Source organism: Devosia sp. 1635, from assembly GCF_013185955.1.
GTDB lineage: Bacteria > Pseudomonadota > Alphaproteobacteria > Rhizobiales > Devosiaceae > Devosia.
The window spans coordinates 1-57,671 of the sequence record NZ_JABAOM010000008.1 but is presented as its reverse complement, the minus strand read 5'-3'; the positions used below and the strand labels follow the sequence as shown (position 1 = coordinate 57,671).

The window sequence follows — 57,671 nt, the reverse complement described above, 5'->3', positions numbered from 1 at the left end:
GAAAGCCGCTGTCGAGCACCTCCTGTGCCAAGGGCATGATGCGGAGTGCGGCGTTCGATTTCAGCTTCAGTTCTTTGCGGCGGCTACGGTGACGAGGATCGCCATCGAAATCGAAGTGTAGCAGGTCAAGACACATCCGGCCGTGCAGCATGCGGAAATCAAATACACTGAGTTGAGTGAACTCCTGCAGCCGCAGACCTTGACGGAGATTGATGCGCGGCCACCAAAAATCAGCGGAATTTCTTGGTTTTTGGCCAGTCCGACGCATAATCTCGGCCTGCATCTTCATCGAGAACGGCAGCCGGACCACAACGTTGAGAACGTCCTCGTCATTTTCACCTTGGACGGATTTCACAGCGCTAACGGGATTGCTGGTGAGCAATGCCCCTCTCCACCAGATAGCCAAAGAATCCACGGACGATTGTCAGGTATTTGCTGTTTACGGTGGTTGAACTGATGCTCGGCAGAGGAACCGCATGTCGTTGGTTGAGCGCGATCGCGCGAACAGGATCATCTGTCTTAAGGTGCTTGATTGCATCATGAGGCATCTGGTCGATCAGATCGCGATAACCGAGAAGATCGCCCTTGTTATACTCATGCACGGGCTTGTCGCCGACGGTGCAAGCGAAGATGCGCATCTTGGTGCCCACCTCGCTGAGATACTGCTCCCCCCGACCAGCCTTGCGTAAAGCAGCGATATGCTTTGGCAGGAAAAATGTGAGAGGCATAGCTGCGTCAGGGTGGGTTTTGCCGAGGTTGATTGCCTCGATCACAGCCTGTGCAATTTCTCCAGAGCTTTGGGAGGTCAGCGATTTAAACGGCTGTCGCTGTGGCTCAGGGCCGCGGGAAACGGGGTGCGGTTCCGATGCTGTGATCACGGTTGCCGGCGGTGCACTGATTTCCCCTGCAGCTGCAGGTTCGGCACCAACTAGGCTGTCCAGCAATGCCCGGTACCGCAACCTCTGGGACCATTGCTGGCCGGACCGATCCAGATCGTCCATGACATTGTCAAGGACTGCACTCAACGCATCGCGCACGCCGGGCGTCAGCCCTGCGTTGCGCAATATCGCGAATGCTTCCTCGACCACCAAGATCAGTGCCCACGCCCTTTGCCGGGCTACCCGGGCATTGCACGTACGCAATGACCGCCGGATGTCCGAACTGCCAAGGCGATCAATCAGGTCGACGGGCACCGATTTGCGGAACCAGTAGACCGAACCTCGCCGGTGCACCAAGGATGCAATGGACTTAAGCAATGAACAAACGCCCCGTCGGATGTGACGGGATGCTGTGACAGAATCCGCGTTTTGATTCGGACTCTCGGTCTGCATTTTCAACGGCTTAGGAGTGGCGGAGAGGAAGACCGCCAAATACTGGTCGAAGCTTGTCTTGCAACATCCAGGGACATCCAAAAACACCAGAGATGCTGGGCCTTTGCGTTAACCAGATCCGTCTGAATGTCTGTCAACGTCCAGCACCGACCACTAACATCGCCACTACTTGATAGGGCAGATGATAGGGCAGGAAATGGCACGTTCGCTCCATAAGCTGAGTGCAGTTGGCGTAGGGTCGCTGACCAAGCCGGGCCGCCATTCGGATGGTGGCGGCCTCTATCTGTCGATCTCAGCAAACGGTGGGAAGCGATGGGTCTTCCTTTTCCGCTGGAACGGCAAGCCGACCGAGATGGGCCTCGGGTCGGCTCAAACGGTGCCACTCAAGCAAGCCAGAGAGCTTGCTCAATCTGCTCGTGCAGTTCTGGCCACTGGCACTAATCCGCTTGAAGCCAAAAAGGCTGAGAAGCCGAAGCTGCAAACCTTCGGCGAGTGCGCCCAAGACTACGTAGAACTCAACAAATCCGAATGGAAGAATTCAAAGCACATCGCTCAGTGGTCGTCGACTCTTGAGACCTACTGCGCTTCCATCTGGAGCATGCCGGTCGCGCAGGTTGAGACCGACCACGTCCTTTCGATCCTCAAACCAATATGGACAGCAAAGGCAGAAACGGCTTCCCGCCTCCGAGGGCGCATCGAGCGCGTGCTTGCTTCAGCAAAGGTCCGCGGCCTTCGGACAGGTGAGAACCCTGCGCTGTGGCGAAACCATCTCGCTGACGTCCTGCCAACCCGCAGGAAGCTGACTCGAGGCCATCACAAAGCACTGCCCTATGGAGAGCTCCCAGCATTCTTGGCCTCACTTCGTGAACGACCCGCAGCGGCAGCACGAGCGTTGGAGCTTGCGATTTTGACCGCAGCACGGTCCGGAGAGGTCCTCAATGCCGAATGGAGCGAGATCGACTTGGATGCCAAAGTCTGGACCATTCCGGCTGTCCGCATGAAGGCCGGCAAGCAACACCGGGTCCCATTATCCGCGCAGGCAGTAGCCGTTTTGCGAGCCCGGCAGGCAGAGCGAGTTGGACACTTTGTTTTCCCAGGACAGAGAGAAGGAAAGCCACTCTCCTCAATGTCCTTGGCAATGGCTTTGCGTCGGATGAACACTGACGTTACGGCACACGGTTTCCGCAGCACTTTCCGCGACTGGGTGGCTGAACAAACTACTTATCCAAACGAAGTCGCTGAGATGGCGCTCGCGCATACCATCAAAAACGCCGCGGAAGCGGCTTACCGCCGCGGAGATATGCTGGAGAGGCGACGTGAGCTGATGGAGGAATGGGCATTGTACTGCTACTCCGGTGGCAAGGAGGAGCAACTTGACCGAGCCGCATGACCTTTCCCCGAAGAAGCGGCCGGCGGCAATCGCACAACGTCAACGAGACACTTTAGAGCGTTACCTTCGTAGGGACCATTGGTCAGCGAAGCAGGCTCTTGTCATCATGGCCGGTTTGGATCCCGAGCGCTACCAAGAAGCACACGGCTCGCAACGATACCGTAGCTTTTTGCCTAGAGGATTTCAGCGCAAATGGCGCAATCACGACGGGTCGGTTTCGTGGGAAAATGTGGAAATTGAGGTGACGGATATCCTCAGATCGTTACAGGGGATCTTTACTGGTCATGACCGCTCGCCATTGGGGTGGGCACAAATTGCACAGCGGTCTGGGCACACTCCGGCTTGGGCTTCCAGTCTCAGACGCAGCAGTTGTGAGTTTGCCGTTATCTTGAGCACGCTCAGAGGAACCGTAGAGGCGCCTGCTAACCAGAAACCAAAGGACCCGGCGAAAGTCGCCGCAGGAAAAAAGCGTCAGGCGACGGGTGAACTGAACAAAGTCCGTAGGCTCATTTTGAAGGAATGGGACGAAGGCGGCCACTCGAACCCAGATTTCGAACACGAGATGGCAGTTAAGTACCGCTCGCCCCCATTGCGGAGCGATTCACCGGAAGCCAAAGCGCGCCGCAGCAGCCAGTTGCCGATGGCATCAGAGCGAGAAATACGGAAGTGGATTGCGAAGGTACAAGCCCCGCCTGGTTCTGAAGCTCACGCTGAAGTCAAGAGTTTTAGGGAACTCGGCGTGCTCCCCTAATTCTGCTTTGAGCATGCTGACAGCAGCTCGAGCGCTGGCGACGACCATGTTTTAACGTCAGTCTTCCGTGCACAAACGGAGACTGAAAATGACCAGCAACATCCATAAAAACGTTCCTAGCGAAGGTGGGACATCCCGACGACCCGCACCGCCTTGGGCAGATACTCCAGCGGTTGGCCCAATCCTACGTCCTCCCGAGGCTGCCACTTACTATGGCGTCGCTCTTAGCACTTACTACGTTTTGGTCAAACGTGGGGAGGTTCCCGGCTTCATCAAACTGTCCAAACTAGCCCGGGCCAGCGGCGTGCCGCAGGGCTGGCTGGATGCCGCAATCTCCGCACGAGCGGGCTCAGACCCGTCATGACCTTTCCAGACCACACGGACCCGTGCTGGCAGTCTGCTGACTGGCGCACTGAGACACTTCTCGCCCTGATGAAAACCTACCGCTTGAGTATTTCGGCGGTCTGCGACCTCACAGACACCAAATATAGTACCGTGGCCTGCTGGCGAAAATCAGTGGATCGCCCCATCTCCATCGCCCACCTCAAGGCGCTGATGTTCGAGCTTGGGCGGGGGCTGGTCTGATGGAGAATCACGACAAGACTATGGTCTCCTACGCGGTTGGCGCTGGCGCTAACCTCGGCAAAGGGGACAACAAGGTCAGCTCATGGGCCGATCTGGTCAAGCTCCTGTCGACGCCGACCAAGACCAACGAAAAGCACAAAGTCTACATGAAGATGAGCCGCGATGAGCAGCTTCGTCTGAAGTCGATCAATGGCTGGATCAGCGGCGCGCAGTGCGAAGGCGGCATCCGCAAGCTCGCGAACGTCAAGCCGCGCGATCTGATGACCCTCGATCTGGACTACCCGTGGGACACCTTTTGGGACGACATGGTTAGCGGCGTCCACTGGTTGGCTGGGTTCGAGAGCGTCACCCTTTCGACCCGATCCTCCACGCCCCAGAACCCCCGCCGTCGCGTCATCCTACCGATGTCGCGCAAGGTCCAGCCGGACGAATACGGGCCGTTGGTCCGCATCGTCTCTCTGCGGATCGACTACGAAAACACGCCCATGGAGCAGGTCGATACCGTCTCCTCGCGCCGAGCGCAGATGATGTTCCTGCCGACGATCTCCAAGGATCAGGTCTATGAGTTCCTGCGCACACGCGGGAACCTGCTCGACCCTGATGAGCAGTTCGCTTGGTTTGAGGAGCATTATGGCGACTGGCGCGACATCTCCATCCTGCCGCTCTACAAGGGCGAGGAGGGCCTGCGCAAGCACGCCGATAAGGCAGAGGACCCATGGCTCAAGCCCGGTGTGATCGGCGACTTCTGCCGGGCATGGCCGATTGAGGACCTGATCGCCGAGCACCTGTCCGACATCTATGTCCCGGGCGATTCCAGCTCAGCCAAGCCCCGCTACACCTACACTGGCGGCTCGGCCTCCAACGGGGCCGTGGTCGAGGATGACGGCCGCTTCCTTTACTCGCACCACGGCACCGATCCGGTAGGCGAGCAACTGGTCAATGCGTGGGACCTCTACCGCATCCACATGTTCGGCAAGCTGGATGAGAAGGTCAATCCAGATACCCCGATCATGGAATGGCCCTCCTCCAAGGCCATGCGCGAGTTCATCCAGACCGAGCCGCGCTACTGCGCCGAGCGCACCAAATCCCGGTACGATCTGGGTGCGATGCTCGATGACAGCGATGTCGGTGAAGAGGATGACGAGGTCGAGGTCGAGGAAGACCTGTCAGCCGAGAGCGCCGAGTACACGGAGGAAGCAGAGGACGACTTCGGCCTGTCCGATGACGATCTCGCGGCCGCCGATGACGAAGAGCCGCCAGAAAAACCCAAGTCGAAAAAGACCAAGACCGCCAAGAACCCCAAGGCCAAGACGTGGTTCGGCGAGGAGCTGGAGGTCAACAAGAACGGCGATATCGTCTCATCCGTCCACAACGTCGCGGCGATCCTCTACAATGATCCACGCTTCTACGGGAAGCTCCGCTGGGACGACTTCACGCTCTGCGTTCGCCTGTTCGGCGACATCGCCAGCCGATCCGAGAACGTGCCGACGCTCCACTGCCTCGACAAAGATTGGGGTGACCGCTGGAGCCAAATCGGCCACCAGACAGTGCGAGCGATCCTCGCCACGCCCAACGGGCCGGGGAAGGTCGGCTATGGCCTTGCTACGGTCGCCGAGCGCGATATCGCGGACGGCGTTGTGCTGGCGGCCATGCGCAACCGCTACCACCCGATCAAGGACTTCCTTGAGAAAGAGGAATGGGACGGCGTTTCGCGCGTTGAACGCCTCTTCGTGGACTATCTCGGTATGCCGGACACCGCCTATGCCCGCGAGACGGCAAAGCTGGCCCTGATCGCTTCCGTCGCTCGCACCTACGAGCCCGGCATGAAGTTCGACTATGCCCCGATCCTGCAAGGCGACCAAGGCATCCGCAAGTCCACCTTCATCCGCACCCTCTACACGCCGCGCTGGTTCGGCGAAGTGACCAACGATCTAGGCGATGCCAAGGCCGTGTCCGAGCAAATCGCGGGCAAGTGGGGTAACGAGCTTCCCGAATTGGCCTTCCAGAACAAGACCGGCGTGGCCGAGACCAAGGCGTTCCTGTCTAGGCAGGAGAACACCGTTCGCTTCTCCTATGACCGGCAGGTCACCGTGATCCGCCGTCAGTCCCTTTTCTGGGGCACGACCAACGAAGATGTCTATCTGCGCGACCGCACCGGCAACCGTCGTTTCTGGCCGCTTCGGGTGACCGTAGGGTCCATTGACACCACGGCGCTCCAAGAGGCCCTGCCGCAGCTCTGGGCCGAGGCTCTGGAGCTATACCGGGCCCTGCGCGTCATGTACCCCCGCAACCAGCACGAAGACCTGCCCTTGATGCTCTCTGGCACCGCAGACGCCGAGGCCAAGCTGCTACAGGAAGGCGTGCGCGAGCAGCAGATGGACGAAGAGTGGTCCCGCTTCTTGGTGGACGCCTTCGACCACCCAATCACGATCCACGACTTCGCCTCTGCCTATGGCAAGGACCCAGCCTCGTTCCTCGACAAAGGCGTCATCCCAGATGGGGTCTATGTCCAGCGCACCGTGTTCCGCGCTGCCGACGCCGCTGCCGCGCTCGGCATCGAATGGCCGGTGCCGCGCAAGGCCGGGGAAGACAAGCTCCTGCTCAAAGCTATCAAGGCCATGCCCGGTTGGATCGCCGACCCGCGCGGCGATGACGGCCGCTACAAGCGCTGGGGCAGCGAGAAAACGTCTTGGTATATCCGCGAGGATGCCGACCCCATCGACGTGAAGCGCGGCTTCGTCTTCGCTGACGCGCCCGAGCACGCCGAAGCCGAGTTCGTCGGTTCGGAGTTCACCGACGAAGACCTCGACGCCGAAGAAGAACTCAACCCTGAAGACCTCGTGTAAAGGACCAAAGACCATGATGCCTCCTGACGGACGGCACAAAACGGTGGACACCCCCACCCCGGTTTGGGACCAATACGTCGCAAAACAAGCAAACCGCTAATATCATACCGACGAACAATTCTTCACCCTCGCATAACCTGCGGGGGTTTTTTGTTTTTGGAGCTTGCCGAAGGGGGCATCTGCCCCCTTTTCGCTGCCCCCCCTTGAAACGCCCGGACTCTGGGGGCTTTTCCTGTTTTCAGTGCCAAAAGGGGGCAAAGAGGCATCCCTGTCCCCTTACGGCGTCGGGATTTCCCGGGCGGGTGGTTACTCGTAGTAACTACCCCTTTCTTACATTATTTAATATCCTCTATATAGATTTACTGCCCCCCTGCCCCTTTACCCCAAAAACTCTAGGTTATCCGGGCGTTTCAGAGGGGGGCGGTAATAGGGGGGCAGTGGAAAAACTACTGCCCCCTGTGCCCCCTTCGGGGATTTAGGTCTCTCATGGAAAAACCCACAAAAATTGGAGGGGGTTTTCGGTATTGAGGGGGCGATCTCGTGTGACCCCCGGCAAATGGTTAACAGGGCTCTCAGGGGATGCGGTTTCCCCGTGTGACCCCCAGCAAATCCCCCACGGCGATGTAATGTTAGAACATAATGGTCCAATGACCCTGACCCAAAATGGGTGACGACGCGCGGCTCCGCGCACCCCCCGATCGGCCCATCCGCCGAGAGGGACCCGGAGCGACTTCTATACTCCTGCGTAAGCCTAAGCTGACTGGGCCATCCCCTAGTCGACAGTCCTCTACCCTGTCGTGACATTCGCACTCTGGGGGAACTTCATGTCATTATCGCTACTTACCAGTCGTGATGCGGAGCGGGCCGCCATGGATGAATTCCACCGCTTGGCGCCAGAACTTTCTCGCGCGCCATGGATATGGTGAAGGTCCGACGTTCCTTAGATTACCCAAAGAAAGTCGCTACGACGCAGAGCCGGTGATTGCTGCGGCAGTTGCGAAGCCACACCAAGGACGAGGGGGGCGCTGCCGTCGGGAGAGTTCCGAGCAGATCCAGCTGTTGTCGCTGACAAATTAGAGGAACTCGGATTCGCCGTGGTCGACGCCTACGGAGCTGGGCAGGCGAAGATCACTGCAGAGGACATTAGGCTAATTGCTTCTACACGGACCAAGACTGGGAGTGGCGTACGTTGCACCGATCTTACTGAAGAAGAGCGTCAGGCCTATCGTTGAACATGATCTGCCAGAAACAGGTGTCAGCACAGATGTCGAACAAAGCGATTTCCTTCGGTGGCCATACCGAGTTCGCCATGCTTTTTGATGAAGAGGCTAACAAGTGAATTTCGCTATTCCGAGCATGCGCCACAGTGGATGATTTGCTTGGCCATATGCAGCGCTGGGCGCAAGTCTGCCCATCACCTGCATGCAGCGCATGACGTGTGTCCTTCACCATCGGCAAGCGCGAGGCGCTCGTGCTGGCCGGTAAATCGGTCAGCGGCAATTCGACGCTTGCCAGGTGTTGGCCCGCCTGCTCGAGCTGACCGGCAGCAGCATCGTGCTATCACGGAGAGAATTCGATGCCATTCCGCCCGACCGGTTCACGCGAACCGCGAACCGATCACGTATTCAGATGGCGTTCCAGCACGCAGGCGTCCGCGGTTCTCCGCCTTTCAAGCCATGACGAACCAATGCGCAGGAAATTGGTGTCATCGGCCCGACAGAATAGTAGTCGTACCGCTAAGAGCTATCGGCATCGCAACCAAGCTTCGAGGAGCTAGGCAATCACTCTCCTTTTCGAGTGAAGTCTGCCGGCTATCTAGATTTTCATGTACATCACAGATAGCAGTTTTGTTTCTCGCTGCCGTAGAGCCGCATCTATGCGGCAATTCAGGAATTGGCAATGTGATAGCCAAGTCAGCCTTTGCGGACCCGCTGTAGCATGCGCTTGTTACGAGGGTCGGGATTAGGTACGGCGGAAATTAGGGCTTGGGTGTAGGGATGATCGGGTGTCGTGCAGATCTTGCTTGCCTCGCCTTCTTCGACAACTTTGCCCCGATACATCACGGCGACGCGGTCGCAGAAGTAGCGGACTACGGAAATGTCGTGTGAGATGAAGATGAAGCTCAGACCCAAACGGGCCTGTACAGCCAGCAGAAGGTCGAGGATCTGGCTGCGGATGGACACGTCGAGCGCCGAAGTCGCCTCGTCTGCGATGATGATGCGCGGATTGAGTGCCAAGGCGCGCGCGATACCGATGCGCTGGCGCTGGCCGCCGGAGAAGGCATGGGGATAACGATCCATCATCTCGGCATCGAGCCCGACCATTTCAAGAAGTTCTGCGACGCGTCCTTCGAGGTCCCTGCCGCTGGTGAGCTTGTTGACATAGAGAGGATCGCCGACGATTTGCTTGACCGTCATGCGTGGGTTAAGCGAGGCAAACGGGTCCTGGAAGATCATCCTGACTTGTGAATGATAGGTGCGGAGCTCCGATTTACTCAGGGCGGCAACATTGACTTGGTTGCCGTCCGGCTGGCGATAAAGGATGCTACCCTCGGTCGGATCAACGATGCGCATGATCAAGCGACCGAGTGTGGTCTTGCCCGAACCGCTCTCGCCAACAATACCGAGGTTCTCGCCCGGCAGCAGGTCGAGCGTTACATCGTCCACCGCCCGGATAGCGGCCTGAGTCTTGCCGAGCAGCGATGTGCCTCCGCCATAGTGCCTAGAGAGGTTTCGGATGGAGATGATGGGTTCACGGGCCGCGGCGGGTGTTTCGGCCGGTTCCGCTGTGACGCGCGCGTGATGTTCAAGCTTGAGGGTCGCATCCAGCAGTTGCCGGGTATAGGGGTGCTCGGGGGCGTAGAAAATTTTGTCCACAGGCCCGAGCTCGACAACTTTGCCATAGCGCATGACGGCGACTTCATCTGCCACTTCGGCGACGATTCCCATGTCATGGGTGATGAGCAGCATGGCCATGCCACGCTCCAACTGCAAGCGCTTGATCAGGTCGAGGATCTCCGCCTGAGTGGTGACATCAAGGGCGGTCGTCGGTTCGTCCGCAATGAGCACATCAGGATTGCAGGCCAGCGCCATGGCGATGCAGACGCGCTGGCGCATGCCGCCTGAATACTCGAATGCGTAGCGCTCGGCCATCCTTTCGGGATTGGCGATCTCGACTTGTTTCAGCAGCTCAATGGTGCGGGCGCGGGCGGCCTTGGCGTCAAGATCGGTGTGGATCAGAAGCATTTCGTCGATCTGGTTGCCAATGGTGTGAAATGGCGACAGGGCCGACATTGGCTCCTGAAAGATCAGACCGATCTTTGCTCCGCGTAATCGTCTGACCTCGGATCCCTTGGGGTCGAGGGCAGTGATATCGACTTTACGGCTATCGACCTCAAGGGTGATCTGCCCCTTCACTATACGGCCTGGATTATCGACGATCCGCATGAGCGAGCGTGCCGTGACCGATTTTCCCGAACCGCTTTCCCCTACCAGGCATAGTGTCTTGCCACGCCTGATGTTGAAGCTGACATCGCGCACCGCATGGAAGATGCCCGTTCGCAGCTTGAAGTCAAGGGAAAGCCCCTCCACTTTCATTACGATGGTCTGATCCGGATAATCCATTCTATTCATCTCAATCGCTATACGGATCGGCGGCATCGCGCAGGCCGTCGCCTAGGAAGTTGAGGGCCAGGACAGTCACAATGACTGCGGCGCCGGGCAAGAGCAGCCAAGGAGCGAGAGCCACAGAGCGGATGTTTTGCGCTTCCTGCAATAGCACGCCCCAGCTCACGACCGGCGGTCGCAGGCCAATGCCCAAGAAACTGAGCGCCGTCTCCGACAGGATCATGACCGGTATGGCCAGCGTTACAGAGGCGATGATGTGGCTGGCAAAGGATGGTGCCATGTGGCGCATCATTATGCCGATTTCGCTGGTCCCGTCGAGGCGGGCAGCCGTGACGAAATCCTCGTTCTTGATCGCCATGAAGCGCCCCCGGATAACACGTGCCAGTCCTGTCCAGCCGACCAGGGACAGGATGAGGGTGATCATGAAATAGACCTGGATCGGCGACATCGTGGGCGGAATGGCAGCCGCCAGGCCCATCCACAGGGGAATTGTGGGAATGGCTAGCAGGAACTCGATGAGGCGCTGAATGAGATTGTCGATCCTGCCCCCATAATAGCCGGAAATACCGCCAAGCAGGATGCCGAGGAACAGACTGACACTTACTCCGACGAGGCCGATGGTCATGGAAATTCGGGTGCCATGAATGATGCGGCTCAGCATGTCCCGGCCCAGGCGATCAGCGCCCCACAGATACATCGGATCACTGGCATCAAGCGGGCCGATGAGGTGAATATTGCTGTCAAACAATCCCCACATCTTGTAAGGCGCGCCTCCGACAAAGAATCCGATCGGAATGATCTCTTCTGGATCGACGACAAATTCGCGCGCCAAGCTGTTCGGGTTGATCTCCACCGAATATCCGTTAACGAATAGTCCCAACTGCTCGCCGTTCCAAATTTGGAGGGGCTGCGGCGGTGCATAGGTGTAGCGGGCCGAATAGTCGCCAGGGCCATAGGGCGCCAGGAACTCAGCGAAGGCTGCGACCAGGTAGATCAAGATGACGACGATGCCGCCGGCTACGGCGAGTTTATGGCGCTTGAACTTGTACCAGGCCAACTGCCACTGGCCAGCGCGCCCAAGATTCCGCCCGCCACGATCATCGGCCAAGACGGGGTCGAGCTCATGCTGGGTTTGATCGATGCTCATCTCGGCCCTCAACTATAACGGATGCGCGGGTCGAGCCACGCGAGCAAAAGATCAGAAATCAGAGTTCCGATGACGGTCAGCACCGACAGCATCAGGATCATGGCCCCGGCGAGGTAGACGTCCTGCGAAATCAAGGCGCGCAGCAGCAACGGTCCGGTCGTGGGCAGATTGAGCACGATGGCCGTCACCGTCGCCCCGGAAACCAGTTCTGGCAGGGTCCAGCCGATGGTCGACACAAAAGGATTAAGCGCGGCCCGAACCGGGTATTTGAAGATCAATCGCCACTCGGACAGCCCCTTGGCCCGGGCGGTTGTCACGTAAGGCTTGTAAAGCTCGTCTAAAAGATTGGCGCGCATGATGCGGACCAGCGAGGCAATGCCGGAGCTTGCCAGCACGATAACCGGAATAACAAGGTGCTGGGCAAGATCGAGAAATTTGTCCCAGCTCCAGGGCGCGTTGGCATATTGTGCCGAATAGAGCCCGTCGATGCTCATCCCGAACAGCCGCAGCGAGATATACATCAGCACAAGTGCTAGAACGAAATTGGGAACAGCAAGGCCCACGAAGGACAGGAAAGTGGCTATGTAGTCGCCGGCCGAATATTTACGCACTGCCGAATAGATCCCTACCGGCAGCGCAATCAGCCAGGTCAAGACCAGAGCGGTGAAGGCCAGCACGAAAGTCAGGCCAAGCCTAGCCCAGAGCAAATCAGAAACCGGGACGTCGAAATCGAAGGAGCGGCCAAAATCGCCTTCAAAGATTATGTTGGAAATCCAGATCCAGTACTGCACCCAGATCGGCTGATCCAGACCATACTGCTGGCGCAGCATGGCCAAGGTCGCCGGATCGACCGAGTCGCCCTGTGCCGACATTTGCGCTGCCAGCGAGGTGACAAAATCGCCCGGCGGCAGCTGGATCAGCAGGAACGCCACTATCGAGATCGCGATCATAGTCGGAATCATATAGATAACGCGTTTTACGACATATCGCAGCATGGCAGCCTATTCCCTCCAACGCCCCTGCTTTACCCGGCTCACTTGGTCCACAGGTCTTCCGCTGTCATGCGGTTGATCATGGGCTGGCCGGAGCGATAGCGCTTGAAATTGTCGGTGATAACGTCGAGTGAACGGTCAACTTTGTCCGGTACTGCCGCGGTGAAATGGGGCGTGATCAGGACATTCGGCGCGGTCCAAAGCGGATGGCCCTTGGGCAAAGGTTCTGGATCGGTAACGTCCAGCCCCGCCCCGGCCAGGTGACCCGAATGTAGCGCAGCAATCAAGGCGTCCTGGTCGATAACGCCCCCGCGCGCCAGGTTGACAATGATGGACCCCGGCTTCATCCGGGCGATTGCATCGCCGTTGATCAGGTGATGGGTAGCATCGGACAGATTGAGCACGAGCGCCAGGACGTCGGCACGCTCGAGAATGGGACCGATCGTGTCACCCTTGTCGGCACTGAAGATCTCATCGACGCCCTCCGGCTTGGGCAGGTCGCGACGGCGATAGCCTAGCACGGTCATGTTGAAGGATTTGGCGCGCTTCGCCAGTTCGACACCAGTATGGCCCATGCCCAGGATGCCGATGGTGCGGCCATAGAGGGCGCGAAGGTCGAACATGGACGGCGTGCGGAACCATTCCTGCCGCTTCTGCGCCTCATAAAGATCGGGGTAACGGGAGCACAGCATCAGCGCGAACATCAGCACATGCTCCGCCAGCGCCGGGCCGGAACGGCCAGCCGAACCGGTGACGATCAGACCGCGCTCGAACACTTCGGGCTTGGCTGACTTGGTCAGCCCGGCATGATCGCAATGGATCCAGCGCAGCTTGGGGGCATTGATGAACCGCTCGTCCAAATCGCCGGCGAGGATGGCGATCTCTGCAGTTTCGAGTGCCTGATCGACGGCTACCCTATCGCGTGGATTGACAGCAAGGAGAAGATCGGACCCGACCGCCTCCACCAGCCGATCCCAGTGCCGTCCTTCGAAGGGCACGGTCTTGTCCACCATCACAACGCGTTGGCTCATAGTCTATCGCCCTTATCTTGATTTTCTTGGACGGAGCGTCGAACGCCCCGTCCTGGGAGAAACGCACTTTTCGGAGCGCCGGAAGTTATTGCGCTTCGATGAAGTACTGCTCGGGATTGGTCGGCGCCGGGGTCGGATAGATCCAGGATGCCGGCATCGAGGCGGGGACGTTGAGGAAGTTGGTCTTCTTGACGCCGTAGCCGTTGGACTGCCAGGCCACGCCCATGGTCCAAAATTCCTCGGCTGCGATGTTGAGGATCTCGTTCATCAGCCGCACCTGCTCTTCCGGATCGGGAGAAGCCTGCAGTTCCCCATAGAGCTCCATCTGCCGGAGTGCGGCTTCGGGAGGCTCTTCAGGCTGAACCTGCGATGTCTCAGTGTTCACGTCCAGAAACCATGCGGTCCAGGCCGGGGCCCAATAATAGCTGTCATTATTGGAAGGGAACCACCAGCGTGGGTCAAGCACCACTTCTTGGCCGGCGCCACCGCCACGCTCCCATGCCACCCCTTCCAATTCGCCCGCATCCTGCCGGGTCTGGATCAGCGTTCGGTCGAGAGGCGTCGGCACCATGCGGATGCCGACCTTTTCCCACTGAGCCGCGATCAACTCCAGGGCGTCGCCGAAAATCGGTACGGCAGCGCTATAGGCATAGCTGATCGCTAGGGGCTGCCCGTCAGGACGCAGCCGCATGCCATCGGCACCGCGTTCAGGGAGCACCTTATCCAAGTATTCGTTGGCAAGCTCGACATCGTACTCGGTGTATTGCTTGGCCAATTGTTCGTTGTAATAGACCGATCCCGGCATGACGGAGGTCTGAGCCACCTCACCTTGCCCGATCCACACGACGTCAAGAACTTCCTCCCGGTCCATGCCGTGCGACAGCCCGATGCGGAAATCCTTGCTCTGGAAAAGCTCCTGCAGGACCGGATCACGATGGTTCAAGTTGAACATCATGATCATGTAGTTCGGGCTGGCTGGTGTCTGCTCGAAGAATTCGTAGCCGCCACGCTCCTGCCCCTCGAACAGCACCGGACGGTTCGCCGGCGTCGCGAGGCTACGATCCTGGAAGTCGATCTCGCCGGCCAGCGTCTTGGTGACAAGCACCTGCGGATCGGAGAGGATGTCGAAGGTGCGCGTATCGATATAGGGCAACTGGTTACCCTCCGTATCGACCTTCCAGTAAAAGGCATTGCGCTCGGCAGTGGCGCGCGATGCATCTCCCGAACCGTAACCGGTGGTGAAGACCCACGGATTCACCGTCGGTACGTCTGGGTTGGCCCAGAAATTGGCTTTGCTGGTCAAGAGCCCAACCCAGTCGGCCTGCCCCGAAGCGGCGATCTCAGCGTCGATATCGTCGCTATAGTCGGGATGGAATTGCTCGAGATAATGACGCGGGTAGCGAACCGCAGCGTTGTCCAATGGACGGGCAGTCGCCAGATATTGCAGGAACAGGCCCTTTGGATTGGCGAAGGTGAACTTAAAGGTCACATCGTCAATCATCTCGAACTCGACGGGCGAACCATCGGTATTGATGAACGGCTCCTGCGCCGATGGCGTGAACTGGGAGTTGAGGAACAGGTCCTCGTACCAGAAACGGATATCGTCGGCGGTAAAGGGCGCACCGTCGCTCCAGCGCATGCCTTCGCGTAGGGTGAAGGTGAATTCCGTCGCGTCGTCGCTCACATCAACGGCTTCAGCGATGTTCGGGATGACTTCCGTCCAATCCGGACTCCAGCGCATCAGATTCTCGTAGGACAGCGTTCGCAGAATCCAGCCATCGTCCGAGCCGCCCATCAGGGCAGAATGCCAATTGCCACCGAAGTCACCCACGCGATCAACGGGGGTCACCACCAGTGGGCTGGATGGAATGCGCTCTACGAGCGCTGGCAGATCCCCGGCCGCCACCATCTCTTCAAGCATTGAGGATTCGCCACCCGTGGCGGCGATGGTCAGAATAGCGCTCGCAATTCCCGCTAGAGCGCCGGCGCGCAATCTCGCGCTGAGCATAGATGTCATTTCAGTCCCTCCTCGTTTTCAGGACCAGGCGGAACCTCGGCATTTACCACAGCCCGCCGGCGGCGGCTCCGGGGCCAAAGCTCCGAGAACCGCGGGACCTAGCTTATTAGCATCTTGTCAATTATTCAACGCAAGTTGTTCTGAATTGTAAAAATAAGTTCTCTAGAGAATGGAGCCTTTGAAGCAGAGGCTTGGACGGTGACCGCCGATCTATCTCAATTGCCAATGGTTGGTGGAAATCCGGCACCTCAGCAGATGGGCCCGCATAGCCTCCCTCGCCGCTTCACAGTCTTGATGGACGATGGCCTCGAAAACCAGCTGATGCTGTTCGTTGATGGCGGAGATCTTTTCGCTCGTTTTCAGCCCGCATGCGGTTCGGGCATAGAGCATGCCCTCGAAGATCGTCGCTTTTAATGACTGCAGCACGCTAACATAATAGTCGTTGTGCGATGCGCGGGCGACAAGCATGTGGAACTCAAAATCCTCGTTGAGGCCTGGCTTCCCGTTGTATTGCAGATCTTCCATCTGCTTCATCATCCCGGACAAGGAAACGAGATCGGCCGACGTACGCTTGCGCGCTGCCGCCGCAGCCGCTTCACCCTCGATACCCATTCGGAATTCGAAGCAGCTTCTCCCTGATTGCACGTCAAACGATGAGATCGCGATCATTGATGCTCCTCCACATCAAGGCAGCGCCTGCATTGCACCCTGAGCAAACCATAACACGGCCGGCCTTTCAGGCAATGTCCATGACCCTATTCCCCGACCTGTCCGGTCATCAATTTCGTGCGCGCCCATTGCAGGTGGCGCCGCATCGCATCACGCGCCGCATCGGCATCGCGCGAAGCGATCGCCTCCACGATCGCTGCGTGATGGTCCTGGACAAGTCGCTGAAAATTACCCTGGCCGACTCCGAAGGTCCAGCTGATTCCCAGGCCGAACATGATATGCACGCGCAGCGACTCCAGGCTATTTAGATAGAAGGGATTGCCGGACGCGCTGGCGACCGCGCGATGGAAGTCATAATCACCTTCGGGCAAGGGCGCCCCTTTACCCAACCGAGCGGCGGCATCTCGAAGCTCTGCAAGTTGCTGCTCGGTGTGGCGCCGCGCCGCCACAGCGGCCGCTTCCCCCTCAATTCCCTCCCTGAAATTGAGGAACGAGTCCAGATCAGCAATGCTTGTCAGAGGCGGGAATTGGACCTGCGGCTCGCTGATTACCGGCGCCACTCCAGGCCGGACGAAACTGCCAGATCCCCGGCGGGATGAAACAAGACCTTCTTCCCGTAGGGCTGCCAATGCTTGGCGCACGACCGGCCGCGATACATTGAACTGCTTGCACAGTTCAGCCTCCGAGGGCAATCGCGACGATGGCGCCCATCTTCCCTGCATTATGAGGGCGCGCATCTCATTGCAAACCACACTCGAAAGGCCCTGATGAGGGCCTACTGCTTTGGCCTCGTCTTGGACGATCAACAGCTTTCCCCAAACTTGTTCATTAGGAATTTGCCCCGCAAACGCATTTTTGACAACTAACAAAAGCAGAAATGTCAAATTCGGCCACCATCAGCCAAACTCGGGCTTTAGCGGACAGCACACCCCACAAGTTAGCATACCTTGCTCGCAAAGGCGTAAACGCTAAAATACAAACTTGTTATATCTGCTCTAATTTGTTAGTCGAGTCTGACAGCAGGTTCGCAGAAACGCACAAGGTTGGGGGGCCGCACCATGGCAACGATTGGATTTATCGGCTTGGGGACCATGGGACAGCCAATGGCTGAGCGGCTTATTGAGGCTGGCCACAAGCTGCAGATCAATCGGGTCAAACCGCGTTCCCAGCATCTAGTGGAAAGAGGGGCGCAAGCAGCGGACACACCCGAAGCGGCCGCGCGCAATGCGGACGTCGTCATTGTCATGGTGCCGGACACGCCCGATGTCGAGAGGGTGCTGTTCGGACCAAACGGGGCTGCATCCGGGCTGGCCCGCAACGCATTGCTGATTGACATGAGTTCAATCGCGCCGGTGGCAACGCAGGAATTTGCAGACCGTATTCAGAAGCAGGGCGCGCGCTATCTGGACGCACCAGTATCCGGTGGCGAAGTCGGGGCCAAGAACGGCTCGCTGACGATCATGATCGGCGGTGCGCCCGAGGATTTTGAACGGGCGAAACCTATTTTTGAGGTGCTGGGCAAGAACATCACTCACGTCGGGCCCGTCGGCTGTGGCCAAGTGGTCAAGGTAGCCAATCAAATCATTGTGGGCCTGACCATCGAATGCATAGGCGAGGCTTTCCTTTTGGCCGAGCGCGCCGGTGTCGAACTAAGCATTCTCAAAACAGCTCTCATGGGCGGCTTTGCCCAATCGCGGATTCTCGAACTGCATGGCCAGCGGATGATCGAAGAGACCTTCGAGCCGGGGTTTGCGCTCAAACTGCACCGCAAGGACCTCAACATTGCGCTGGAAACGGCGAGAAACCTCGACATCTCGCTCCCGAACACCGCCGGCACCGTTCAATTGATGAATGCGGCTTTGTCACGTGGGCTTGGCGGTAAGGATCACTCGATCCTTTTCAGGGCACTTGGCGATATTTCGCCGGCATGAATCATGACTGTTGAACTAGGCCCGTTCTGAAGCTGTCGCCGGAGAGCGACGTCGGAAAAGCTGGACGGATCATCGAGTAGGAAGGCAGATGAGCGCGCCTTGGAGGTGCGGAGGAGGTTCCTTGAACTTGACGGCCACGATCTTTGCCAAAGCGACGCGAAGGGGAGGAAGTTTTTGATGACCTCTACAGCTGCCCACACGAACATCGCCCCGTCCAAGCGTGCGCGCCGCTCGCGCAACCGGCAGAACCTTGAGGCCTATCTGTTCCTGCTGCCCTGGTTCGGTGGCATGATCGCCCTGACGGCAGGTCCCCTCATTGCCTCTCTCTACATGGCCTTCACCGATTTCGACATGTTGCGGACCCCGAACTGGATCGGGCTGACCAATTTCGTCGACATGTTCATGTACGACCCACGCTACAAAAGGGCGCTACAGGTTACGTTCACCTATGTGCTGATCGGGGTACCACTGAACCTCGTCGTCGCATTAGGTATCGCCGTTTTGCTCAATCAGAAAGTGCGTGGGCTGGGACTTTTTCGAGGGGTCTATTATCTGCCGTCGCTGTTGGGCGGCAGCGTCGCAGTTGCTGTCATGTGGCGCCAGATTTTTGGGGGGGAAGGCGTCGTAAACCAGGGACTTTCGGTCTTTGGCATTGATGCGCCGAACTGGATTTCCACCCCCAACTACGCGCTGTACACGCTGGTTCTGCTGCATGTTTGGCAGTTCGGTTCGGCAATGATCATCTTCCTAGCCGGCCTGCAACAGGTTCCCAACGAGCTTTATGAGGCCGCGGAGATCGACGGCGCCAGCAAGTGGCAGAAGTTCTGGAGTGTCACCGTTCCGATGATAACGCCGGTGATCTTCTTCAATCTGGTTCTGGGCATCATCAACTCGTTTCAGGCTTTCACGTCCGCATACATCGTCAGCGGTGGCAGCGGTGGACCTGCGGATTCAACACTCTTTTACACGCTCTATCTTTACCAGGAGGGCTTCACCAGCTTCCGCATGGGCTACGCGTCCGCCATGGGATGGGTGCTGCTCCTGATCATCGCCGCCTTTACCGGTCTCAATTTCTGGGCGTCCCGTCGCTGGGTCCATTACGGAGACGAGAGATGACCGTTGCCGCCCCTGCCTATGTGCCCCGCAAAAAACCGCTCTCGCTCTCCCGCGTCACAACCTATGCGGTTCTGATCGGCGGCGCCGTCCTCATGATCTATCCGCTGCTCTGGATGTTGATGAGTTCGATCAAGTCCGATAGCGAAATCTTCAGCAATCCTGCTGCCCTGCCCACCCACTTGGACCTGGGCAATTACATCACCGGCTGGTTTGCCACCAGTCCGAGCTTTACCCAGTACTACATCAACTCCTTCATGATCTGCCTGGGTGCGGTCATCGGCAATGTGCTGGCCTGCTCGCTCACCGCCTATGCCTTCGCCCGGCTCGATTTCCCGTTCAAACGCTCTCTCTTTACGATCATGTTGCTGACGCTGATGCTGCCATCGCATGTGCTGCTCATCCCCCAATATGTGATGTTCGCGCGAATGGGTTGGGTGAATACCTATCTTCCGCTTATCGTGCCGAAGTTCCTCGCCACGGACGCGTTTTTTATCTTTCTTATGGTGCAGTTCATCCGGCGCATTCCGCGGGATTTGGACGAGGCTGCTACCCTCGACGGCTGCAGCACGTTCCGGATTTTTACCAGCATCATCTTCCCGTTGCTCCAACCGGCGCTGATTACCACAATCATCTTCACGTTTATCTGGACTTATAACGACTTCTTCCCGCAGCTTATCTACCTGACCTCGCCTGAATCGCTGACGGTGCCGGTAGGGCTGCGCACGCTGGTCGATTCCTCAGGCGGCGCCTATGGCCAGCTGCTCGCGATGTCGGCCCTAAGTCTGATCCCAACATTTATCGTGTTTCTAATCTTCCAGCGCAGGCTGGTGGAAGGAATTGCAACTTCGGGGCTAAAGGGCTGAGCGTAACAGCCTCCCCCGCCAACCGCCTGCGCAGCAGGCTTCGAGGAGGAGTGACTATGTATCGTCGATTCAACCTTTCACGGCGCAGCGTTGTTTTGGGCGGCACCGCCGCTTTGGGCGCGCTAGCCTTTGGAACCATGGGCGCTCGCGCTCAAACAGGACCGGTTCGCTTCGGCATATTCGGCAATGCCGAAAAGCTCGCCATCAGGGGCAATTCGGTCGCACGCTATGCAGAATTGCATCCCGATATCAACGTCGTCTATGAGGGCGTGCCAAGCGATGCCTGGCCGGACAAGATCGCCGCCATGGTGGCCGGCGGCAATGCCCCGGACGTGATCACGCTCAGTAGTGGCGATCTGGAGCAATATGCCACCCGAGAGGCCCTGGAGCCGCTGGACGCCTATATTCCCGACCCGATCCGCGGGAACCTGTTCGAAAAGGCGGTGCTCGATCTCGGCCGCGTTAACGGAACGCTCTATGGCATACCCATTGCCGTCTCCATCCAAGGCCTTGGTTACAACCAGTCTACCATCGAACGGCTTGGCCTCGACGCGCCACCGGAAAGCTGGAGCTACGACGATTTCGCCGTTTATTGCGCCGAAGTTCATAAGGCAGATCCTAGTATGTTTGGGTCTCATGATGGCGGCGCGCGGCTCGGCGACCTCAGCATGTATGTCGTGGCCCAGGGGCGAACCTTGTTCAACGAGAACGAGCTTGGCGTTAGCGTCGACGAAGTAGCCGCCTGGCTTGAATACTGGAGCAAGATGCGCGAAAGCGGCGGCGCCGTTCCGCCCGACTTGCAGGCCCAGTTTACCGGCACCGAATGGCCAAACAGCCCGCTGGTGCGCGGCCGCGCCATCTTTGCCAGCATGGCCTCACAGGATCTCGCCGGGGGCTATCAGGCCCTCACGACGGATACGCTGAACATGATGGCAATGCCATCCCCAGCAGGCGCCGACAATCCTGGTTATTTCCCGCGTCCCACCAGCTCGCTGGCGCTCAACGCGCGCAGCAATTTCAAGCAGGAGGCCGCCCACCTAATGGACTGGTTCGTCAGCGATCCGGCTTCGGCAAGCATTTTGGGCCTGGTCAGCGGTCCGCCAGCATCACGTCCAGCGCTCGAGGCAGTTCTTGCCCTTGAGGGCATCAGCGAAGTGGACCAGAAAGTGCTGCGTCACAGTCAGGCCGCCCTTGCCCAGGCCAATCCAGCGCCACCGGTGCACCGGGGCGAGCGTGCGGTCAGCGACCTCATGCGCCGCGTGAATGAAAATGTCGGTTTCGGCACCTACAGCGTTCAGCAGGCCGCCGAGGAGTTCGTCACTCAGGGCAACGCGCTGCTGCGCCGCGCCTGACATGCCGGGCCGGCCCCCGTAGGGGCGGCCCACCCAATTCTTCGGGAAGATCCCAGATTTCATCAGGAGTATACCATGTCTATAGGCGCCGAGCCTTCGACCAATAATCTAGCGACCGAAGGCACAGGATGGTGGCGCAGCCCGTTCTCCGTCTTCCAGACCAATCTGCAGGAAGTCGACGCGGTCATGGATGTGGAGAAAGTACTCGACATCATTGAGGAGCATGGCGCTGATACATGGCTGATCAATACCGGCGGTATCGTTTCCTTCTATCCCAGCGACCTGCCGTTCCAGACCCGCAATCCGTTCCTCGTCGAGCGCAAGTCCGGGGACCTTATCGGCGATGCCGTAGCAGCGGCGCACAAGCGCGGTGTTAAGGTCCTCGCCCGTTGCGACTTTTCAAAGATGGCCACCGGGATCGCCCAGGAGCATCCTGACTGGCTTTTCGTCTCGCCAAAGGGCGAACTGCAGATCTACAACACACTTTATAGCGCCTGCCCCTCGGCGGATTATTATCAGCACCGCTCGCTCGATATCCTCGACGAGATCATGGACCGATACCCGGTCGATGGCTTCTTCTTCAACTGGTTCGGCTTTTCCGAAACTGACTATAGCCGCGTCTATCATGGCGTCTGTCACTGCGAGAAATGCCAGGCGACCTTCTCCGAATATAGCGGCGGCAAGGAATTGCCCGACGGCCCGGACCACCCCAATTATCCCGAATGGCTGCGCTTCTCCAATGGCGTCATCCGGACCCTGGCAACCAAGATTTCAGACCACATCCTTGCTCGTCGGCCGGATGCCGGGCTTATTTTGAGCCGTGGCGCACCGATCATCTATTATGAAGCCAATAATGCCTTCGGGCGCGAACTCTGGCACCATGCAACGTCGGAAAATGTCAGCGCCCATATGACGGGTCTGCCCGAAATCTCGCTGATGGTGAATTCCGTCTCGTTCGTGGACATGCCTTATCGCATGGCCGGCGAGCAGCCCGAGCTCTTCGCACAATACTTGCTGCAGGCTATCGCCCGTGGCGGCAATCCGTCCACCTACATTATGGGTGCTCCCGGCCGCATCCCTTATGCCAACCTGCCGCTTGCCGGCGAGGTCTCGCGCTTCTTCCGCGACCATAAGGACGTGTATGCCAAACTGCAGCCAGGTGGTGGCATTGCCCTTGCGCGTCCCGATCGCCTACGCGCTGCCAATCCGGGCTATGGCGAAAGTGTCGAGGAATTCCGTGGGCTCTACAGCGCCTTCAAGGAAAAACACATTCCCTTCGACGTCATCGGCGCCGATCTCATCGCCAAGATGGATGCCGAGGGCCTGCTCAAAAAATACAAGCTTGTCGTGTTACCGGATCTCGGTTCTCTTGGCAGCGACGCTGCAGCGGCTCTCGACCGCTTCGTCACAGCAGGGGGTGACGTCGTCCTTACCGGATCGAGTGGAATTACCGCCCATGGTGGTGTGGAGATGGTGACCGCACCTTCGATCATGCGAGTCGGCACGCCCGACAGGGGACAGGCCTTATGGGCGACCTATGTCTCGACCTCCGAACAGCCGGCCGCCCAAGCCTTTCACTATGCGGCGCCCACCGTGCCGGTCTACGGCAGCTATGCCCATTTCGTCTGGAAGCCGACGGCTGAACGCATCGGCGTTATGCTGCCGCAAGCCCCTTTTGGTCCGCCAGAGAAATGCTATGGGCATGTGACCGGGGGAGAGCCGGCTGCGGCCGGAGCAAGCCGGAATGGCAGGGTTATCCAGATCCCTTGGACCGTGGGTCGAACCTATCGTGAATTCGGCACCTCCGAAGTGCGTGACTATTTTCTCGGCACCATCGAGAAGGTTCTGCAAACCGAAGTCGAGGCTATGCTGCCCGAGCAGGTGGAGATGATCGTCGGTCGCGACGATGCTGGCCTTGTCATTCACCTGATCAATCAGACCGGCGCCCGCCGCAAGTCCTTTGGACCGCACGTTCCGGTCGAGGGCGGCACGCTCCGCATCAAGGGCGCCTCAGGAACTGCCGACTTTTTGGTTTCCGGCAGTGCTGCCAACATCAGCGAGAGCGAGGACGGCATCGAAATTACCCTGCCGCGACTCGATCTCTACGAAGTCATCCGGGTGCCTCTGGCCAAATAGAACGAAACCGGACCGGTCCCAAACCGGTCCGGCTTATCCTTCGGGAGGACAAACATGGCAGACGTTACCATCGCTAAAGCCGACAAGTTCTACGGCGGTTTTCATGCACTCAAACAGGTCTCGGTCGACATCCGGGATGGGGAATTCGTCATTCTGGTCGGCCCTTCGGGATGCGGGAAATCCACGCTGCTGCGCATGATCGCGGGACTGGAGGAGATCAGCGACGGCGATATCAAGATCGGCGGCCGGATCGTCAATGATCTGCCGGCTAAGGAACGCGACATTGCCATGGTGTTCCAGAACTATGCGCTTTACCCCCACATGAACGTCGAGAAGAACATGGCGTTCTCGCTGCGCATCAAGAAGGTGCCGCAGGACGAGATTGTGCGCCGCGTCGCCCGTGCCTCCGAGATCCTCGGCCTGGGTGCCCTACTGGATCGCTATCCCCGCCAGCTCTCGGGGGGGCAGCGCCAGCGAGTGGCAATGGGGCGGGCAATCGTGCGCGATCCGTCGGTCTTTCTGTTTGACGAACCACTGTCAAATCTCGATGCCAAATTGCGCGTGCAGATGCGCGCCGAAATCAAAGCACTGCATCAGCGGCTCAAGACCACCACCGTCTATGTCACTCATGACCAGGTCGAGGCCATGACCATGGGCGACCGCATCGTCGTCATGCATGATGGCATCGTTGAGCAATTCGGCACGCCGCTTGACCTCTATGACAAACCGGCCAATATATTCGTTGCCAGCTTCATCGGTTCTCCGGCGATGAACATCCTTACAGGGTCTGTGGAAAGTGTGGATGGGGTCAATCGCTTCCGCAGTGTTGCAGGAGCGATCTGGCCGCTGCCGTCCAGCGCCACAGTCCTGCCGGGGCAAGCCATAGCCTACGGAATTAGGCCAGAGCAGATCAGGCATGAAGCGGGCAATCTTCGAGTAACCATCGATGTTGTGGAACCAACGGGCGCCGACACGCTCGTACATGGACGATGCCGAGACAATATCACGCTTTACTTCCGCCAGCGCCTAGATCTTCGTCCTGGCCAGGAAATCGATGTCGCAATAGATGCGGACACAGTGCACTTGTTTGATGGAGCTACTGGCGCGCGGTTGAACTGACCAATGATGGGTGGTGAAGCTGCCGCCAGTGCGCGTGAAAAGTGTCATTTATCCGGCCTTTTGTTACTGGCAATGGGTCGAAAGCCGCCTCCGGACCTACAATGATCGCGCCGCTTCAAGCGCGCGACCGCGCGATGTGCGCAGGTCAACGAGTGGGAGGGGATAATTGATGCCTAACTCAACTCCTGCCCTACTCAGTATCTCCGGGGGAGCTTCGTTCGGCCGATGCACGCATTTGTCGGGCAACAGACCAAGTTCGGGCACCCAGCGACGAACATAGTCACCGCCGCCATCGAACTGTTCTCCCTGGAGCACCGGATTGAAGATGCGGAAATAAGGAGAAGCATCCAATCCGGAGCCGGCGATCCATTGCCAATTTCCGGGATTGTTCGCCTCGTCCGCATCAAACAGGCAATCCCAAAACCACTGCTCCCCAATTCGCCAGTCCACCAGGAGGTTCTTGGTGAGGAACGACGCCGTAAGCATACGCACGCGGTTCTGCATAAAGCCTGTTGCCCACAACTCCCGCATGCCAGCATCGACTATCGGGATACCAGTCTGGCCGCGGCCCCAGGCCTTGAGCTCTTCCCCGCCGTCCCGCCACTGCATGCCTCCATACTTCGCCTGCATAGCGACGGTGGCTATATCTTCCCGATGGTAAAGCTGGTGATAGTTGAAGTCCCGCCAAGCTAGTTCGGAGAGCAGCTTGTGTACGGCCTCCGTCTTGTCAGGATGGGCATGACTGAAAGCCTGGGCCGCATGCCAGATCTGTCGCGGCGTTATTTCACCGAAGCGTAGATGCGGTGACAGCCTTGTTGTGCCCTCCCGCTCCGGAAAGTCCCGCGCCAGTGGGTAAGCGCCTAGGGCGTCCTCCAGAAAAACATGTAACTTGGTGTGCGCTGCAGCTTCTCCAACTTGGCTTGAGCCAGCAAACTTGTCCGACCAACGTGGTGGCTGATAGGTTTGATCGACGGCAGGGAGTTGAAGCGGCTCGTGAGGGTCCGGCAGGCCGGCAGGAGCGTCGATATGCTTCTGCTTTAGTGCATTTCAGAAGGGGGTGTAGACCGAATAAGGCCGGTCCTGTCCCGTAGCTAGGGTCCAGGGTTCGGCAAGAACATTGCCTGGTAGCGACTCCGCTCCGATACCCTGAGCTTGCAGCGTGTCTTTTATCCTTGCGTCGAGAGCGCGGGCCGCCGGCCCGTAGCGCCGGTTCCAGTACACAGCGACCGCATCATAATCTGAAACCGTTTGGGCGAGGACCTTCTCGGTCTCGCCGGTACGGACTTCCAGCATGATGCCGCGACCGGCGAGAGCAGCACTGAGCCTTGCAAGGCTCTGATGCAGCCACCATCGCCCAGCCGCGCCGACCAACCGGATGCCACTGGTTGTTTCATGCACATAGAGCACAATAACCCTGCGGCCGTCCTGGGCCGCGCGCATCAATGCTGGGTTATCTGCCATCCGCAGATCGTTGCGTAGCCACGCGATTGCTGTTTGAGCCATAAACACCTCCCCAGGCTATACGCCTGAATCAGCCGGGGAGTTTCAGCTCACCAGTAAAGCGGTCCAATATCGATCCGCCCCCATGCGGTAAACGTAGCAATGCCCGGGAACGATGATGATCGTACCGACCGCCTTAGCGAAATTGCCACGCACTGTCCGACGAAGATCATTTGGAATTGATCCCTCTGATAGCGACGGCGAGCATCGGGAAGCGGTCGTTAGAAGGCCGCCCGTAGACGCTCTCCACCTCCGCCAGGCCGGCAAAGCCTCTACAGCGTTTTGCTAGCTACTGCTGCGTCGCGGTAAGGCAAAGGCGGGTACTGCAGCCCTCGTTGACCCGATAGCCCTCGGTTAACGCGATGGGGCAACGACTTGGCCTCCTCTCCCACAAGCTCCCCGTCCCGAACATATTGAAGGTCGGAGCCGTAGAGGCGTGCTAGGAGCGCCGCCTTGAGCGTTTTCATTACACGCTCGTGCTCAGCAGAGCCGCTAAGATCCCGACATTCAGTGGGGTCACGGTCCAAGTCAAAGAGCTGGAAGTGATTGCCGACGGGGTACCAGATCAATTTATAGCGGCCGTCATGGACCATGCGGGTCCCTTCAATTCCTTCCGAACACTCACCGTAAAATATTGCGCGGCGTCCTGTCCCAAGCATGGAGACGCCAGTACAATTTGAAGGCACGGAGATGCCGCAAAGCTCGAGCAGCGTGACCATCACGTCCTGAAGGCCAACAAGCCTGTCGTCAATTTTGCCGGGAGATGCTGCTCCCGTGTCCGAGGCGGCTCCCATCAGGATCATTGGAATATTGGCCGACGCCTCGTACATCAGCCGCTTGGCATACAATCCATGATCACCGAGCATGTCGCCGTGGTCACTGGTAAAGAGGATCACCGTGTCATCGAGGATCCCCTCCTCTCTCAACGTCCCAATTATGACACGGAGCTGGTGGTCGATATGGGTGCATAGCGCCATGTACGCACGGCGCATGTCAGCGAGCTGTTCGTCTGGCATATCCGCCCAGTAGTCACGAATGCTCTCAAGTGCAGGGGGCAACTTTTGACGGGACCAGTCGCCTTCAATCCTCGGTGGTGCCGGTCGCCGGGCATATCGGTCGAAGTAGCTGGCCAGGGGAGTCAGCGGCGGGTGCGGCGCCGTAAAAGACACATACCAGAAGCCGGGTCGGGTTGGGTCGCGTCGTTTGATGGTTCTGGCGGCCATGGATGCAATCCAGTTGGTGGAATGCAGTTCCTCGGCTAGGTGCCACGTGCGCCAGCTGTATTCATTATTGCCCATGCCGTGGAGAAAGTGCTCTCCCGGATGACCACTGGCAGCGAGGAACGCCTCATAGTCGTCCACAGTCCCGTTAAGTTGCCGGCCTTCCTCTGCGAGGATCACGTCGTCGAAGCCGATCCGATCACGTTGAGGGAACACGTGGAGCTTACCCACTGCAGTGGCCTGATACCCGGAAGCCCGGAAGCAACTTGCCAAGCTCGGCATCTCCGGCATGCGCAGCGTGCCCTGCGCGACCCGATCTCCATGTTTCTGAGGGTCGGTGCCCGTCATCATACTGCGCCGTGCCGGCACGCAGACCGGGCTTTCGGAGTAAGCATTGGTGTAGCGAACGCCTGCACGAGCGAGCGAGTCAAGGGTGGGCGTCTCAATCGTCTGGTGGCCAGCCGCTCCCATAAGGTAGGCAGGCCACTCATCAACAGTGACGAGCAGAACATTCTTAGCCATACGGCGTTCCTAGATCTATTGGGCCCTAGCGAGAATATCCGCTGCGCCTTGCACCAAGGCGGCACCCCCGTCTTGCGGGCTGCGGGATCCAAAGGCTACCTCCTGGCTGGTCACCAACAACAGGTCAGTGACTTCACCCGCGCCTGGGGGAGACTGGGGTGGCAGGGTACCAACCAGGGCCCCGATGCTGGCGATGTATTCCACTGAAAGCCGTTCGCCCTCACTGATGCTGCTGGCAATGGCCTCCTGGACGCGAGGAGCCACTGGTATGCCCCGCTCAGCGCCGAGGATCTTGGCGGCTTCGAGATCCTGAGTAAAGAACGCCAAGAACTTGACCGCCTCCTCGGAGTGCTGGGTAGCTGCCGAAATGCTGACACGGGTCGCGGGCCTCAAATAGTGGCCCGGCTCAGCATCCGGGCTTACGACCGGGTAGGAGGTGAGCGTGATATTCTCAGGCACTAGGTTGCGGGTCGGGCCAATCGCATTGGCCAGGCCGAAGTTAACAGCGGCACGCCCCTGAACCAAAACGGAAGTCTCAACCGTATTCTGGTCGGTCGCCTGCACGTCCGCGGGTACACAAGCCCCTTTTTCCCGCATCTCGGCCCACAACGCGAACCAGTCCGCGGCGTCGGCTTCGGCAAATGCCAGCTCGCCAGCCGCTGTGTAGAGGCTCTTGCCACGCTGCCGGAGGTAGTTCTCAAAAGGCACTTCAACGCCGCTTGGGTCAGACGTGCCGAAAAACCGGTTCCTCGGTGTCGCCTCGGCGAACCGGATCGCCCGCTCCATGAACTCGTCGTAGGTAGTCCCAATGGTGGGCGCCTCCACACCAGCCTCAGCCCAGGCGTCAGAGTTGATATGAAGCGCTGCGCAGTTCACGCCGAAGCTGACCCCGTAGAGCTTACCGCCTACGCGGTTCGCGTCCACTTGATCGGCTGGTATTTGGCTCAGGTCCAGTAAATTGCCGAGATACTCATCAAGCGGCAGCAAGGAACCGCGAGACGCATATTCGGCGATATAGCGGAAGTCCATCTGGATGATGTCAGGCGCATTGCCCCCGACGACTTGGGTCGCCAGCCGGGTAAAGAACTCGCCGAATGGAGCCGTTTCCCCGGCGAGCGTGATGCCCGGGTTTTGCGCCTCATACATTACCATCACGCTCTCGGTTCGGGTCAGCCGATCCTGATTTCCCCACCAGAAGAACCGGAGTTCGACATCCCCCTGAGAAACCGCAGGTTTAAGGCCGCTGGCTAAGGCTCCCAAGGTTGCACCGGTTCCCACCACAAAGGCGCGTCTGGACAGTCTGATCATGGCGAGCTCCTCCTCATTTGGCCATTGTTGCTTATAAGAGTCTTGTATGGAAGAGGCTTGAATTTCTCAGATGTGGTGCCAGTGCGAAGTTGGCTTTACGCCCATGCCTGATCTTCGAGGTCTCTTCAAAAGCCGTCACGACCTGCCAAAAACGTCGTCCCGCGAGGCCCTGTGGTCAACTCGACCCAGCTCAAATATGCGGCGGATGCAAAGGCGCGCCAGCCCTCCTCCCGCCGACCGGAAGCGTTCTGCATCAGGCACATGACCGGACTCACCGAATCCTTTGCCAATACGTTTCGCACGCTCACCAGAGACCTCAGGTGAAAATGGACGATGCTCCCCCCGAACCAACAAAGCCAATGCGCATCTGCCGACGATCCGACGAAGCTGCTTGGTAGATCGCTGAACTCAGAGGTGCTGCCAGATATCAATGAACATGCGTAGCGAGGTGATGGTAAGAAAGGCCGCGAACGCATAGCCAAGCGTCTTGCGCGGCAGATTGTGCGCCACTCTTGCGCCCCAGGGCGCGACCAGCATAGTGAGCGGCGCCAATGCGACCAGGGCGAGCAGGTTCACATAACCTAAGGAGCCGGCGGGCAGGCCGGGTTCGTTCCAGCCGGCAACTGCGTAGCCGATGGTACCTGGGATCGCGATAATGAACCCAATTGCGGACGCCGTGCCCACCGCGCGGCGAATATCATAGCCAAACGCCGTCAGGATCGGCACGCTGAGCGTGCCCCCGCCGATACCCATCATGGCCGAGATCATGCCCACGAAAAAGCCGGAGATCGCCTTAACTACCCAGTTGGGGAATCCGTCGGCAACCGCCACGCTATTGGCACGAACAACCATGTTGATGGCGACCAGCAGCGCCACGACGGCAAAAACAATGGTGAGGACGAGGCCACTGACCACCCCGCCAATCGCAGTACCGGCCACCACGCCAATAAAGATCGGGATGCCCCAGGATTTAAGCAGCGCGAAATCCACTGCCCTTCGCTTGTAGTGGCTAGACGCCGATGCAAGCGAAGTGAAGACGATGGTAGTCAGCGAGGTCGCGACGGCGATCTTCATGCGAATATCGGGATCCACACCCATGCCGCCGAGCACGAAATACAGGATCGGCACGATAATAATGCCGCCTCCTACACCCAGCAGGCCGGCAACAAAGCCGCCCACAAGACCCGCAAAGATCATGGCGGCGATCCAGATACTGTAATCCGTGAGCATATCGGCAGACATAAGTGACCAGTTCTAGTGTTGGCGTGCCGAACCTGGAATGGCGGCGAGCAGTTGGCGCGTATAATCGTGCTGGGGATGGAGGAAGATGTCGCGCGTTGCTCCGATTTCGACGATCTCACCCTGGCGCATTACCGCCATGCGGTCACACACTTGCGCTGCGACATGCAGATCATGGGTGATAAACAGCATGGCAAGGTTTAGCCGAACCTTGAGCTCCTCAAGCAACTTGAGGACCTGCGCCTGCACGGTGACATCCAGTGCGGAAACGGCCTCGTCTGCTACTAGCACATCAGGCTCAAGCGCGAGCGCGCGGGCAATGCCGATGCGCTGGCGCTGCCCGCCTGAAAACTCATGCGGCAACCGCTCCGCGGCTTTGCCATCAAGACCCACTAGCTCCAGCAGCGACCTGGCCTTTTCCAGGGCATTGGTGCGAGACACCCCCCGGGCGATCGGACCATCAGCGATGCTAAGGCCGACCTTCCGACGCGGATTGAGCGAGGCGAACGGATCCTGAAAGACCATCTGGATACGGCTGCGCTGCTGGCGTAATTGCTCGCCGCGCATGGCACCGTAATCCTCGCCCCCCAGATAAATGTGACCCGTGTCCGGCTCGCTGATCCGTGTCACCAGTCGAGCCACCGTGGATTTTCCGGACCCCGATTCACCTACAAGGCCTAACGTCTCGCCGCGTCTAATCTCAAAATTGACTCCCTTGACGGCATGAACCGTGCGACCGTTTTGTCCGAAAAGGCCACCCTTGGTGCGGAAGGACTTGGTTAATCCCACTACGGACACGGCAAGGGGCTGCTCAGCTTTGATTGGCCGTACCGCCGGCGTGCCTGATGGAACAGCTGCCAGTAGCGCCTTGGTATACGGATGCTGGGGGCGCGACAGGACCTCGTCGGCCGTCCCCTGTTCCACCACGGTGCCTTTTTCCAAGACCAGAACCCGATCGGCGATATCCGAGACCACACCAAAGTCATGGGTGATGAAAATTACAGACATGCCACGTCGCTGCTGAATCTCGCGCATCAAGCGAAGGATCTGAGCTTGCGTCGTCACGTCGAGCGCCGTGGTCGGCTCATCGGCGATCAGCAGCGCCGGCTCAAGCGCCAACGCCATTGCAATCATTGCCCGCTGCCGCTGGCCGCCAGACAACTGATGAGGGAACGCCTTGATGGTGCGCTCGGGATCCGGCAGTTGCACTTCACGTGCCAGGTCCAGCGCCCGCGCGCGCCGCTCGGCGGGCGAGAGCAGGCCATGGGCTTCGAAGACCTCGGCAATCTGGTCTTCGATGCGCATCGCCGGGTTGAGCGCCGTCATGGGCTCCTGAAAGATCATACCGATGCGCCGCCCGCGCAATGCACGAAATGAAGCCGCATCGGCCTGGATCAGGTCGGTGCCCTCAAACAGCGCTGCCCCGCGCTCGATGCGGATGGCGCGGGGTAGTAAGCCCATAAGCGTTTGCGCACAGAGCGACTTGCCCGAGCCGGATTCGCCAACAATGCAGAGAATTTCACCCGCCGGCAGGTCGAAGCTAAGATCGGCCAAGGCATATTCACGATCGGCGCCGCGGGGCAGCCGCAAGGCCAGATTCTGCACGGAAACGGTGGGCTTGGAAGCGGAATGGCTTGGCGTTTGCATAATCAATATCCCAGCGCGATGCCGTCCTTTCGATGATCCGATGCGCCCCAGAGCACGCCTCGCTCGTGGTCAATCCAGATGGCCTGGCAGCCCCCGAGTGGCTCGTCCGCCCAACGGGTCCGGTGCCCGCGCGCCTCGAGGTCCGCTTTGGTCTCCGCGTCGATTGTGGGCTCAAGGCTGATAGCACCTTCAGTGAAAAAGCTACGCGGCTGGTCAGACGCCGCTTGCACGTCGTGCCCCCGATCCAGCACTTGCGAGAGGAAATGGGCGTGGCCTGTGGCCTGATACTGCCCGCCCATGACACCAAAGCTGGACACGGGTTTGCCGTCCTTGCTGACCATAGCCGGGATAATCGTGTGGAATGGTCGCTTACCCGGCGCCATAGCATTGGGGTGACCTGGCTTGAGTGAAAATCCAGCCCCCCTGTTCTGCAGCAGCACCCCTGCCTTTTTGGCGTATATGCCACTACCGAACGAGAAGAAGAGGGAGTTGATCAGCGACATGGCGTTACCATCGCGGTCAACCACGCTGATGTAGACAGTATCGCGGTGCACCGGCAGATCCCAGCTTTGGACACTCGTGACGCGGTCAAGCGAGATGCGGGCGCGCAGGGCATCGATGTTGATGTCCGCCAGCACCTCCTCAACGCTCACCGTCATGCCCGCTGGATCGGCAATCAGCGCGTCCCGCTGCCGATACGCCGCCTTGGTTGCTTCGGCCAACAAATGGATCCGGTCCGCATCTGTGAGGCTTGTATCGGCCATGTCAAAGCCTTCAAGCAGCCGCGCTATGATCAATGCTGCCAGTCCCTGCCCGTTTGGTGGGCATTCATGAAGCACATGGTCACGATAGGCGGCAGTTATCGGCCGGGTGGTTTCGGCAGCAAAGCTGGCGAGGTCAGCCGCATCGTGAAGGCCCCCTGCTGCGCGCAACGTGGCGACGATATCCTCGGCCACTTCGCCTTCGTAAAATGCGCTACGCCCATCGCGCGCTATCCTGCGCAGTGTCGCGGCAAGCGCAGGATTGCTCAGCCGGTCGCCCGTCCTCGGAGCATGCCCACCCGGCAGGAACTGCTCTGCAGCATCGGGATGACCCGCCACGCGGTTGGCGTATCGCGCCCAATCTAGCGCGACCCGAGGCGGAATGGTGAACCCGTTTTCGGCCGCTTCGATTGCTGGCTGCAGGATACGATCAAGACCGAGCTTGCCGTGTTCAGCGCTTAGCCGGCACCAAGTGTCCACGGCACCAGGCACAGTAACTGCGTGCACCGAAAGATCCGGAATGCTGGTCCAGCCCATGTCGAGATAGGTGTCGAGCGTTGCGGCTCGGGGTGAGCGCCCCGAACCGTTATACGCGACCATTGTGCCACTCGCCGGCGCGTAAAGGGCAAAGCAGTCGCCACCGATGCCGGTCATGTGCGGATCAATCACCCCTTGCAATGCCACCGCTGCAATGGCTGCGTCTACCGCATTGCCGCCTGCTTTGAGGATTTCCACTGCGGTCAGCGTGGTTAGCGGATGCGAGGTCGCGGCCATGCCGTTCTGGGCCAGTGCCACGGACTTGCCGGGCACCATGAAATCGCGTTCAGGCATAAGGCTGCTCCTTGAGGGTGGGTGCAGGCAGCTGCGTGGCAGCCACTTGAGCAATGATCAGTTTGGACCGGGTGTGCCCGCTGCGTTCCGGCAGCGCAAACCTCGAATGCGCGCCGGTCACGGCATTGCCTCCAAAGGTTTCGCCTCGGGCATAGGGATGTCGTATCCTGGCGTTTGGAAGAGGCTCTTGCGCAACCAATCGAGGCTGTTGGCCACTGTGCCATATAGGCCCGCCCGACTGCCCAGCTGGCTTATGGTACATTGCGGCGGCGATGGCATGCAGAGCGGAAGGAAGTGCTGCACGCGCTCCAGCAGTTCGGGGCGAGCCCCGATGCTGCCGCCAAGAACAACTCGTTCGGGATCCACCACTGCAGACACTGCCAAGATGGCTTCGGCGAGGGTTCTGGCGACGGCATCAAGCGTGGCGGCGGCAATGCGATCGCCTTCAGCGACCCGATCCACTATCTGACGGACCGTAAGGCCCGCAACGCCCCCCCAGCCTTCATAGCGCCCCCGAATTGCGACGCTGCCAATGCTCGTTTCGAGGGCACCGGCGTGAAAGGTGCGGCCGTCAAATGCGTCAGCGCCGACTGGTAGGGTAGAGATTTCGCCGGCGGCTCCGCGCGCACCACGTAATATCTGCCGTTCATTGATGATGCCCATGCCAACACCGGTACCAAGAGCGATGAAGACAAAGTTGTCCACGTCTCTGCCCTCACCCATCCACTGCTCGCCCTTGGCCGCCATGTTCACGTCATTACCCACGTGAACAGCAAAGCCGGTTGCGGACTCGAGACGCTCGGCTAGTGGCGATCCCTCCAGGCCGGCAATGTTGGGGACCATGAACAAGCGCTTGGAACGCTCGTCGTAAGCACCGGGAATGCCGATCGACCCCATAAAGATGCGCTCCTTGGGAACGCCCGCCCGACCTGCCAAGTTAGCGCTCATGCGAGCCAGCTGAGCAATCACCTGCTCGCCCCCCCTCGCATCGGTCGGCTCGATCATTTCTGCGAGGATGGTTCCATGCATATCGGCGAGGGCTGCCTGAACCTTGGTGCCGCCCACATCGGCTCCGAACACCAGCGCCCGGTCTGCGCACAGCTCATAAGTAGCGGCGCTGCGTCCCACCCCCCCTTGGGTTTTGCCGGCAATCTGCACCCACCCTCCGCCCTCAAGATCACGAAAGACTTCGGACATGGTCTGCTTGGACAAGCCCGTTAGACGCGCCAGTTCAGCCCGGGACACAGCACCACGATCCAGCAGCACGTGGACGACCGTGCGCAAGGTGATCTGGCGCGTTGTTGCAAGGCCGGAAAGATCGATCATAAAGCGGGCACATATTAGTCAAACTGACGAACAAATGAGCGGATGAACTGGCGGCGGTCAAGAGAAAAAGCACAGAAGCACACGCCACATCTGCTGCAAAGCCTGCCAGGGCAAAATAATTAGTTCGGCAACTTTACAATAGGGCAAGCTTATGTTTCGCTGCCGCTCATCGCTTGTGCAGCGTGCGTGGGGTGCGCCGCACAGCAGGGAGGAACAATTATGATAGCTTCCAAGAAGCTGATCGTTCTGGCAGGCTTGTTGGCCTTAACCATGACCTCGGCAGATGCGCAGACCTTGCGCGTCGGCCTACAGGACGATCCGGATACACTCGATCCCGCTACGGGCGGCACCTATACTGGGCGCATCGTCTTCGAGGCAATGTGCGACAAGCTGCTCGACATCAACGCCAATCTAGAAATCGTGCCCAAACTGGCTACCGAGTGGTCCTGGAACGATGCCAACACAGAACTGACGCTGAAGCTGCGAGAAGGCGTGACTTTCCAGGACGGCACCCCGTTCGACGCTGAAGCGGTGAAAGCCAATATTGAACGCATGCAAACGCTTGAAGAGTCCAAGCGCAAGAGCGAGCTCTCCCCCATCACCGCAGTCGAAGTGGTGGATGCCGCAACCGTTGTCTTCAAGCTTGAGCAGCCCTTCGCACCGCTGCTGTCTGTGCTGACCGATCGTGCCGGCATGATGGTTTCGCCTACCGCTGCTGCTTCGGCTGATGACTTTGCCGCCAAGCCAGTGTGTTCGGGCCCCTACCAATATGCCGAGCGCAGCGCCCGCGACTTCATCCGCCTGACCAAGTACCAGGGCTACTGGAACGCCGCCGAGATCGGCTACGAAGGCGTCGAGTACCAAATCATTCCCGATTCCACCGTCCGGTTGTCGCGCATCCAGGCTGGCGATCTTGATATTGCGGAGCGCATTGCCCCAACTGATCTCGAGGCTATCCGCTCCGATGCCGAATTGGCGCTGCACAGCTCACCCGGCTTAGCCGTCTCACACCTGTTCATCAGTGTGGGTGCCGATGCTACTGGCGTTATGGCCAAGAGCCCAGAACTGCGCGAAGCACTGGAACTCTCTATTGACCGCAATGTCATCAATCAGGTTGCCTTCAACGGTGAATTCACCGCCGACAACCAGATGATCCCTCCATCGAGCATCTACTACAGCACCAGCCACCCGGTGCCAGAGCGCGATGTTAATGCCGCCAAGGCGCTGATCGAAGCTTCAGGCGTTGCCAACCCGACCATAGAGATTACCTATGAAAACTCACTAACCGACGGCCGCGTTGCCCAGATCATCCAATCCATGGTGCAGGAAGCCGGCTTCACGGTGAGCCTGCTGCCGCTGGAAACGTCAACGGCGATCGAGCGCTACCTGGCTGGTAATTTCGAGCTCTATATCGGCAACTGGAGTGGCCGTGCCGACCCAGACCCAACCCTATTCACATTCTTTGGTACTGGCGGCAGCCAGAACCTGAATGGCTATGCCTCACCAGAGCTCGACGAAGTCCTGATTGCTGCACGGCGCGAACTGGATACCGAAGCCCGCAAGGCATTGTACGAAAAAGCCAGCGACATCTACCTGAGCGATCGGCCGACGATCCCGCTGTATCACCCGACATGGTTCTACGGTGCTCGGGCGGCAGTGGAAGGCATTACCATCTATCCCGATGGCTTGCTGCGTGTCACCGGCGTCAAGCCAGCAGCGCAATAAATCCCGCCATTAGCCGCGCCCGGACCAATCGGGCGCGGCATCCATGTTTGAGGGCCGAGTTCAGACCGCATGATTAGCTTCATTCTCCGGCGCATCCTGATCTCCATTCCAACACTGCTGCTGGTGTCGTTGCTGGTTTTCGGCCTGCTTAAACTGCTGCCCGGCGATCCTGCCGTCGCGCTGGCTGGCCAGGAACCTGACCCGCAAGTGATCGAAGCGCTCAGGGTCAAATATGGGCTCGATCAGCCCGTCTATATTCAATATTTCAAATGGCTGAGTGGCATTCTGCAGGGCGATTTTGGGCTGTCTGTACGCACCCGCCTGCCTATCGGTGAAACCATTCTCCAGCGCCTGCCGGTGACCATCCAGCTGTCGCTCCAGGCCATGCTGATTGCCTTGCTCATCGGCATTCCGGCCGGCGTGCTGGCTGCTATCAAGCGGGGTACGCCGGCTGACTATCTGGTTAGTCTGATCGGCCTTGGCGGCCTGTCGATTCCGAGCTTTTGGCTGGGTATTATGCTGATCTTGCTGTTCGCGGTCTCACTGGGCTGGCTCCCGAGCGGCGGCTACGCGAGCCTGCTCCAATCTCCCCTCGATAACCTCCGCTTTACGCTCCTGCCCAGCATCGTGCTAGGTACAGCGGCCGCCGCGATTGTGATGCGGCACACCCGCAGCTCGATGATCGCCGTCCTTAAGCAGGATTATGTCCGCACCGCCCGGGCTAAGGGACTGCGCGAACGCATCGTCGTAACTCGCCACGCCTTGCGCAACGGTCTTATCCCTGTTGTCACGACCAGCACGCTGCATTTGGGTGAACTGCTCTCGGGCGCCGTTCTAACGGAGCAGGTGTTCGGCATTCCCGGCTTTGGCAAGATGATCGTTGATGGGGTGTTCAGCCGCGACTACGCAGTGGTTCAGGCCGTGGTCATTGTTTCGGCTGTCATGTTCATGCTGCTAAGCCTCCTCGCCGACCTCGCCTATGTCATTCTCAGCCCAAGGCTGCGCGCATGAGTCAGACCACACTTCCACTCGCATCCGCGCGCGGCGGCGCCAAGAAGTCCGCTCTTTGGCGAGCGCTGTTCCATCCCAGTACGATAATTGGCGGCGTTATCGTGCTGTTCTTCGTGCTGGTGGCGGTGTTTGCGCCCTGGCTCTCGCCGTATGACCCAAACGCCTCGGATTGGCTTTCCATTCGCCAACCTCCTTCGGCGCTGCACTGGTTTGGCACCGATGACCTTGGGCGCGACATCCTGGCGCGCGTCATTTATGGGGCCCGAGCCTCCTTGGCGGCAGGCATTATCGCCGTGGCCATCGCCATTGCTTTGGGCGTGCCACTTGGATTGATCGCCGGCTATTTCGGGGGCGTCATAGATGCGGTAATCTCCCGGTTCACCGACGCGCTGCTCGCCGTCCCCTTCTTGGTGTTGGCTATCGCACTGGCAGCCTTTTTGGGCCCCAGTCTTGAAAACGCGATGATCGCTATAGGCGTATCGGCCATGCCTATCTTTATTCGCCTAACGCGCGGGCAGGTCATGTCCATTAAGAACGAGGATTATGTCACGGCAGTGCGTGCCCTGGGCGTACGTGATCGAAGCATTATTTTGTCGCACATACTACCAAACGTGCTCGCCCCGATTGTGGTCCAAGGTACGATCACGATGGCAGTTGCCGTGCTAGCCGAGGCAAGCTTGGCCTTTCTCGGGCTGGGCCAACGTCCCCCTGCTCCTTCCTGGGGCAGCATGTTGGACATTGCGAGGCAGTTCCTGACGGAGGCACCTTGGATGGCTATCTGGCCCGGCCTGGCGATTATTGCCATTGTTCTCGGCTTTAATCTGCTCGGCGATGGCCTTAATGACGCGCTGAATCCGCAGGGGGAAGACGAATAACAGTTAGGCACCGCGTGCGCAGCAAAGAACGTGCGTGCTCAGCGCCCTTTAGCAATGCTTCCGGAAAGCCGAAGGGTGTTAGCCGGCTGCAATTAGACCGCCGCGACACCTATGCGAAGTAAGCTTCGCACCTAAGAATATCCTACAAGCACCCTGTCGAAGGAGGGTCGGAGACCGTCTGTCCACTCCCGTCGACGGCGCTGACAAAAGCTGCCATTCGCACGCGCACCTGCCATTGACCTATTGGGGCCGACAGCGGTCTGGCCGCTCTTAAGTGTAGGCTGACCGAAAGCGGACATTCGGCGGTTTAGGGGGCGCCTGTGCAATTGGAGCCGGCTGTGTAAAAGCAGCTTTCGACAAAGAGGCGTTGCGTAACAAACCAATAGGCTGCTAGCGCGCCGACCACGGTGCTCCACCGACGAGTGTGCAGGCTGGGTTGATGAGATCGTGCACGACAATTGAATGATCGCAGGTTTTAGAAATATAACGCAACCATGGGGACAAACTATCAGTATCGACGGCAGATTCTGGCTCTTGACGACGACCAGCTGGAAGAGTTCGTCCGTCAGTGGGCGTTGAAGAAGCCGGAATATGCCGAGGTCGAGCGGTTCACCGGCACGGGAGACATGGGGCGCGACGTCGTCGGTTTCCTATCGGTTCAGCGTCACGAGGGTGCTTGGCACAATTACCAGTGCAAGCAATACGGACGCACGCTGCCTACGGAAACGGGCATCGCCGAGCTCGGCAAAGTTCTATACTACAGCCATCTGGGTGAGTTCACGGCGCCCGAAAAGTTCTTCTTCGTAGCACCGCGCGGGATCAACCGGAACCTCAAGTCGCTGATTTTCAAGCCGGCCACCTTCAAGACCACGATGGTGGACCAGTGGGACAAGTACTGCGCGGGATCCATCGTCGAGAACGTGCACATTCCGCTCGAGGCCGACTTGAGGGCCTTCATCCTGGCGTGGGATTTCTCGCGCGTGGTACCGATTTCGGTCGACACAATGCTCACCGACACTGCTGCACTGCCAGTGCTCTACAATTGGTTCGGTGCTGATCCGGGACCGGCACCGTCCGGCAGCGCGCCAGCCGACGTGCTGCCTGTCGAGATGCCTTACATCCAAGGCCTTCTGGATGCCTACGGTGAACGAGAGGGCATGGTTTTCGGCGAGCATGCCACTGCGGTAGCACATGCGTTGCACGGTCCGCACTTGCGGATGCAGCGTGAGCGGTACTTCGATGCTGACGCCTTCATCCGGTTCTACCGCGACAACACCACGGTCAAGGACACCGATGATCTCCGAAAGGAGATCCTGCACGGCATTTACGAGACCCATACCGCAAAGCATGATGACATGCTGTCGAGGGTAAACGCTGTCATGTCGCAGGCAGGCGTGACGCAACCCGCGGGGCCATTGGCAAAGTACGCGCGGACCCCAGTAAAGCAAGGCATCTGTCACCACTTCATCAACGAGGGGCAAATGACATGGAAGCCATAGACGCCACACGTCCGGCCCCCTTGTTCAACAGCGCCCTGGAGACGGGCGTCCGGACATTGGTATTCCTGAACGCCGTATTTCCGCGTGTCTTCGATCTCGCGCAACTGACATGGTTTGACCACTTGGTGGTCCATACCGCAGACATCGGAGGCCCCCAGAGCCTGCACCCAGACCTGCCCCAGCGGACCGGCGAACTGCTGGTACGGAGGAGGGTCGTCGAGGAAGGTGTCCAGCTCATGCGGCGGCTGCATATGATCAATGCCATCGCCGACAAGAACGGCATCGCCTATCAGGCATCGGACGATGCGTCGGCCTTGGTGGAGACGATGCAGACCCCGTACGCCTCGGCCTTGAAGGACAGGGCCGAATGGCTGGCTGATACGTTGGAAAGTCTCACCGACAAGCAGCTCGCCGACTTGATCGCCGAAAAGATCGGGCGTTGGGCCGTGGAATTCCAGGGTGAAACCGGACCGGAGATCCCGGCGTCATGACCGGCAAACACAATCCCATGGTCATCAGGGGCGTCTCCTTCACGGGACCGAACCGCCCTCTCGCCGATGTCACGTTCGACACAGGTCTGAACCTGCTTTTCGGCGCTTCCAACACCGGCAAGTCCTTTATGGCCAAGGTGCTGGATTTCATGCTCGGCAGTTCCAAGCCATTACCCGAGATAAGCGAGCGGGATGGCTACGACAGAGCTTGGCTTGCGTTGACCCTGCCCAACCAAGGCGACGTCACCTTGACGAGAGCCCTTGCAGGCGGTGCATTCGAACTCCATCCCGGTCATGTAAAGACCGCCACGCCGAGCACCAACTCGCGTGGACTGTCGGCGCGCCACGACCATTCGAACGACGACAATGTCTCTCAACTTCTCCTCAACGAGCTGGGTTTCGGCAACCGCTATATCGCCGTGGATGCGAACGGCAACAAACGCAGCCTGAGCTTTCGCGACGTCGTCCGTTTCTGCCTGGTCGACGAGACCACTATTCAAGGCGAGACTTCACCGGTCGAGGCTGGCCAATACACGACCGTCACTGCGGAACGCAGCGCATTCAAGTTGCTGCTTACTGGTGTCGACGACAGCGCAGTCGTCCCTGTCGTAAACAAGCAGGTCTTCAAGACCCAGACTAATGCCAAGCTCGAGATGCTCGACGAGATGATCGCAGGCATCGACGAGGAAGTCACGGCGGATTATCCGGACGTAGACGGCCTGGCGGGACAGGACGAGAGACTGGCGGCGACATTCGAAGCGGCGCAGAGCGAGGTACAATTGTCTCGCGACAGCATACAAGCGCTCCTCGATACCAAACGGGCTGCGGCGAAGGAGCTCGCCGCGATCCAGCAGCGATTAATCGAGGTTTCGGTCAACCTCAGCCGTTTCGACCAGCTCGATGAGGTCTATGCATCCGACGTACAACGGCTCGAGGCCGTCGAAGAAGCCGGGTTCCTTCTTCTCCTGGGTAGCGACAAGGATTGCCCCCTGTGCGGGGCGGTTCCGAGTGCCCAGCGTCATGACCACGGGATTGCCGACATCGAGCGGATCCGCGCAGCCTCTGCCATCGAGATCGAAAAGATCGTCAAACATCGTGCCTCCCTTGACGAGACGGTCCGGTCACTCCATTTCGAGCGCGCGCGTCTGGCGGAGGCCTTCGCTAAGCGGCGCGCCGAGATCGACAGCGCGGACGAAGGATTCCGGCTCCTGGGCCCGGAAGCCAGGGAGAGGCAGCGCCTTCTCGCCGAGCTCACCGCGACACGCGACCACGTCAAGCGCGGCTTGGGGCTGCTTGCTCAGAGGCGGACCCTCCAGGACAGGCGAGACGAACTGGCAGCCATCAAGCCCGCCGCCAAATCCGACAAGCCTCGTTTGGGCGTGTCCAGCACGGTGGCGCACGACTTCGCCCAGGCAGTCAGCGAGGTTTTGCGCGAGTGGCAATTCCCCGGCAAGCGACATGTCGCTTTCGACGAGGTTACGTACGACCTGCGCATCGATGGAAAGCACAGGCGGGACAACGGCAAGGGCGTCCGCGCCGTCACCCATGCAGCATTCAAGGTTGCGCTGCTGATCTTCTGCAGGGAGCGTGGTCTGCCACATCCGGGCTTCCTGGTCCTCGATACCCCGCTACTCACATACCGGGACCCGATCACATCGAGGGCAGGGCCGCTTGCGTCCGACGAGCAGGAACTCCGAAACACATCCTTGCGGGATTTTTTCTTCGAGCATCTCGCCAGCCTGTCGTCGTCTGCCCAGTTCCTCGTTGTGGAAAACATCGACCCACCTGCGGGGATCGGGAAGCTGGGTAAGAGCCAGGTATTCACCGGCGATCCGGATTCCGGTCGTTTGGGCTTGTTTCCGTCTGCGATTACTAACCGGTTCAACAACTAGCTCCGTATCTCAAGGCAGCTTGGCTACAGCGGGTACATCTGGTTCGCATTCATTGTCCGCGATCTGGCGCGCCAGCCCAAGCGCCCGCTCTAAACCTACTGGGATGTCGATGCCGAACTCGGCCAAGAGACCGCGGATCATGTTCACCAGCTGGGTGCGCTGTTTAACCAGAAGATCGCGTACCCGATGCAACGACAGGGCTGCCTGTTGATCGGTCGGCTTCATCGCCACGAAACGCATGGTCGGGCGTGTCACGGCTTCACAAATCGCTTCGGCGTCCACGGCATCGTTCTTGCCGCGCTTCACATAGGGCTTCACGTAGGCCGGCGGCATGATACGGACCTCATGACCAAGCTTTGTCAGCTGGCGAGCCCAATGGTGGGATGTGCCGCACGCCTCAATGCCGATCAGACAGGGAGGTACCCTGGTGAAGAACGGCAGCACCTGCGATCCCGGAGTGTTTTGCGCACAACAATATCTCCAGACGCATCAACGGCATGAACCTGAAAAACACTCTTGGCCAGATCTAGGCCTACGGTGGTAATCTGCAGGGCGGATGGCTCCTTTGCTCGGGTTGCCTGATAGCAAACCCACTTTGGCACTCAGATGTCGGGAGCGGGAGCCACCCACCTCATCCGAAATGGGGCGCTAAGCAGCCTCCTGAGTGCCGAGGAGCGCCGCGCTTTGTTGTTTCCCAGCCCCACTAAGTGCCGAAGTTCGACGCCGGACTCTGCTGCCATCCAAGAGCCGGCTCTCCAACTAAAATCAGCCGCTCCACCTAAGTACCGAGTACCCACAACTAAAAAGCTGTGTACTAGATGCCGAAGTCCCCAGCTCTGGAGAACGTCGGGGCCAGAGAGAGTGTTGTGGGTGTTTAGACCAGATCGGCAGTCATCAGGGACACCGTAAAGCCCATGGAAGCTGGGCTTTTAGCCCTGCCGTACGCACCGGAGAGTGTTCACTGCTGGAGGATCGGCGGACGAGAACGAACCCGCATCCGACATTCTCCAATTTCTAGCCAGCACAAGCGTCTGCCCAGCGTTTGCTGCTACTTCCCGTACGAAATAGACGCTACCTCGATTCTGGCCGCGGAAGACTGCCACGCGCAGTTACAACGCCACAACCACGGGGGTAACCCTTCCTAAACGGGAAGGGTTTGCAGCGGGTGTCCGGCACCTCGGCACTCCAAATCGAAGTCTTTTCAGATGTTCCGGCCGGTCATCAGCGGCAAAACAGCTGATGCCCTCGGCCAGCCGAGCTTGCCAAAAGGAGTTCAGTTCTGCCAACTGGCGTTATGACCCTCCCGCACATTGGCGACCGCGAAATGGGCTTGGCGTTCCCGCGCCGTTTTTGGGCGACTGCCTGCCTTCTCGTGACGCTCGCCACCATTGTTTCGGGGAGCACCAGCGTCAACATCGCCCTACCCTCGATTGCGGCCGACCTGGCAATTACCCCAGGCGAGGTTGTCTGGGTCGTCAATGCCTACCAGCTCGGCGCGATCGTGGCGCTCCTGCCGGCCGCCGCCCTGGGCGAGATGATTGGCTATCGAGTCGTTTTTCGCATCGGGCTCTCCGTCTTTGTCCTTGGCGCATTCCTCTGCAGCCTGTCGGGCTCACTGCCGGCGCTTGCCGCGGCCCGCGCCCTGCAGGGCTTGGGGTCCGCTGGCGTGCTAGGCGTCATGGGAGCGATGGTGCGTCACACCTACCCGCGCAGTTGGCTCGGCCGTGGGCTGGGCCTCAACTCATTGACCGCGTCAATCGCCACGGCCTCGGGCCCACTAATCGGCTCGGCGCTTCTGAGCTTCGTTGAATGGCCATGGGTGTTCGCCGTCAACCTTCCGCTCGGGATTTTAGCGCTTTCGCTCACCGCCGCCCTGCCTCACAGCACGAAGTTCCCGGCGCGCTTCAACTGGCAAGGCGCCGCCCTGAACGCAGTGACCTTTGGCGCCCTGATCTTGGGTGTGGGGCACCTCAATACGGTCCCGCTGCTCGGGCTCGCCGAGATCACCCTGGCCCTGATCTCGGGAACAATCCTTCTCCGCCATGAGCTCTCGATCACGCGCCCGCTGATTCCGCTTGACCTCCTGGCTATGCCGTCACTCGCCTCCGCAGCCGGCGTTTCCATGTTCTGCTTTGCTGCCCAGCTTGCCGCCCTTGCATCATTGCCCTTTTATTTCGCCGAGCTCGGGGTCACGCGACAGGAAATTGCTTTTCTCTTGACCCTTTGTCCGTGCTGCATCGCTCCCGCTGCGGTGCTGGCCGGACGCTTGTCGGACACCTGCCGGCCCGACCTGCTCTGTCTCTTGGGCACAGCGGTTTTCGGCTTGGGACTTGGCTCCTTACTGCTGGTGCATTCCCAATCCCAGATGCTTGCACTGGTCGCCGCGATGGCCGTCGCTGGCCTGGGCTTCGGATTCTTCCAGACCCCGAATAATCGAATACTCGTCACCAGCGCACCCATCGAGCGAAGCGGCGGCGCCAGCGGCCTGCAGGCCATGGCACGCGAATGCGGCTTTGCCCTCGGTGCGAGCCTTCTCGGCTTGGCGTTCGCCATGAGCCCACAACATCCCGCCGCCGCTGGGGTAGGCGTGAGCGTCGCGTTAACGGTCGGCGCTACCGCCTTGGGCCTTGCCCGCTGTTTCCCCCCTCGATCTTAACCTAGCGCGTCGCACCCGCCCGAGCGCTTTGTGCAGGCCCTTGCCGCCCGCCATTTGCGCGCCTGTGCTTTCCGGGCACCCGTGTCACCTGAACGAGCAAATGTACGAACAAACAGATTACTGCCTAGTTGTTGGTCATCTTGATGCGCCTGCTGAATTAGATGCAGATTTACGTTGACAGGCGTCGCGTTTCTGAGCTGAACTCCGCCTAATAGTTTGGAGCTCTACCCCCAATGCCGTTCATCGCCCACAGAACACGGCCCGAAGCGCTGAACTGCAGCGATTTGTATGTACATTGATCGCGAGCTGAGGATGAATGAGCTAACGCCACGCTCCCGGTTGGCGCTCTACCTGCAGATTGCCACCACGATCCGAGGTATGATCCGGTCCGGTCAATATGCCGTGGGGACAATCATCCCCACCGAACACGAACTTGCCCGTAACTTCGGGGTGAGCCGCGCCACTATCCGGAATGCCATCGGCAAGCTCACCGAGGAAGGCTTGCTCAAGTCAAAGGCGGGCGTTGGCACTCTGGTGATTCGTGCGCAAGCTCCCGTGCGCACATCCGCAATGCGTGGCCTGACCGAAGATCTGCGCACTCATGGGGTGGCCACTCGTGCCCGCACCATCGACGCGGCCCTTGAAATTCCGACGCCTGCTGTTCGCGCCAGGCTCAAGCTCCGCAAGGAGGAGCGGGTACTTCATCTCCTGCGCCTTCGCGAAATCGCCGGGTCACCATTTGCGCTGATCGAGTCCTATGTGCCCGAGTCGGTTGGCCTCAAGCCCGACGACGACTTCTCCGGTCCCCTCTACGAGCTGATCGAGCGCTCCCACCAGTTGCACATTGTTTATGGCGAGGACGCCATCGGCGCGCGGGTCGCTTCCCCGCGGGAAACCGAGCTTCTCCAGGTTCCAGCGCATACCCCAATTCTGACGATCCGCAGGACCGCCTTTGTCGAGTTCGATCGCCCGATCGAATACGTCGAATGCGCCATCCGCAGCGATCTCTATGAATACAACATCACCCTGAGCAGATAGAGGAACGGTGAATGAATACCCTGCAAGAGAGACTTCTAGGCAGCATTTCCACGGACGAGATGTGGAAGCATCTGGAAAAACTTTGTGAATGGGACCGCACCACTGGCACTGAGGGCGAACACGCTGCCGTCGACTATGTCGCCTCGGTGCTCCGCTCTTATGGCCTGCCGGTCACCATCCACGAATACAGGGCATATATTTCCCACCCGATCTCGGGCGGCCTTACTGTGCGGATAAACGGCGAGAGCATCGATCTCCCCGCCAAGACGCGCGCCTTTTCCGCCAACACGCCCGCCGAAGGGCTCTCGGGAGACCTCGTGTCCATTCAGGGGGGCACCAATATGTTCAAGGCCGATAATGCCGTGAACCTCATCAGCCCCGAAACCGTCGGTGGCAAGATCGTGCTGAGCGAAAGCGGCTCGCGCGGGTCCATGCTGGCGGCCAAGAATGCAGGCGCCGTGGGTTACATCCACATGTGGCCCAGCGACGAGGATGTGATCCATGAGGGTATCGTTACGCCCGTTTGGGGAACCCCGACGCCCGAAAGCGCCGGCAACATCCCCAACTTCCCCATCATCTCGATCAAGCACAATGACGGGCTGCGCCTACGCGCCGCCCTGAAGGACGGCGCCGTCAGCGGCACCATTCATTCGGTCACCCGAACTGGCTGGTTGGATGTCAAAATGCCCGTTACCGATATTGCCGGCCAGGAAGACGACTTCGTACTCGTCGCCGGCCACATCGACTCCTGGCACTACGGTGCCACTGACAACGCCACAGGTAACGTTTCCTGCCTTGAGTTGGCACGGGTCCTCAAGGAGCATCAGTCAGAGCTGCGCCGCGGCGTTCGTATTGCCTGGTGGGTCGGCCACTCCACAGGTCGCTATTCCGGCTCGGCTTGGTACGCCGATAATCACTGGGATGAGCTCGATGCCAATTGCGTCGCTTACATCAACATCGACTCGCCCGGTTCGCTCGGCGCCGTCGACTACTCGGAAGTCACGGCAGTCCCAGAAACCGCATCTCTGGTCACCGACGCCGTAGTTGAGCTTACCGGTCAAACCCCCAATATCGAACGCCCGATGCGCGCTGGCGACCAGTCGTTCTGGGGCGTTGGGCTGCCCTCGCTCTTCATGCTCCTGTCCAACCGTCCTGAAGGGCAGCGCGCTGCGGTCGGCGGCTGCGGCATGGGATGGTGGTGGCACGCCGAGGAAGACTTGGTCGACAAGGCGGACCGGGATGTTCTGCTGAAGGACACCCAGATCTACGCGCATGCACTGCTTCGTCTAACTCAGGACGAGGTCCTGCCGCTCGACCTCCAGGCGCAGATCTCCGACCTCAAAACGATGGTTGCCTCGATCTCGGAAAGCGCCGGCAACCACGTCGACCTATCCAGCGTCATCGGCAAACTCGATGAGCTCGACTCCGCCCTCAACGTGATCAACACGGTGCCGGCAGCTCAGGCCAACGAGGTCATCAAGGCGGTCTCCCACGCTTTGACCACACTGTCATTTACCTCAGGCAACCGGTTCGACCACGACCCCGCCATGCCACTGCCTGCTTTCCCGGCCCTGGACGGGGCCCGGAAGCTGGCCCAGCTGGACCCATCATCCAACGACTACGGCTTCCTGTTCACTCGCCTCGTGCGCAACCGCAACATGGTCAACCATGAGCTCAACACGGCTATCGCCGTTTGCCGCGCCGCCCAATCTCGCAACGTAGCCTGAAAACTTGAAAGGACAATCATGCGTAGACTAGCCGTAGCACTTACCGCGCTAGCCCTGCTGGTGCCCGGATTGGCACCAGCCCAGGCGCAAACTAGCGGCGGAACCTTCAGCCTTCCAATCAACGACGACCCACAGATCTGGCCGGTTGCTGGCGGGCTGTTCAACATCCTGGTCAACAAGACGGTCTATAGCGGCCTCATCCGCTATGACCTCGAGACCCTCGAGCCGGTAGGCGACCTCGCCGAATCCTGGACCGTTTCGGAAGATGGGCTGACCTACACGTTCAAGCTGCGTCCGAATGTTGTTTGGCACGATGGCGAGCAGTTCAACGCGGACGACGTCGTCTATACCTTGAACGAAATTTGGACCAATCCGGACGTTCCCTATTACCTGGCTAACAACTTCCGCCTGATCGAGGAAGTGACCAAGGTCGACGACTTCACCGTCAACGTTCGGCTGGAGCGTCCACAGGTCGCCTTTCCTGTGCTCCTTGGCTACAACGCCGCTATTCTGCCTGAGCACCTGCTGAGCGGTCTCACCCCCGAGCAGCTGGTGAATCCGGCCGACTTCCTGCGCAATCCAGTGGGCACCGGGCCATTCAAGTTCGCCGAATACAGCCCGGGCTCGTTCGTGCGCCTCGTTCGCAACGACGCCTATTTCGGTGGGGTGCCGCATCTCGATGCGATGGTCTTCCGCATCGTTCCCGATGCTAATGCCCAGCTGGCCTTGCTGCAATCTGGCGAGATCGACCTGGTGGTGATCGAACCCTTCCAGCTCGCAGCCGTCGAAAACAACCCAAATGTGCAGATCCAGAGCGTTCCGGTCACCCGGCACGAGTTCATCTCGGTTAACAACGGCCTTGAGCACCTGGACGACGTTAATGTCCGCAAGGCTTTGACCTTGGCGCTCGATCGCGAGCAGCTGCTGGCCACCGTGTTCATGGGTCGCGGCTCGGTTGCAACCGGCCCCTTCGCGCCTTCGGTCGCGTGGGCCTACAACGATGCCATTGAGCCCCTCCCCTTCGATCCTGCGCAAGCCGAAGCCCTCCTGGAGCAGTCGGGCTGGGTCATGGGACCCAACAATGTCCGAGTGAAGGATGGCCAGGATCTGAGCTTCACAATGCTCTATGATCCGGCCAACCCGACCCGTACCCGCACTGCGCTCATCGCGCAGCAGCAATGGGCTGAGGTGGGCGTCGCGGTTGACTTCGAAACGGCGCAATACGGCGCCGTCGTCGAGCGCATCCGCCAGGACCCGCCCAATTATGAACTGAACCCCAACTACCTCATTGCTCCGCCCGATCCGGATGGGGTGGCCAACTACTATCTTTCGACCTCGCTCGCCAACTCATGGGACTACAACAAGCCAGAGATCGACGAGTTACTGAACGCTGGTGCCACCACTCTGGATCAGGCCGAACGCGCCGAGATCTACAAGCAGATTCAGGTGATCATCCATGAGGACCAGCCCAACGTCTACACCGTGTTTCCCGATGAAATCCAAGCCCTGAGCACCTCCGTGGAGCGCTTCCCGGAAGCCGGTTATCGTGATGCCCTTGGCTGGGCTCACCTGATCTCGAAGCGTTAAGACCTGGGAGGGCGGAAGTGACCAGGTTCATCCTCAGGAGGATCGGCGAGTCTCTCGGGCTGATTCTTGTGATCACCGTGTTCACTTTCGCCCTGATCAGTTCAGCGCCAGGGGGGCCGAGCGTGCTGCTCGACCCCAATCTGAGCCCCGAAGATGCAGCGCGTCTAGGGGAGATTTACGGCTTCGACCGGCCGGTTTACGAACAATATATGCGCTGGCTCCTGCAGGTTCTGCAGGGCAATCTCGGCTTCAGCTTCAGCGTCGGCCGGCCCGTTGCCGAACTCATCGGCGCCGCCCTTCCTGCCACACTCCTGCTTTCCGGCCTGGCGCTGCTTCTTGCTTCGGCCATCGCCATTCCACTGGGAATTCTCGCGGCGGTGAAACGCAACTCGTGGATAGACCAGACGCTGACAACCGTCAGTTTCTTTGGCCTGTCGCTTCCGGTTTTCTGGTACGGCTTGTTGCTCATCATCCTCTTCGCGGTTGTGCTCCGCTGGCTGCCCGCAGGCGGGATGTTCACCCCTGGATCGAACTCCGTCGGCGACCTCGTCCTGCATCTCGTTCTGCCGGTGATCACCCTTTCCACCGCGGTCATGGCCGAACTGGTCCGCTACACCCGCTCCGCCATGATCAGCGTGCTGCGCCAGGATTATGTTCGCACCGCCCGTGCCAAAGGAGCTAGCGAGCACGTTGTCATCACCAAGCACGCCTTCCGAACGGCCATGATCCCGGTCGTCACCCTGCTGGGAATGCTGATCCCGCGCCTCGTCGGCGGTGCCGCGGTCACTGAAAGCGTATTTTCCTGGCCTGGCATGGGCCGCCTTGCGGTCTCTGCGGCCTTTAATCAGGACTATCCAACGATCATGGGCATCACGCTGGTGATCTCGGTCGTCGTCGTGGTGTCCAACCTTGTAGTCGACCTGCTTTACGCAAAGTTGGATCCCCGTGTCAGTTACAGCTAGTTCAATCGAGCCGGCGGTCGCGCCGCGCCGCTCCGTTTCCCCCGCTCGGCGGGCATGGCGCAGCTTCTGGCACCGCCCCGCCACGCGCATTGCTACGCTGGTCCTGGGTGTGCTTGTCTTTGCCTCGCTTCTGGCCCCTTGGATCGCACCCTACAATCCGGCAGCGATTGACATGTTCAGCATGCTATCCGCGCCCTCTGGCACGCACTGGTTGGGCACGGATGAAAACGGCCGCGATATCCTCAGCCGCCTCCTTTATGGCGGCCGCGTATCGCTCTCGGTCGGGCTCGCCAGCGTCACCGCCGCGGTGTTCATCGGTGCTACCTTGGGCGCCTTGGCAGGCTTTCTCGGGGGCTGGGTTGATTCGCTCATCAGCCGAATAATCGATGGCATGCTGTCCATTCCCCTGTTTTTTTTCCTCCTCACCACCTTGGCCTTGTTCGGCTCGTCCCTGCCGATCCTCATCCTCGCTATTGCGGCCACCACCTGGATGCCGGTCGCCCGCATCGTGCGCGGCGAAATCTTGGCCAACCGCGAACTGCTCTATGTCGAGGCCGCCGCCGCGCTGGGGGTGCCCCGAATGACCATTCTTTTCCGTCACGTGCTGCCCCAATCAACTCCCTCGATCATTGTGGCCGCAACCCTGGGCATTGCCGAGGCGGTAATGGTGGAATCGGCCCTGAGCTATCTGGGCTTTGGCGTACGTCCTCCCACGCCCTCCTGGGGCAACATGCTTGCCGAAGCGCGTGGCTACATTTTCCAGAATCCATGGCTCACGGTTTATCCTGGCGCGCTGATTTTCCTAAGCGTGCTTGCCTTCAACACCATCGGCGACGCTCTGCGCGACGCCACTGATCCACGTAATTAGGAGCACCCCATGCGCATCTGTTTCCTCGGCACGAATGAACGTTTGCAGTACCTGCGCGACCAAGCGAGCCCTGGGGTCGAACTCGACAACATGGCCGATTTCAGCGGCAAGGCGAGCCGCCCGATCAGCATCGAGAGCCGCGGCGAGGAAATTGAGCTAGCCGGCTGGGTTATCGAACGCGCCATTGAGGCCGAGCGCCGGGGCTTTGATGCAGTTATCACCGGATGCTTTGGTGATCCCGGGGTGGAAGCCGCGCGCGAACGGGTGCGTATCCCTGTTATTGCCCCCGGGGAAACCGCGCTCCTAACCGCCCGCATGCTCGCCCACCATTTCAGCATCATCTCTCCACTACCCCAGACTGTCCCGATCGCTCGCGAGCAGGCCCACAAAGTGGGTGTCGACAAGTTCGTCGCTTCGATCCGCCCCTTCGGCGTGCCGGTCGAGCGCATTCGGGACCGCGACCCTGCCACCATCGATAAGCTCGTGACCCTCGGGCGCAAATGCGTCGAGGAGGACGGGGCGGAACTGATCGTATTTGCCTGCGCGAGCATGTCGCTCCTGACCGATATCGTGCAGCCCCAGATCGGGGTGCCCTGCATCAACTCGGTCAAGCTCTCGCTCAAAGCAGCGGAAATGCTCGTCGGTGCGGGACTGACTCACAGCGCAGTGACCTTCCCAACGCCTGCAAAGATGAACAGCCGGGAGGCCGCATGACCATTCATTCGGTTGAGGTCCGGCTGTCGAATCTGGCCAACGAGACGCTCAAGACCTCCTATGGGTCCAACGTGACCCAACGCCAGCATATCTTCGTTGCCATCACCGCCGAGGATGGAACAACTGGCTATGGCGAGGGCTCGCCCCTGCCGCATTTCAGCGGCGAGCGGGCGAGCGAAATGCAGACCTTGGTACGGGAGGTCTTTGCCCCAGTGCTCATCGGGCTCGATCCCTTTGACGTCGAGCGCGCCCACCAGGCGCTGGAACGCGCCTTGCCGCAGCACCATGCGTCCAAGGCCGCCCTCATCAATGCAATTCACGACTTGCAAGGCCGTCTGACCGGCCTGCCGGCCTACGCATTCCTCGGGGGCAAGGTGACCAACCGCATTGCACTCGGCGGGGCTGTCGGTATCGAGGAAGAAACAACGGTTCGCGACCGTGTAACCAAGCTTTGGCAACAAGGCATCCGGACGGTCAAATTCAAGATCGGCGCCGACATTGAACGTGACATCCGCACCATCAAGATGCTGCGTGAGCGCTTCCCGGCCGAACTCGAAATCCGTGCCGATGCCAATGCCGGGTTTGGCTTCTCCGAAGCGCAGCGGTTCTTGCGTGCTGTGGCGGACTGCCGCCTCCAATATCTCGAGCAACCGCTGGCGCCCCATGACTGGAAGGGTCTGGCGCGTTTGCGCGAGTTCGGCACGCCAATTGCTGCCGACGAGAGCCTGTTCGGGCTACAGGACGCCTTGGGCTTGGTTGCCGCGGAAGCGGTCGACGTCTTCATAGTCAAGCTCATCAAACTGGGCGGCCTCCACCAGGCCCGTAAGGTCGTCGGCATTGCCGAAGCTGCCGGGATCGCCTGCGTGGCCGTCAGCCCTTACGAGACAGCACTGGGAGCAGCTGCCAATCTTCATCTGGCCGCCAGTTCAAGCGCTTTTCCCTTTGCCGCCGAACTAGGGGTCGGCATTTCCTCGGTCCGTCTTGAAGGCAGTGGCACGATTGAGGTCGAGTCTGGGTTCGCCACAGTTCCTGAGCGCCCCGGCCTCGGCATAGATCTGCCTCGCTCGCTGTTCGAGCGGACACCCGCTCTGGCCGCGATTTGATTGTATGAGGCTCTAGGGCCGGACGCGGAGGCAAGTTTTGACCCAAATACCACTGCTTCAGGTCGAGAATTTGAAGACCCACTTCACCAGCGATGGCGAGGTCATCAAAGCCGTCGATGGCGTGAGCTTTGCCATTGGGCGGGGGGAAACCCTGGCCGTTGTAGGGGAATCTGGCTCGGGGAAGTCGGTCACCAGCCTCTCGATCATGCGGCTTCTCGACCCAGCGGCGGGGCGGATTGCTGGGGGCAGGATCATCTTCGAAGGCCAGGATCTCGTCAAAGCGCCCGAAGCCGAGATGCGCAACATCCGCGGCAACGAGATCTCAATGATCTTCCAGGAACCGATGACTAGCCTCAACCCCGTCTATACAGTTGGGGAGCAGATCGCGGAGGCGATCCGCCTGCACCAAAAGCTCACGCCAGCGCGGGCCCTGATCCGAGCCGCAGAGATGCTGGACCTCGTGGGGATTTCCGAGCCCGGCAAGCGCATACATAATTTTCCGCACCAGATGTCCGGGGGCATGCGCCAGCGCGTGATGATCGCCATGGCCCTCTCGTGCAACCCCAAGCTCCTGATTGCCGACGAGCCCACGACCGCGTTGGATGTGACCATCCAGGCCCAGATTTTGGAGCTGATGAGGTCACTGCAGCTCGATCTTGGCATGTCGATCCTCTTCATCACCCATGATCTGGGCGTCGTAGCCGAGATCGCCGATCGGGTCGTGGTGATGTATGCCGGACGTGCAGTTGAAGAAGCACCGGTCAGCGCGATCTTCGGGCGCCCTCGCATGCCCTATACTGCGGGCCTTCTGCGCTCGGTTCCACGGGTAGACCGGGCAGCCACTCACCAGGATCGCCTTTATGCCATTCCCGGAAACATTCCCTCCCCGGCCAATCTGCCCCAGGGCTGCAGTTTCCATCCGCGCTGCCCCTTCGTTCAGGACCGCTGCATCGCAACGGAGCCAGCGCTGGAGACGGTGAACGAAACCCAAAGCGCGCGCTGCGTCAGGTGGAATGAGCTCGATCTTACCCGGCCGAGGGCTGCCTCATGACGACTGAAAACAGAGAAAACCTGCTGGAAATACGCGGCCTGACGAAGCATTTTCCGGTGAAGTCGGGATTTCTCAAACCGAACAAGGAAAGTGTAAAGGCCGTTGAGGATTTCTCGCTCGACATCAAAAAGGGTGAGGTGATTGGCGTCGTCGGCGAATCCGGGTCCGGGAAGACTACCATGGGCCGCTCCATCTTGCGCCTGATCGAGCCGACATCAGGCGAGGTTCGCTTTGATGGGGTGGATATCACCAAACTGCCCCGAAAGGCTCTGCGCGATTATCGGCGCAAGATGCAGATCGTCTTTCAGGACCCGCTCGCCAGCCTCAACCCTCGTTTCACTGCTGAACAGCTGATCGGCGAGGCGCTGGATACACACAACCTCGTTCCCAAGGCCGGGCGTCGTTCGCGCATTGTCGATCTGCTGGAAAAAACTGGACTGGGTGCCGAGCATCTCGCCCGCTACCCGCACGAGTTCTCCGGCGGTCAGCGCCAGCGCATCGGCATTGCCCGTGCCCTCGCCGTTGGCCCCCAGTTCATCGTTGCCGACGAACCCGTATCGGCTCTGGACGTTTCTGTTCAGGCTCAGGTGCTGAACCTCCTTCTGGATCTGAAGCGGGACCTCAACCTGACCATGCTGATGGTCGCCCATGACCTCGGGGTTGTGGAATACATCGCCGACAGGGTTGTGGTGATGTATCTGGGGCGCATCATGGAAGTGGCTCCAGCCCGCGCGCTCTACGCCAACCCTGTGCATCCTTATACCGAAGCGCTGCTGTCCGCGGTGCCGATCCCCGACCCTGACGCTAGGCGCCAGCGCATCGTGCTCAAGGGCGAGATTCCGAGCCCAATTCATCCGCCGTCCGGCTGCGTCTTTCGCACAAGGTGCCCACTTGCGACGGCTGAATGCGCCAAGGTCGTGCCGCCGCTCGAGCAAGTCGGCCCCAGCCACTACAAGGCCTGCATCCACCGGCCATAGCCGCTCCTTCCCAAACTTTCGGACGTCCATGTCAGCCCACACAACGAACAATTCCCAATTCGACGCTCTGCTATCGCTTCTTGCAGCTAAAGCGCCGGAGACGATTGCCCTGAGCGACCGCGTCTGGGGCATGCCCGAGACCTGCTATGCCGAGCACCGCTCCGCCGCCGAGCATTTGCAGATGCTCGAACAGGAGGGTTTCAGGATCACCAAAGATCTCGCGGGCATTTCCACGGCAATGATGGGAGAGGCAGGCAGCGGCGGCCCGTTGATTGCTCTGCTCGGTGAGTTCGATGCCTTGGCCAATTTGAGCCAGGAGGCAGGCGTCGCTGAAGCAAAGCCGCTCGTGGCGGGACATAACGGCCATGGCTGCGGGCACAACCTTCTGGGCTCCGCCTCCATGCTGGCGGCCATCGCCCTGAAGGATTGGCTGGCACAAACCGGGACCCCGGGCCGCGTGCGATATTATGGCTGTCCGGCGGAGGAAGGCGGTGCGGCCAAATCCTTCATGGTCAAGGCGGGCGCCTTCGATGACGTGGATATTGCCCTGACCTGGCACCCCGCCGAGTTCATGGAGGTCGTGCGCGAAACCTCCCTCGCCAATTGCCGGATTGATTTCACCTTTTCGGGCACCGCAAGCCATGCCGGCATGGCGCCGCATCTGGGGCGCAGTGCGCTGGACGCGGCCGAACTGATGAATGTCGGCGTCAACTACCTGCGCGAACACGTGCCGACCGACTGCCGGATGCATTATGCCTATCTCAACGCCGGCGGCATCTCGCCCAACGTTGTCCAAGCGGTCACCAAGCTGCGCTACGTGGTGCGGGCGCCCGACCGGACACGCATGCTGGACCTCGTCGAGCGGGTGAAAAAAGTTGCCCAGGGCGCGGCGATGATGACGGAAACCACTGTTTCCTCGACCATGATCAGCGCGGTTTCTAACCTCGTCTCGAACCGCCCCCTTGAAGAGGCGATGCAGGACGTCATGGAGCAGTTGGGCCCACCGGAGTTTGACGCCGCCGACCGCGACTTTGCCGAGAGTATACGCCGCAGCTTATCGGAAGCGGACATCGGTGCCGCCTGGCAGAGCATCGGCCAACCGGCTCGCCCGTTGCCACTTTGCGATTTTGTGGTCGAGGCCAGCGAGCGGCGAGCACCCGGCGGCGGCTCAACCGACCTGGGTGACGTCAGCTGGGTCGTCCCCACCGTGCAGGCGCATAGCGCCACCTGCGCGATCGGCACGCAGCTCCACACCTGGCAGATGGTCGCGCAAGGAAAGAGCCCCATAGCTCACAAAGGCATGGTGCGCGCGGCAGAGGTTTTGGCCGCGACCGCTACCCGCATCTATCAAGACGCAAACCTGCGGCAGCGTGCTAAGGAGGCTCTCAAGGAGGCAACCAGAGTGGCTGGTTACACCAGTCCTCTCCCCGACGGGGCTCAGCCGCCCATCCAAGAAATGGCGGCGCTCGCCACGGCACCCTGACGGCACGGAATTCGCGGGAGCTGAGTAATCAGATTTCGTCAGGTTAGCTTTCGGCTGAGGAGCGCTTCGACAGAGCGAGCACTGAGCAGCAAGCGCCGGCTTGCCACGAGCAGAATCGACTGCCGCGATGTTGTTAATATCGTCGCTGACGGACGGCTGGCTCTTCACTGCGGGGTGGCGAAGAATGGTGGTGCGCTTTGCGGCCATATGGAGACGTGAAACCAATTTGCTGCACCGCCGTCAAGAACCGGCCGAGGTTCGGCACTGGCAACTTAGGCCTGCGCCATCGATCAGTGCAGTGTCATTGCGCCAATACACCCAAGCACGATAAGGCGCCGACTGGCCGGCCGGCCAGTAGGGCTTCGCTGCCGTCCGATGCGCTGGCTCCATTGACCCAGGACGAAGAGGCCAAGAAAGCGGCCACTATGCGAGGGCTGAATTAGACCCCGGCCAATGCCTTCCACCTGGTGGTGAAGTTCACGGAGCCGGCGGCCGTCATGCACCCCATTGCCGCCTAGTAGAGTTCGCCTTCCGAGGGCAGGGCGGCGGCCGGCAGCGGTCCGTCCGCTTTCAGATCAGAAGGCGAGATAGCCGCCGTTCAGCAGCAGATCACGGAACGGCAGCTCCCGACCCGAGGCTGTGTGAAAACCCCTGATGATGCTATGATCTGGCACTGCTTCGGGGGTGCCATATGGGACGTTTCGTTGAAGCTGTTGACCGTGACCAGGCGAGCTTTTTGCCGGCCTGTCTTGAAGA

At 59.6% G+C, this 57,671-nt stretch carries 45 protein-coding genes and 1 pseudogene (1 of these 46 running past the window's edge); 27 read left to right on the top strand and 19 right to left on the bottom strand.

Going from position 1 to position 57,671, the window contains the following annotated elements; translation table 11 throughout:
* Both HRU92_RS20065 and HRU92_RS20060 read right to left on the bottom strand, forming a co-directional pair.
* Positions 1 to 382: the 5' portion of a hypothetical protein gene (locus HRU92_RS20065; protein WP_172125263.1), read on the bottom strand. It extends 50 nt beyond the left edge of the window; the window shows 382 of its 432 coding nt (coding positions 1-382); its start codon is at positions 380 to 382; its stop codon lies beyond the left edge, outside the window.
* Positions 360 to 1,256 carry a DUF6538 domain-containing protein gene (locus HRU92_RS20060; RefSeq protein WP_173089147.1) on the bottom strand — a complete coding sequence of 299 codons (897 nt, stop codon included), beginning with the start codon at positions 1,254 to 1,256 and terminating at the stop codon, positions 360 to 362. Before HRU92_RS20060 ends, HRU92_RS20065 begins: the two co-directional genes overlap by 23 nt.
* A gap of 271 nt (positions 1,257 to 1,527) precedes the next feature.
* On the opposite strand from HRU92_RS20060, the gene HRU92_RS20055 reads away from it, so the two are divergent.
* The 4 genes from HRU92_RS20055 (at position 1,528) to HRU92_RS20040 (ending at position 6,903) form a co-directional block, all read left to right on the top strand.
* Complete coding sequence (locus HRU92_RS20055) at positions 1,528 to 2,721, top strand: site-specific integrase (protein WP_173089144.1); 1,194 nt, start codon at positions 1,528 to 1,530, stop codon at positions 2,719 to 2,721.
* On the top strand, positions 2,705 to 3,472 hold the full coding sequence (locus HRU92_RS20050) for a hypothetical protein (RefSeq protein WP_173089142.1): 768 nt from the start codon (positions 2,705 to 2,707) through the stop codon (positions 3,470 to 3,472). Before HRU92_RS20055 ends, HRU92_RS20050 begins: the two co-directional genes overlap by 17 nt.
* Before the next feature lie 360 nt (positions 3,473 to 3,832).
* Positions 3,833 to 4,057 (top strand): hypothetical protein, encoded by a 225-nt coding sequence (locus tag HRU92_RS20045; RefSeq protein ID WP_173089141.1) that lies wholly within the window; start codon positions 3,833 to 3,835, stop codon positions 4,055 to 4,057.
* Positions 4,057 to 6,903 carry a virulence-associated E family protein gene (locus tag HRU92_RS20040; protein WP_173089139.1) on the top strand — a complete coding sequence of 949 codons (2,847 nt, stop codon included), beginning with the start codon at positions 4,057 to 4,059 and terminating at the stop codon, positions 6,901 to 6,903. The genes HRU92_RS20045 and HRU92_RS20040 overlap by 1 nt, the downstream gene beginning before the upstream one ends.
* A 1,913-nt stretch (positions 6,904 to 8,816) precedes the next feature.
* Here HRU92_RS20040 and HRU92_RS20035 read toward each other — a convergent pair.
* From HRU92_RS20035 to HRU92_RS20005, 7 genes are all read right to left on the bottom strand, one after another.
* On the bottom strand, positions 8,817 to 10,562 hold the full coding sequence (locus HRU92_RS20035) for an ABC transporter ATP-binding protein (protein ID WP_248307282.1): 1,746 nt from the start codon (positions 10,560 to 10,562) through the stop codon (positions 8,817 to 8,819).
* Positions 10,537 to 11,676 (bottom strand): ABC transporter permease, encoded by a 1,140-nt coding sequence (locus HRU92_RS20030; protein WP_173089137.1) that lies wholly within the window; start codon positions 11,674 to 11,676, stop codon positions 10,537 to 10,539. The genes HRU92_RS20035 and HRU92_RS20030 overlap by 26 nt, the downstream gene beginning before the upstream one ends.
* 8 nt (positions 11,677 to 11,684) lie before the next feature.
* Entirely contained in the window at positions 11,685 to 12,671 is a 987-nt protein-coding gene (locus tag HRU92_RS20025; RefSeq protein WP_173089135.1) for an ABC transporter permease, read from the bottom strand.
* A 38-nt stretch (positions 12,672 to 12,709) separates the two neighbouring features.
* Positions 12,710 to 13,699: a D-2-hydroxyacid dehydrogenase gene (locus HRU92_RS20020; RefSeq protein WP_173089133.1), complete on the bottom strand. Its 990-nt coding sequence runs from the start codon at positions 13,697 to 13,699 to the stop codon at positions 12,710 to 12,712.
* 85 nt (positions 13,700 to 13,784) lie between these two features.
* Positions 13,785 to 15,716, bottom strand: a complete 1,932-nt coding sequence (locus tag HRU92_RS20015) for an ABC transporter substrate-binding protein (protein WP_173089131.1) — start codon at positions 15,714 to 15,716, stop codon at positions 13,785 to 13,787.
* A 210-nt stretch (positions 15,717 to 15,926) separates the two neighbouring features.
* Complete coding sequence (locus tag HRU92_RS20010; protein WP_173089129.1) at positions 15,927 to 16,385, bottom strand: FCD domain-containing protein; 459 nt, start codon at positions 16,383 to 16,385, stop codon at positions 15,927 to 15,929.
* 86 nt (positions 16,386 to 16,471) lie between these two features.
* Positions 16,472 to 17,269: a FadR/GntR family transcriptional regulator gene (locus HRU92_RS20005; RefSeq protein ID WP_173089127.1), complete on the bottom strand. Its 798-nt coding sequence runs from the start codon at positions 17,267 to 17,269 to the stop codon at positions 16,472 to 16,474.
* Between the two features lie 174 nt (positions 17,270 to 17,443).
* Between HRU92_RS20005 and HRU92_RS20000 the strand changes: the two genes are divergently transcribed.
* The 6 genes from HRU92_RS20000 (at position 17,444) to ugpC (ending at position 24,902) form a co-directional block, all read left to right on the top strand.
* A complete protein-coding gene (locus tag HRU92_RS20000) occupies positions 17,444 to 18,316 on the top strand; it encodes a 2-hydroxy-3-oxopropionate reductase (protein ID WP_173089125.1) in 873 nt (290 codons plus the stop codon).
* 177 nt (positions 18,317 to 18,493) lie between these two features.
* On the top strand, positions 18,494 to 19,432 hold the full coding sequence (locus HRU92_RS19995; protein ID WP_173089123.1) for a sugar ABC transporter permease: 939 nt from the start codon (positions 18,494 to 18,496) through the stop codon (positions 19,430 to 19,432).
* Complete coding sequence (locus HRU92_RS19990) at positions 19,429 to 20,295, top strand: carbohydrate ABC transporter permease (protein ID WP_173089121.1); 867 nt, start codon at positions 19,429 to 19,431, stop codon at positions 20,293 to 20,295. The genes HRU92_RS19995 and HRU92_RS19990 overlap by 4 nt, the downstream gene beginning before the upstream one ends.
* 56 nt (positions 20,296 to 20,351) lie before the next feature.
* Entirely contained in the window at positions 20,352 to 21,647 is a 1,296-nt protein-coding gene (locus tag HRU92_RS19985; protein ID WP_173089119.1) for an ABC transporter substrate-binding protein, read from the top strand.
* A gap of 75 nt (positions 21,648 to 21,722) precedes the next feature.
* On the top strand, positions 21,723 to 23,783 hold the full coding sequence (locus HRU92_RS19980; protein ID WP_173089117.1) for a beta-galactosidase trimerization domain-containing protein: 2,061 nt from the start codon (positions 21,723 to 21,725) through the stop codon (positions 23,781 to 23,783).
* Positions 23,784 to 23,837: 54 nt separating this feature from the next.
* Positions 23,838 to 24,902 carry a sn-glycerol-3-phosphate ABC transporter ATP-binding protein UgpC gene (gene ugpC / locus HRU92_RS19975; protein WP_173089115.1) on the top strand — a complete coding sequence of 355 codons (1,065 nt, stop codon included), beginning with the start codon at positions 23,838 to 23,840 and terminating at the stop codon, positions 24,900 to 24,902.
* Between the two features lie 96 nt (positions 24,903 to 24,998).
* Here the strand turns inward: ugpC and HRU92_RS20690 are convergent, their stop codons facing one another.
* From HRU92_RS20690 to HRU92_RS19940, 8 genes are all read right to left on the bottom strand, one after another.
* Entirely contained in the window at positions 24,999 to 25,607 is a 609-nt protein-coding gene (locus HRU92_RS20690; RefSeq protein WP_248307288.1) for an FAD-binding domain-containing protein, read from the bottom strand.
* 342 nt (positions 25,608 to 25,949) lie between these two features.
* On the bottom strand, positions 25,950 to 26,405 hold the full coding sequence (locus HRU92_RS20685; protein WP_248307281.1) for a deoxyribodipyrimidine photo-lyase: 456 nt from the start codon (positions 26,403 to 26,405) through the stop codon (positions 25,950 to 25,952).
* Positions 26,406 to 26,674: 269 nt separating this feature from the next.
* Positions 26,675 to 28,144 carry a sulfatase-like hydrolase/transferase gene (locus HRU92_RS19965; protein WP_173089113.1) on the bottom strand — a complete coding sequence of 490 codons (1,470 nt, stop codon included), beginning with the start codon at positions 28,142 to 28,144 and terminating at the stop codon, positions 26,675 to 26,677.
* A gap of 15 nt (positions 28,145 to 28,159) precedes the next feature.
* The gene (locus HRU92_RS19960) at positions 28,160 to 29,452 is read right to left on the bottom strand and encodes an ABC transporter substrate-binding protein (RefSeq protein ID WP_173089111.1); all 1,293 of its coding nucleotides are present in this window, start codon (positions 29,450 to 29,452) and stop codon (positions 28,160 to 28,162) included.
* A 408-nt stretch (positions 29,453 to 29,860) separates the two neighbouring features.
* On the bottom strand, positions 29,861 to 30,694 hold the full coding sequence (locus HRU92_RS19955) for a sulfite exporter TauE/SafE family protein (protein WP_173089109.1): 834 nt from the start codon (positions 30,692 to 30,694) through the stop codon (positions 29,861 to 29,863).
* 12 nt (positions 30,695 to 30,706) lie between these two features.
* On the bottom strand, positions 30,707 to 32,338 hold the full coding sequence (locus HRU92_RS19950; RefSeq protein WP_173089106.1) for an ABC transporter ATP-binding protein: 1,632 nt from the start codon (positions 32,336 to 32,338) through the stop codon (positions 30,707 to 30,709).
* Between the two features lie 2 nt (positions 32,339 to 32,340).
* A complete protein-coding gene (gene ggt / locus HRU92_RS19945; protein WP_173089105.1) occupies positions 32,341 to 33,930 on the bottom strand; it encodes a gamma-glutamyltransferase in 1,590 nt (529 codons plus the stop codon).
* A 117-nt stretch (positions 33,931 to 34,047) separates the two neighbouring features.
* Positions 34,048 to 35,256, bottom strand: a complete 1,209-nt coding sequence (locus HRU92_RS19940) for an ROK family transcriptional regulator (RefSeq protein WP_173089103.1) — start codon at positions 35,254 to 35,256, stop codon at positions 34,048 to 34,050.
* Between the two features lie 219 nt (positions 35,257 to 35,475).
* Between HRU92_RS19940 and HRU92_RS19935 the strand changes: the two genes are divergently transcribed.
* From HRU92_RS19935 to HRU92_RS19910, 6 genes are all read left to right on the top strand, one after another.
* Positions 35,476 to 36,981: an ABC transporter substrate-binding protein gene (locus HRU92_RS19935; protein ID WP_173089101.1), complete on the top strand. Its 1,506-nt coding sequence runs from the start codon at positions 35,476 to 35,478 to the stop codon at positions 36,979 to 36,981.
* 69 nt (positions 36,982 to 37,050) lie between these two features.
* Complete coding sequence (locus HRU92_RS19930) at positions 37,051 to 37,992, top strand: ABC transporter permease (RefSeq protein WP_173089099.1); 942 nt, start codon at positions 37,051 to 37,053, stop codon at positions 37,990 to 37,992.
* Positions 37,989 to 38,867 (top strand): ABC transporter permease, encoded by an 879-nt coding sequence (locus HRU92_RS19925; protein WP_173089097.1) that lies wholly within the window; start codon positions 37,989 to 37,991, stop codon positions 38,865 to 38,867. Before HRU92_RS19930 ends, HRU92_RS19925 begins: the two co-directional genes overlap by 4 nt.
* A gap of 494 nt (positions 38,868 to 39,361) precedes the next feature.
* Positions 39,362 to 40,366 (top strand): ABC-three component system protein, encoded by a 1,005-nt coding sequence (locus HRU92_RS19920; RefSeq protein ID WP_173089095.1) that lies wholly within the window; start codon positions 39,362 to 39,364, stop codon positions 40,364 to 40,366.
* Positions 40,354 to 40,857 (top strand): ABC-three component system middle component 2, encoded by a 504-nt coding sequence (locus HRU92_RS19915; RefSeq protein WP_173089093.1) that lies wholly within the window; start codon positions 40,354 to 40,356, stop codon positions 40,855 to 40,857. Before HRU92_RS19920 ends, HRU92_RS19915 begins: the two co-directional genes overlap by 13 nt.
* Positions 40,854 to 42,749 carry a hypothetical protein gene (locus HRU92_RS19910; protein ID WP_173089091.1) on the top strand — a complete coding sequence of 632 codons (1,896 nt, stop codon included), beginning with the start codon at positions 40,854 to 40,856 and terminating at the stop codon, positions 42,747 to 42,749. Before HRU92_RS19915 ends, HRU92_RS19910 begins: the two co-directional genes overlap by 4 nt.
* A gap of 108 nt (positions 42,750 to 42,857) precedes the next feature.
* Here the strand turns inward: HRU92_RS19910 and HRU92_RS19905 are convergent.
* Positions 42,858 to 43,300, bottom strand: a pseudogene (locus HRU92_RS19905) (IS110 family transposase); the annotation flags it as partial.
* Positions 43,301 to 44,043: 743 nt separating this feature from the next.
* On the opposite strand from HRU92_RS19905, the gene HRU92_RS19900 reads away from it, so the two are divergent.
* From HRU92_RS19900 to HRU92_RS19850, 11 genes are all read left to right on the top strand, one after another.
* Complete coding sequence (locus HRU92_RS19900) at positions 44,044 to 45,405, top strand: MFS transporter (protein ID WP_173089089.1); 1,362 nt, start codon at positions 44,044 to 44,046, stop codon at positions 45,403 to 45,405.
* Positions 45,406 to 45,693: 288 nt separating this feature from the next.
* Positions 45,694 to 46,443 (top strand): GntR family transcriptional regulator, encoded by a 750-nt coding sequence (locus tag HRU92_RS19895; RefSeq protein WP_173089087.1) that lies wholly within the window; start codon positions 45,694 to 45,696, stop codon positions 46,441 to 46,443.
* Positions 46,444 to 46,454: 11 nt separating this feature from the next.
* Positions 46,455 to 48,170, top strand: a complete 1,716-nt coding sequence (locus tag HRU92_RS19890; protein ID WP_173089085.1) for a M28 family peptidase — start codon at positions 46,455 to 46,457, stop codon at positions 48,168 to 48,170.
* A gap of 18 nt (positions 48,171 to 48,188) precedes the next feature.
* Positions 48,189 to 49,757, top strand: coding sequence for an ABC transporter substrate-binding protein (locus HRU92_RS19885; protein ID WP_173089083.1), 1,569 nt, complete (start codon positions 48,189 to 48,191; stop codon positions 49,755 to 49,757).
* A 17-nt stretch (positions 49,758 to 49,774) separates the two neighbouring features.
* Complete coding sequence (locus HRU92_RS19880) at positions 49,775 to 50,719, top strand: ABC transporter permease (RefSeq protein ID WP_173089081.1); 945 nt, start codon at positions 49,775 to 49,777, stop codon at positions 50,717 to 50,719.
* Positions 50,703 to 51,587 carry an ABC transporter permease gene (locus HRU92_RS19875; RefSeq protein ID WP_210259552.1) on the top strand — a complete coding sequence of 295 codons (885 nt, stop codon included), beginning with the start codon at positions 50,703 to 50,705 and terminating at the stop codon, positions 51,585 to 51,587. Before HRU92_RS19880 ends, HRU92_RS19875 begins: the two co-directional genes overlap by 17 nt.
* A gap of 9 nt (positions 51,588 to 51,596) precedes the next feature.
* Positions 51,597 to 52,301 (top strand): aspartate/glutamate racemase family protein, encoded by a 705-nt coding sequence (locus HRU92_RS19870; RefSeq protein WP_173089079.1) that lies wholly within the window; start codon positions 51,597 to 51,599, stop codon positions 52,299 to 52,301.
* Positions 52,298 to 53,404, top strand: a complete 1,107-nt coding sequence (locus tag HRU92_RS19865; RefSeq protein ID WP_173089077.1) for a mandelate racemase/muconate lactonizing enzyme family protein — start codon at positions 52,298 to 52,300, stop codon at positions 53,402 to 53,404. The genes HRU92_RS19870 and HRU92_RS19865 overlap by 4 nt, the downstream gene beginning before the upstream one ends.
* 46 nt (positions 53,405 to 53,450) lie before the next feature.
* Positions 53,451 to 54,455, top strand: a complete 1,005-nt coding sequence (locus HRU92_RS19860) for an ABC transporter ATP-binding protein (RefSeq protein WP_349236883.1) — start codon at positions 53,451 to 53,453, stop codon at positions 54,453 to 54,455.
* Positions 54,452 to 55,432, top strand: a complete 981-nt coding sequence (locus HRU92_RS19855) for an oligopeptide/dipeptide ABC transporter ATP-binding protein (RefSeq protein WP_173089073.1) — start codon at positions 54,452 to 54,454, stop codon at positions 55,430 to 55,432. Before HRU92_RS19860 ends, HRU92_RS19855 begins: the two co-directional genes overlap by 4 nt.
* A gap of 28 nt (positions 55,433 to 55,460) precedes the next feature.
* On the top strand, positions 55,461 to 56,915 hold the full coding sequence (locus HRU92_RS19850; RefSeq protein WP_173089071.1) for a M20 family metallopeptidase: 1,455 nt from the start codon (positions 55,461 to 55,463) through the stop codon (positions 56,913 to 56,915).
* Positions 56,916 to 57,490: 575 nt separating this feature from the next.
* Here the strand turns inward: HRU92_RS19850 and HRU92_RS20400 are convergent.
* Positions 57,491 to 57,671: hypothetical protein (locus HRU92_RS20400; RefSeq protein ID WP_210259551.1), on the bottom strand; the 181-nt coding region annotated here is incomplete at its 5' end.

What these genes read in the sequence shown, in the direction of transcription:
- HRU92_RS20055 (WP_173089144.1), top strand. Translation starts at nt 1,528, where the DNA reads ATGGCACGTTCGCTCCATAAGCTGAGTGCAGTTGGCGTAGGGTCGCTG.
- HRU92_RS20045 (WP_173089141.1), top strand. Translation starts at nt 3,833, where the DNA reads ATGACCTTTCCAGACCACACGGACCCGTGCTGGCAGTCTGCTGACTGG.
- HRU92_RS20040 (WP_173089139.1), top strand. Translation starts at nt 4,057, where the DNA reads ATGGAGAATCACGACAAGACTATGGTCTCCTACGCGGTTGGCGCTGGC.
- HRU92_RS20035 (WP_248307282.1), bottom strand. Translation starts at nt 10,562, where the DNA reads ATGCCGCCGATCCGTATAGCGATTGAGATGAATAGAATGGATTATCCG.
- HRU92_RS20030 (WP_173089137.1), bottom strand. Translation starts at nt 11,676, where the DNA reads ATGAGCATCGATCAAACCCAGCATGAGCTCGACCCCGTCTTGGCCGAT.
- HRU92_RS20025 (WP_173089135.1), bottom strand. Translation starts at nt 12,671, where the DNA reads ATGCTGCGATATGTCGTAAAACGCGTTATCTATATGATTCCGACTATG.
- HRU92_RS20020 (WP_173089133.1), bottom strand. Translation starts at nt 13,699, where the DNA reads ATGAGCCAACGCGTTGTGATGGTGGACAAGACCGTGCCCTTCGAAGGA.
- HRU92_RS20015 (WP_173089131.1), bottom strand. Translation starts at nt 15,716, where the DNA reads ATGACATCTATGCTCAGCGCGAGATTGCGCGCCGGCGCTCTAGCGGGA.
- HRU92_RS20010 (WP_173089129.1), bottom strand. Translation starts at nt 16,385, where the DNA reads ATGATCGCGATCTCATCGTTTGACGTGCAATCAGGGAGAAGCTGCTTC.
- HRU92_RS20000 (WP_173089125.1), top strand. Translation starts at nt 17,444, where the DNA reads ATGGCAACGATTGGATTTATCGGCTTGGGGACCATGGGACAGCCAATG.
- HRU92_RS19995 (WP_173089123.1), top strand. Translation starts at nt 18,494, where the DNA reads ATGACCTCTACAGCTGCCCACACGAACATCGCCCCGTCCAAGCGTGCG.
- HRU92_RS19990 (WP_173089121.1), top strand. Translation starts at nt 19,429, where the DNA reads ATGACCGTTGCCGCCCCTGCCTATGTGCCCCGCAAAAAACCGCTCTCG.
- HRU92_RS19985 (WP_173089119.1), top strand. Translation starts at nt 20,352, where the DNA reads ATGTATCGTCGATTCAACCTTTCACGGCGCAGCGTTGTTTTGGGCGGC.
- HRU92_RS19980 (WP_173089117.1), top strand. Translation starts at nt 21,723, where the DNA reads ATGTCTATAGGCGCCGAGCCTTCGACCAATAATCTAGCGACCGAAGGC.
- ugpC (WP_173089115.1), top strand. Translation starts at nt 23,838, where the DNA reads ATGGCAGACGTTACCATCGCTAAAGCCGACAAGTTCTACGGCGGTTTT.
- HRU92_RS20685 (WP_248307281.1), bottom strand. Translation starts at nt 26,405, where the DNA reads ATGGCTCAAACAGCAATCGCGTGGCTACGCAACGATCTGCGGATGGCA.
- HRU92_RS19965 (WP_173089113.1), bottom strand. Translation starts at nt 28,144, where the DNA reads ATGGCTAAGAATGTTCTGCTCGTCACTGTTGATGAGTGGCCTGCCTAC.
- HRU92_RS19960 (WP_173089111.1), bottom strand. Translation starts at nt 29,452, where the DNA reads ATGATCAGACTGTCCAGACGCGCCTTTGTGGTGGGAACCGGTGCAACC.
- HRU92_RS19955 (WP_173089109.1), bottom strand. Translation starts at nt 30,694, where the DNA reads ATGTCTGCCGATATGCTCACGGATTACAGTATCTGGATCGCCGCCATG.
- HRU92_RS19950 (WP_173089106.1), bottom strand. Translation starts at nt 32,338, where the DNA reads ATGCAAACGCCAAGCCATTCCGCTTCCAAGCCCACCGTTTCCGTGCAG.
- ggt (WP_173089105.1), bottom strand. Translation starts at nt 33,930, where the DNA reads ATGCCTGAACGCGATTTCATGGTGCCCGGCAAGTCCGTGGCACTGGCC.
- HRU92_RS19940 (WP_173089103.1), bottom strand. Translation starts at nt 35,256, where the DNA reads ATGATCGATCTTTCCGGCCTTGCAACAACGCGCCAGATCACCTTGCGC.
- HRU92_RS19935 (WP_173089101.1), top strand. Translation starts at nt 35,476, where the DNA reads ATGATAGCTTCCAAGAAGCTGATCGTTCTGGCAGGCTTGTTGGCCTTA.
- HRU92_RS19930 (WP_173089099.1), top strand. Translation starts at nt 37,051, where the DNA reads ATGATTAGCTTCATTCTCCGGCGCATCCTGATCTCCATTCCAACACTG.
- HRU92_RS19925 (WP_173089097.1), top strand. Translation starts at nt 37,989, where the DNA reads ATGAGTCAGACCACACTTCCACTCGCATCCGCGCGCGGCGGCGCCAAG.
- HRU92_RS19920 (WP_173089095.1), top strand. Translation starts at nt 39,362, where the DNA reads ATGGGGACAAACTATCAGTATCGACGGCAGATTCTGGCTCTTGACGAC.
- HRU92_RS19915 (WP_173089093.1), top strand. Translation starts at nt 40,354, where the DNA reads ATGGAAGCCATAGACGCCACACGTCCGGCCCCCTTGTTCAACAGCGCC.
- HRU92_RS19910 (WP_173089091.1), top strand. Translation starts at nt 40,854, where the DNA reads ATGACCGGCAAACACAATCCCATGGTCATCAGGGGCGTCTCCTTCACG.
- HRU92_RS19900 (WP_173089089.1), top strand. Translation starts at nt 44,044, where the DNA reads ATGACCCTCCCGCACATTGGCGACCGCGAAATGGGCTTGGCGTTCCCG.
- HRU92_RS19895 (WP_173089087.1), top strand. Translation starts at nt 45,694, where the DNA reads ATGTACATTGATCGCGAGCTGAGGATGAATGAGCTAACGCCACGCTCC.
- HRU92_RS19890 (WP_173089085.1), top strand. Translation starts at nt 46,455, where the DNA reads ATGAATACCCTGCAAGAGAGACTTCTAGGCAGCATTTCCACGGACGAG.
- HRU92_RS19885 (WP_173089083.1), top strand. Translation starts at nt 48,189, where the DNA reads ATGCGTAGACTAGCCGTAGCACTTACCGCGCTAGCCCTGCTGGTGCCC.
- HRU92_RS19870 (WP_173089079.1), top strand. Translation starts at nt 51,597, where the DNA reads ATGCGCATCTGTTTCCTCGGCACGAATGAACGTTTGCAGTACCTGCGC.
- HRU92_RS19865 (WP_173089077.1), top strand. Translation starts at nt 52,298, where the DNA reads ATGACCATTCATTCGGTTGAGGTCCGGCTGTCGAATCTGGCCAACGAG.
- HRU92_RS19855 (WP_173089073.1), top strand. Translation starts at nt 54,452, where the DNA reads ATGACGACTGAAAACAGAGAAAACCTGCTGGAAATACGCGGCCTGACG.
- HRU92_RS19850 (WP_173089071.1), top strand. Translation starts at nt 55,461, where the DNA reads ATGTCAGCCCACACAACGAACAATTCCCAATTCGACGCTCTGCTATCG.